The 55474-nt window shown below is 71.1% G+C and carries 50 protein-coding genes, 1 tRNA gene, 1 rRNA gene and 1 pseudogene; 31 read left to right on the forward strand and 22 right to left on the reverse strand.

Annotated elements, in window-relative coordinates:
• From rrf to ACZ418_RS28310, 3 genes are all read left to right on the forward strand, one after another.
• A 5S ribosomal RNA gene (rrf, locus tag ACZ418_RS28300) occupies nucleotides 1-88 on the forward strand; the annotation flags it as partial.
• Between the two features lie 116 nt (nucleotides 89-204).
• Complete coding sequence (locus ACZ418_RS28305; protein WP_468368932.1) at nucleotides 205-867, forward strand: DegT/DnrJ/EryC1/StrS family aminotransferase; 663 nt, start codon at nucleotides 205-207, stop codon at nucleotides 865-867.
• An 84-nt stretch (nucleotides 868-951) separates the two neighbouring features.
• Nucleotides 952-1024, forward strand: a tRNA-Thr gene (locus tag ACZ418_RS28310).
• A gap of 37 nt (nucleotides 1025-1061) precedes the next feature.
• Here ACZ418_RS28310 and ACZ418_RS28315 read toward each other — a convergent pair.
• Complete coding sequence (locus ACZ418_RS28315; RefSeq protein ID WP_468368363.1) at nucleotides 1062-3821, reverse strand: SpoIIE family protein phosphatase; 2760 nt, start codon at nucleotides 3819-3821, stop codon at nucleotides 1062-1064.
• 408 nt (nucleotides 3822-4229) lie between these two features.
• Here ACZ418_RS28315 and ACZ418_RS28320 point away from each other — a divergent pair, with 408 nt between their 5' ends.
• From ACZ418_RS28320 to ACZ418_RS28360, 9 genes are all read left to right on the forward strand, one after another.
• Nucleotides 4230-9689 carry a HAMP domain-containing protein gene (locus ACZ418_RS28320; RefSeq protein ID WP_468368366.1) on the forward strand — a complete coding sequence of 1820 codons (5460 nt, stop codon included), beginning with the start codon at nucleotides 4230-4232 and terminating at the stop codon, nucleotides 9687-9689.
• 299 nt (nucleotides 9690-9988) lie between these two features.
• A complete protein-coding gene (locus ACZ418_RS28325; RefSeq protein ID WP_468368369.1) occupies nucleotides 9989-10669 on the forward strand; it encodes a response regulator in 681 nt (226 codons plus the stop codon).
• Between the two features lie 124 nt (nucleotides 10670-10793).
• Nucleotides 10794-13538 (forward strand): DNA translocase FtsK, encoded by a 2745-nt coding sequence (locus ACZ418_RS28330; protein WP_468368371.1) that lies wholly within the window; start codon nucleotides 10794-10796, stop codon nucleotides 13536-13538.
• A gap of 280 nt (nucleotides 13539-13818) precedes the next feature.
• On the forward strand, nucleotides 13819-14664 hold the full coding sequence (locus tag ACZ418_RS28335; protein WP_468368373.1) for a helix-turn-helix domain-containing protein: 846 nt from the start codon (nucleotides 13819-13821) through the stop codon (nucleotides 14662-14664).
• 94 nt (nucleotides 14665-14758) lie between these two features.
• Nucleotides 14759-16231, forward strand: a complete 1473-nt coding sequence (gene rimO, locus ACZ418_RS28340) for a 30S ribosomal protein S12 methylthiotransferase RimO (RefSeq protein WP_468368376.1) — start codon at nucleotides 14759-14761, stop codon at nucleotides 16229-16231.
• Nucleotides 16228-16986: a CDP-diacylglycerol--glycerol-3-phosphate 3-phosphatidyltransferase gene (gene pgsA / locus ACZ418_RS28345; protein WP_468368379.1), complete on the forward strand. Its 759-nt coding sequence runs from the start codon at nucleotides 16228-16230 to the stop codon at nucleotides 16984-16986. Before rimO ends, pgsA begins: the two co-directional genes overlap by 4 nt.
• Nucleotides 16983-17528, forward strand: a complete 546-nt coding sequence (locus ACZ418_RS28350; RefSeq protein ID WP_468368382.1) for a CinA family protein — start codon at nucleotides 16983-16985, stop codon at nucleotides 17526-17528. The genes pgsA and ACZ418_RS28350 overlap by 4 nt, the downstream gene beginning before the upstream one ends.
• A 109-nt stretch (nucleotides 17529-17637) precedes the next feature.
• Complete coding sequence (locus tag ACZ418_RS28355) at nucleotides 17638-18012, forward strand: helix-turn-helix domain-containing protein (RefSeq protein WP_053666341.1); 375 nt, start codon at nucleotides 17638-17640, stop codon at nucleotides 18010-18012.
• Nucleotides 18013-18207: 195 nt separating this feature from the next.
• Complete coding sequence (locus ACZ418_RS28360) at nucleotides 18208-18678, forward strand: Dps family protein (protein WP_468368935.1); 471 nt, start codon at nucleotides 18208-18210, stop codon at nucleotides 18676-18678.
• A gap of 360 nt (nucleotides 18679-19038) precedes the next feature.
• Here the strand turns inward: ACZ418_RS28360 and ACZ418_RS28365 are convergent, their stop codons facing one another.
• The 3 genes from ACZ418_RS28365 to ACZ418_RS28375 form a co-directional block, all read right to left on the reverse strand.
• Entirely contained in the window at nucleotides 19039-19803 is a 765-nt protein-coding gene (locus ACZ418_RS28365; protein WP_468368386.1) for an SDR family NAD(P)-dependent oxidoreductase, read from the reverse strand.
• A gap of 110 nt (nucleotides 19804-19913) precedes the next feature.
• Nucleotides 19914-20759, reverse strand: coding sequence for an Fpg/Nei family DNA glycosylase (locus ACZ418_RS28370; RefSeq protein WP_468368388.1), 846 nt, complete (start codon nucleotides 20757-20759; stop codon nucleotides 19914-19916).
• A gap of 71 nt (nucleotides 20760-20830) precedes the next feature.
• Nucleotides 20831-25822: an ATP-dependent helicase gene (locus ACZ418_RS28375; RefSeq protein WP_468368390.1), complete on the reverse strand. Its 4992-nt coding sequence runs from the start codon at nucleotides 25820-25822 to the stop codon at nucleotides 20831-20833.
• A gap of 57 nt (nucleotides 25823-25879) precedes the next feature.
• Between ACZ418_RS28375 and ACZ418_RS28380 the strand changes: the two are divergent.
• Together ACZ418_RS28380 and ACZ418_RS28385 are read left to right on the forward strand one after the other, a co-directional pair.
• Nucleotides 25880-26185 (forward strand): annotated as a pseudogene (locus tag ACZ418_RS28380) (hypothetical protein); the annotation flags it as partial.
• Nucleotides 26182-26490 (forward strand): AzlD domain-containing protein, encoded by a 309-nt coding sequence (locus ACZ418_RS28385; protein ID WP_468368392.1) that lies wholly within the window; start codon nucleotides 26182-26184, stop codon nucleotides 26488-26490. The pseudogene ACZ418_RS28380 and the gene ACZ418_RS28385, both read left to right, overlap by 4 nt.
• Before the next feature lie 96 nt (nucleotides 26491-26586).
• On the opposite strand, the gene ACZ418_RS28390 is transcribed toward ACZ418_RS28385, so the two are convergent.
• The gene (locus ACZ418_RS28390; RefSeq protein WP_468368394.1) at nucleotides 26587-27531 is read right to left on the reverse strand and encodes a hypothetical protein; all 945 of its coding nucleotides are present in this window, start codon (nucleotides 27529-27531) and stop codon (nucleotides 26587-26589) included.
• An 80-nt stretch (nucleotides 27532-27611) separates the two neighbouring features.
• Between ACZ418_RS28390 and ACZ418_RS28395 the strand changes: the two genes are divergently transcribed.
• Together ACZ418_RS28395 and ACZ418_RS28400 are read left to right on the forward strand one after the other, a co-directional pair.
• Nucleotides 27612-27806, forward strand: a complete 195-nt coding sequence (locus tag ACZ418_RS28395; RefSeq protein ID WP_468368397.1) for a DUF3046 domain-containing protein — start codon at nucleotides 27612-27614, stop codon at nucleotides 27804-27806.
• A gap of 115 nt (nucleotides 27807-27921) precedes the next feature.
• Nucleotides 27922-29169 carry an AI-2E family transporter gene (locus ACZ418_RS28400; protein WP_468368400.1) on the forward strand — a complete coding sequence of 416 codons (1248 nt, stop codon included), beginning with the start codon at nucleotides 27922-27924 and terminating at the stop codon, nucleotides 29167-29169.
• A 155-nt stretch (nucleotides 29170-29324) separates the two neighbouring features.
• On the opposite strand, the gene ACZ418_RS28405 is transcribed toward ACZ418_RS28400, so the two are convergent.
• Nucleotides 29325-30071, reverse strand: coding sequence for a hypothetical protein (locus ACZ418_RS28405; RefSeq protein ID WP_468368403.1), 747 nt, complete (start codon nucleotides 30069-30071; stop codon nucleotides 29325-29327).
• Between the two features lie 311 nt (nucleotides 30072-30382).
• Between ACZ418_RS28405 and recA the strand changes: the two genes are divergently transcribed.
• Entirely contained in the window at nucleotides 30383-31510 is a 1128-nt protein-coding gene (gene recA / locus ACZ418_RS28410) for a recombinase RecA (protein ID WP_468368405.1), read from the forward strand.
• Between the two features lie 2 nt (nucleotides 31511-31512).
• The gene (gene recX / locus ACZ418_RS28415; protein ID WP_468368408.1) at nucleotides 31513-32382 is read left to right on the forward strand and encodes a recombination regulator RecX; all 870 of its coding nucleotides are present in this window, start codon (nucleotides 31513-31515) and stop codon (nucleotides 32380-32382) included.
• A gap of 64 nt (nucleotides 32383-32446) precedes the next feature.
• Here the strand turns inward: recX and ACZ418_RS28420 are convergent, their stop codons facing one another.
• The 8 genes from ACZ418_RS28420 to ACZ418_RS28455 all read right to left on the reverse strand — a co-directional run bounded on the left by ACZ418_RS28420 (nucleotide 32447) and on the right by ACZ418_RS28455 (nucleotide 38805).
• Nucleotides 32447-32863, reverse strand: a complete 417-nt coding sequence (locus ACZ418_RS28420) for a rhodanese-like domain-containing protein (protein ID WP_468368411.1) — start codon at nucleotides 32861-32863, stop codon at nucleotides 32447-32449.
• Nucleotides 32860-33393: a cupin domain-containing protein gene (locus ACZ418_RS28425; protein WP_468368414.1), complete on the reverse strand. Its 534-nt coding sequence runs from the start codon at nucleotides 33391-33393 to the stop codon at nucleotides 32860-32862. Before ACZ418_RS28425 ends, ACZ418_RS28420 begins: the two co-directional genes overlap by 4 nt.
• 77 nt (nucleotides 33394-33470) lie before the next feature.
• Entirely contained in the window at nucleotides 33471-33557 is an 87-nt protein-coding gene (locus ACZ418_RS28430; RefSeq protein ID WP_313960178.1) for a putative leader peptide, read from the reverse strand.
• Nucleotides 33558-33633: 76 nt separating this feature from the next.
• Nucleotides 33634-35241 (reverse strand): FAD-dependent monooxygenase, encoded by a 1608-nt coding sequence (locus tag ACZ418_RS28435; RefSeq protein WP_468368416.1) that lies wholly within the window; start codon nucleotides 35239-35241, stop codon nucleotides 33634-33636.
• 176 nt (nucleotides 35242-35417) lie between these two features.
• A complete protein-coding gene (locus tag ACZ418_RS28440; protein ID WP_468368418.1) occupies nucleotides 35418-36377 on the reverse strand; it encodes an amino acid ABC transporter permease in 960 nt (319 codons plus the stop codon).
• Entirely contained in the window at nucleotides 36374-37039 is a 666-nt protein-coding gene (locus tag ACZ418_RS28445) for an amino acid ABC transporter permease (protein ID WP_388635675.1), read from the reverse strand. Before ACZ418_RS28445 ends, ACZ418_RS28440 begins: the two co-directional genes overlap by 4 nt.
• Nucleotides 37040-37114: 75 nt before the next feature.
• On the reverse strand, nucleotides 37115-37951 hold the full coding sequence (locus ACZ418_RS28450) for a glutamate ABC transporter substrate-binding protein (protein ID WP_468368421.1): 837 nt from the start codon (nucleotides 37949-37951) through the stop codon (nucleotides 37115-37117).
• A 77-nt stretch (nucleotides 37952-38028) separates the two neighbouring features.
• The gene (locus ACZ418_RS28455) at nucleotides 38029-38805 is read right to left on the reverse strand and encodes an amino acid ABC transporter ATP-binding protein (RefSeq protein WP_450985593.1); all 777 of its coding nucleotides are present in this window, start codon (nucleotides 38803-38805) and stop codon (nucleotides 38029-38031) included.
• A gap of 289 nt (nucleotides 38806-39094) precedes the next feature.
• Between ACZ418_RS28455 and ACZ418_RS28460 the strand changes: the two genes are divergently transcribed.
• Together ACZ418_RS28460 and ACZ418_RS28465 are read left to right on the forward strand one after the other, a co-directional pair.
• Nucleotides 39095-39781: a response regulator transcription factor gene (locus ACZ418_RS28460; protein ID WP_468368423.1), complete on the forward strand. Its 687-nt coding sequence runs from the start codon at nucleotides 39095-39097 to the stop codon at nucleotides 39779-39781.
• A 9-nt stretch (nucleotides 39782-39790) separates the two neighbouring features.
• Entirely contained in the window at nucleotides 39791-41194 is a 1404-nt protein-coding gene (locus ACZ418_RS28465) for a sensor histidine kinase (protein WP_468368426.1), read from the forward strand.
• Nucleotides 41195-41258: 64 nt separating this feature from the next.
• Here ACZ418_RS28465 and ACZ418_RS28470 read toward each other — a convergent pair whose 3' ends face one another.
• Nucleotides 41259-42257 carry a TAXI family TRAP transporter solute-binding subunit gene (locus tag ACZ418_RS28470; RefSeq protein WP_468368428.1) on the reverse strand — a complete coding sequence of 333 codons (999 nt, stop codon included), beginning with the start codon at nucleotides 42255-42257 and terminating at the stop codon, nucleotides 41259-41261.
• Between the two features lie 105 nt (nucleotides 42258-42362).
• On the opposite strand from ACZ418_RS28470, the gene ACZ418_RS28475 reads away from it, so the two are divergent.
• Nucleotides 42363-42791: a pyrophosphohydrolase domain-containing protein gene (locus ACZ418_RS28475; RefSeq protein ID WP_468368430.1), complete on the forward strand. Its 429-nt coding sequence runs from the start codon at nucleotides 42363-42365 to the stop codon at nucleotides 42789-42791.
• Here the strand turns inward: ACZ418_RS28475 and ACZ418_RS28480 are convergent.
• The 3 genes from ACZ418_RS28480 to ACZ418_RS28490 all read right to left on the reverse strand — a co-directional run bounded on the left by ACZ418_RS28480 (nucleotide 42788) and on the right by ACZ418_RS28490 (nucleotide 45368).
• Nucleotides 42788-44272: a hypothetical protein gene (locus ACZ418_RS28480; RefSeq protein ID WP_468368433.1), complete on the reverse strand. Its 1485-nt coding sequence runs from the start codon at nucleotides 44270-44272 to the stop codon at nucleotides 42788-42790. The genes ACZ418_RS28475 and ACZ418_RS28480 overlap by 4 nt on opposite strands.
• Before the next feature lie 223 nt (nucleotides 44273-44495).
• Nucleotides 44496-44939, reverse strand: coding sequence for a MarR family winged helix-turn-helix transcriptional regulator (locus tag ACZ418_RS28485; RefSeq protein ID WP_468368436.1), 444 nt, complete (start codon nucleotides 44937-44939; stop codon nucleotides 44496-44498).
• A 69-nt stretch (nucleotides 44940-45008) separates the two neighbouring features.
• The gene (locus ACZ418_RS28490; protein WP_468368438.1) at nucleotides 45009-45368 is read right to left on the reverse strand and encodes a DUF6204 family protein; all 360 of its coding nucleotides are present in this window, start codon (nucleotides 45366-45368) and stop codon (nucleotides 45009-45011) included.
• 184 nt (nucleotides 45369-45552) lie between these two features.
• Here ACZ418_RS28490 and ACZ418_RS28495 point away from each other — a divergent pair, with 184 nt between their 5' ends.
• Nucleotides 45553-46302, forward strand: a complete 750-nt coding sequence (locus ACZ418_RS28495) for a PP2C family protein-serine/threonine phosphatase (RefSeq protein WP_468368440.1) — start codon at nucleotides 45553-45555, stop codon at nucleotides 46300-46302.
• Here the strand turns inward: ACZ418_RS28495 and ACZ418_RS28500 are convergent.
• Nucleotides 46299-46985 (reverse strand): protein-L-isoaspartate O-methyltransferase family protein, encoded by a 687-nt coding sequence (locus ACZ418_RS28500; RefSeq protein ID WP_468368443.1) that lies wholly within the window; start codon nucleotides 46983-46985, stop codon nucleotides 46299-46301. The genes ACZ418_RS28495 and ACZ418_RS28500 overlap by 4 nt on opposite strands.
• A 34-nt stretch (nucleotides 46986-47019) precedes the next feature.
• On the opposite strand from ACZ418_RS28500, the gene ACZ418_RS28505 reads away from it, so the two are divergent.
• Entirely contained in the window at nucleotides 47020-47304 is a 285-nt protein-coding gene (locus tag ACZ418_RS28505) for a hypothetical protein (protein ID WP_468368445.1), read from the forward strand.
• 49 nt (nucleotides 47305-47353) lie between these two features.
• Here ACZ418_RS28505 and ACZ418_RS28510 read toward each other — a convergent pair whose 3' ends face one another.
• Nucleotides 47354-47779, reverse strand: coding sequence for an SRPBCC family protein (locus tag ACZ418_RS28510; RefSeq protein WP_468368448.1), 426 nt, complete (start codon nucleotides 47777-47779; stop codon nucleotides 47354-47356).
• A gap of 192 nt (nucleotides 47780-47971) precedes the next feature.
• Between ACZ418_RS28510 and ACZ418_RS28515 the strand changes: the two genes are divergently transcribed.
• The 7 genes from ACZ418_RS28515 (at nucleotide 47972) to ACZ418_RS28545 (ending at nucleotide 52262) form a co-directional block, all read left to right on the forward strand.
• Nucleotides 47972-48313, forward strand: coding sequence for an ArsR/SmtB family transcription factor (locus ACZ418_RS28515; protein WP_468368450.1), 342 nt, complete (start codon nucleotides 47972-47974; stop codon nucleotides 48311-48313).
• Nucleotides 48310-50034 carry a SulP family inorganic anion transporter gene (locus tag ACZ418_RS28520; protein ID WP_468368453.1) on the forward strand — a complete coding sequence of 575 codons (1725 nt, stop codon included), beginning with the start codon at nucleotides 48310-48312 and terminating at the stop codon, nucleotides 50032-50034. Before ACZ418_RS28515 ends, ACZ418_RS28520 begins: the two co-directional genes overlap by 4 nt.
• Nucleotides 50031-50438, forward strand: coding sequence for a pyridoxamine 5'-phosphate oxidase family protein (locus ACZ418_RS28525; protein WP_468368455.1), 408 nt, complete (start codon nucleotides 50031-50033; stop codon nucleotides 50436-50438). Before ACZ418_RS28520 ends, ACZ418_RS28525 begins: the two co-directional genes overlap by 4 nt.
• 9 nt (nucleotides 50439-50447) lie before the next feature.
• A complete protein-coding gene (locus ACZ418_RS28530; protein ID WP_468368457.1) occupies nucleotides 50448-50864 on the forward strand; it encodes an ATP-binding protein in 417 nt (138 codons plus the stop codon).
• Nucleotides 50865-50915: 51 nt separating this feature from the next.
• Nucleotides 50916-51311 carry an STAS domain-containing protein gene (locus tag ACZ418_RS28535; protein ID WP_468368459.1) on the forward strand — a complete coding sequence of 132 codons (396 nt, stop codon included), beginning with the start codon at nucleotides 50916-50918 and terminating at the stop codon, nucleotides 51309-51311.
• Nucleotides 51312-51360: 49 nt separating this feature from the next.
• Nucleotides 51361-51711, forward strand: coding sequence for a zinc ribbon domain-containing protein YjdM (locus ACZ418_RS28540; RefSeq protein WP_468368462.1), 351 nt, complete (start codon nucleotides 51361-51363; stop codon nucleotides 51709-51711).
• A gap of 200 nt (nucleotides 51712-51911) precedes the next feature.
• The gene (locus ACZ418_RS28545) at nucleotides 51912-52262 is read left to right on the forward strand and encodes an ArsR/SmtB family transcription factor (protein ID WP_468368465.1); all 351 of its coding nucleotides are present in this window, start codon (nucleotides 51912-51914) and stop codon (nucleotides 52260-52262) included.
• Between the two features lie 102 nt (nucleotides 52263-52364).
• On the opposite strand, the gene ACZ418_RS28550 is transcribed toward ACZ418_RS28545, so the two are convergent.
• Both ACZ418_RS28550 and ACZ418_RS28555 read right to left on the reverse strand, forming a co-directional pair.
• Nucleotides 52365-52958, reverse strand: a complete 594-nt coding sequence (locus tag ACZ418_RS28550; RefSeq protein ID WP_468368467.1) for a GNAT family N-acetyltransferase — start codon at nucleotides 52956-52958, stop codon at nucleotides 52365-52367.
• Nucleotides 52959-52997: 39 nt separating this feature from the next.
• Complete coding sequence (locus ACZ418_RS28555) at nucleotides 52998-53408, reverse strand: pyridoxamine 5'-phosphate oxidase family protein (protein WP_468368470.1); 411 nt, start codon at nucleotides 53406-53408, stop codon at nucleotides 52998-53000.
• A gap of 490 nt (nucleotides 53409-53898) precedes the next feature.
• Between ACZ418_RS28555 and miaB the strand changes: the two genes are divergently transcribed.
• Nucleotides 53899-55428, forward strand: a complete 1530-nt coding sequence (gene miaB / locus ACZ418_RS28560) for a tRNA (N6-isopentenyl adenosine(37)-C2)-methylthiotransferase MiaB (protein WP_468368473.1) — start codon at nucleotides 53899-53901, stop codon at nucleotides 55426-55428.
• The last annotated feature ends 46 nt before the right edge of the window (nucleotides 55429-55474 follow it).

Raw genomic sequence — 55474 nt, forward strand, 5'->3', positions numbered from 1 at the left:
CGGTTACATTCCGAACCCGGAAGCTAAGCCTCACAGCGCCGATGGTACTGCAGGGGGGACCCTGTGGGAGAGTAGGACGCCGCCGAACAATTCTTATAAGAAGGTCGGATCCTGAACTTCGGTTCGGGGTCCGACCTTTTTACGTTTTGCTTAACGTGTCGTTCACCCTACGCGCCCAGCATCCAGTACATGGGAACTGCTGCGATGCTCAGGGCCGCCGGCGTCGGCGTCGGTGACGAGGTCGTCATACCTGCCTTCGGGAACGTCGAGGTCGCCGAGGCCGTGACCCTGGCCGGTGGGCTCCCGGTGTTCGCCGACATAGACCCGGTGACCTACTGCCTCGACCCCGGCGCCGTCGAAGCAGCCGTAACTCCGCGTACTGCAGCGGTCGTTGTCGTGCACCGCTTCGGACGGTCGGCCGATGTACGGCGGTTGCACGGGCTCGGGCAGCGGCACGGTCTTCTGGTGCTGGAGCAGGGCGAGTCCGAGGCGCCGTACGACGAGATAGCGCAGCGCAGACAGCGGGCCGCCTACCTCGACGGCAAGCTCAAGGGCGTGCGGACTCCGGACGGCGGCGACGGGCACACCTATCAGCAGTACGTCGTGCGGGTGCCGGGGAACGGCCGGCCGGACCGGGATGCCTTCGCGATGGCCTTGCGGGCCAAGGGCGTTGAGTGCCGAGTGCCGGTCAAGACACCCGTGCACCGGCTGCCGGAGTTCCGTCGGTGCGTGTCCCTGCCGGAAACCGAGCTGGCCGCCGACGAGACGCTGACGCTGCCGGTGGACGCCTCGCTCACCAAGCGGGAGATGCAGCGGATCGTGTCCGCGTGCAACGCGCTCGGTGGACTGCTGCAGCCTGCCTACTGAGCGGGTTCCGAACGAATTTGGGAACTCGGGCCTGCTCGGGGTAGAGTTTCTTCGTCGCCGCGAGGGAAACCTCGAAAACGACAGGCCCCTATAGCTCAGTCGGCAGAGCGTCTCCATGGTAAGGAGAAGGTCAACGGTTCGATTCCGTTTGGGGGCTCAGTGAAAAGACCCCGCCCTTCCGGGCGGGGTCTTTCTCATGCGTCCTTGTGGATTCCCGGGACGCGCATCGCCAGGATCGCCATGTCGTCCGACGGGGCGTCCGACGCGAAGCGTTCCACCGCGCGCATGATGCGTGCGGCGACCGCGCCCGCCGTCAGACCCGTGCAGGTCGTGAGGACGTCGGCGAGGCCGTCGTCGCCCAGCATGCGCGTGCCCTCACGGCGTTCGGTGACGCCGTCCGTGACGCAGAGAAGCACGTCACCGGGGTCGAGGGTGACGGTCTCCTCGTGCAGCTCCAGGTCCTCGATCACGCCCAGCAGCGGCTGCGGTTCGGCGGCCGGCGTCACCGTGCCGTCCTGGCGCAGGCGCAGCGGGAGCGGGTGGCCGGCGCAGACCACCTTCAGCTCGGCGCTGCCGTCCTCCTGCGGGCGCATCTCGCCGTAGAGGAGCGTCAGGAAGCGGCTGCGGTCGCCCTCGTCGAGGATCGCGGAGTTCAGGCGCTGCAGGACCGCCGGCCCGGACAGGCCCTCGCGGGCCAGGAGGCGCAGGGCATGCCGGGCGAGGCCGGTGACCGCCGCCGCGTTGGGGCCCGTACCGCAGACGTCGCCGATGGCGAAGCCGTAGGCGCCGTTGCCGATCGGGAAGAGGTCGTAGAAGTCGCCGCCGACCTCGTTGCCCTCTCCGGCGGCGCGGTAGATGACCTCGACCTCGACGCCGTCGATCTGCGGCAGGCCCGGCGGGAGCAGGCTGCGCTGGAGGGACTGGCTGATGGCCGTGCGCTCCGAGTACAGGCGGGCGTTGTCCAGGGCGAGTGCGGCCCGGCGGGACAGGTCCTCGGCCAGTTCCAGGATTTCCTGGCGGAAGTGTTCGTCCGTGGGCTTGCCGAGGGTCAGCATGCCGATGACGCGGTTGCGCGCGACGAGCGGCAGGACGACCGTCTCGCCGCCGACGGCGGAGGCCGTGGCGAGGGTGGGGCCGATGCCCGCGCTGACCCGGTGCGTGGGGCCGCCGGACAGGCCCAGGCTGCGCATGGAGGTGCGCAGGGCCGCCTGGTGCGCCACCTCCCCTGGGACGGACCATACGCGGGCGCCGGGGGTCGGTACCGGGTCCGGCGGCGGGACCTTTGACAGCAACGACTTGATGCCGTCGATGAGTTCCTCGTCCTCGTGCAGGACGTACGACAGGTACGGCTCGGAGGCCTGGTCGGCGATCGTATAGACGGCGCACCAGGTGGCCAGTGTGGGGACCGTCATCTGGGCCATCAGGGCCAGCGTCTGGTCGCGGTCCAGGGTGCCCGCCAGCAGGTCGGAGGCCTCGACGAGGAAGCTCAGGGAGCCGCGGCGCAGGCGTTCCAGCTCGCCGAGGCGGGCCGACTCGACGGCCAGGGCGATCCGGTCGGCGGCGAACTGCAGGCGCAGCGCCTCCTCGTTGGAGTACCGGCCCGGTGCCTCGGCCGCGACGCCGAGCGAGCCGGTGAGGCGGCCCTCGACCTTCAGCGGGACCGTGACGACCGAGCGCATCCCGGTGCCGGCGAGCAGCGGTACGGCGCCGGGGACGGACGTGAGGTCGTCGTGGACGGCCGGCATGCGCGCGGAGCCGTAGCGGCCGGGGCCGGCCTCGACGGGCACGCGCGCGAAGCGCTGGCGGGCGGAGGGCAGGCCGGTGGAGGCGCGGACCTCCAGCTCGGTCTCGTCGTCGGTGGCCAGCAGCAGGAACGCGGAGTCGCCGTCGAGCATGTCGCGGGCGCGCTCCACCGTGCGCTGGAGGAGGCCGTCGAGGTCGTCCGGGGCGGGGGAGCCGATGAAGACCTCGAAGGGGTCGGTGCCCTGGCCGTCGGAGGACGGGGACTGGTCGCCCGCCGGGACGCGCGGGGGAGTCTGGAGCACCGCGCGTTCGTGGTCGCGGACCAGGAGGCAGACGGTGGACGGTTCGCCACCGGTGTCGCGGACCCTGAGGTGGGAGGCGTAGACCGAGGCCACGCGGCCGTCGGCGCCGCGGATGCCGTAGCTGCCCTCCCAGCGGGAGAGCTGCAGGGCCTCGGCCACGCCGGTGCTGGTGCCCGGGGTGTGCGGCCAGGCCGCCAGTTCGGTGAGGGGCTTGCCGACGACCTCGGCGGCCGGATATCCGAACAGTTCTTCGGCGTCCTCGTTCCAGGAAGTGATCGAGCCCTTGCGGTCCACCTGGAGGACCGCGACGCGGACCCGGCTGTCGGCCAGCGGGAGCAGGTCGGCGGGGAGGGACGGGCCCGCGGTGCGGGTGCCGACGGGGCGTTCGGGGAGGTTGAGCTGGAACCAGACGTTCTTGTGGGTGGGCGTGTAGTCGACGCCCCAGCGGGTGGCCAGGGCCGCGCACAGTTGCAGGCCGCGGCCGCCCTCCCGGTCGGGGCTGCCCATGGTGGCGGCGGCGTTCTGGAGGGGGACCTCACGCTCGGGGTAGCGGTCCGAGACCTCGATGCGCACGCCGTCCTCGGTGCGCAGACACAGGACGTCCGCGTGCGTGCCCGCGTGGACGACCGCGTTGGTCACCAGCTCGCTGGTCAGGACCACGGCGTCGTCGACGATGTCGGCGAAGCCCCAGCCCTGGAGGGTGTCGCGGACGAAGGACCGGGCGGTCGCAACCGATCGCCCCACGGGCTCGAAGGTGGCGGCCGCGCGCGCGGTGATCACAGAACTCCTCGGCCGGTTGTCTACGTGCAGGGCTGCGTGGCCGGCGGGCTCGCGCCGCTGCTGCGGCATCAGCTCGCCCGTCGGCTGTGGCTCCGGGGGCTGTCCCCCGGGGATGACTCCGGTGGTCATGGTCTGCGGCCGCCCCTCCGATGCCCGCTCGTTCTCGTCCCACCGCCCAAGCCGGTCGGACCGGTGCGGCTGGACAGCCGCATGCAAGGTTACTTACCTTCGCCGTCCGAGCGGATGCCGGTCGCCGGTGTTTACCCCCCATGGTGTGCGGACGATGTGCGAAGCTGCCGAACTGTTATGGCCTGGTTGGGCCGGGGTGAAACACTGGGCAAGCTTCTGATGAAGGTCGGGTCAGCCTGCGTGTGTTCCGTGTACGGCGGGCAGCAGCCTCTGGTGTGGCCGGATCTCGTCTGGCAGAAATACGCAGCAGTAACCGGTACGCCGAAGTAACCGGTATGCCGAAACCGGCAGGCCGGGCCGAAGCGGCCGAGCACAGCAGTAACGGTCTACCCCTCCGGGAGGGACACAGTGGAGTCTGGCGCGGCGACGCGTGGCACGAAGACGCGCGCGAAAGGCGGACCGTCCCTGGGCAGGCGCGGCGAGACCACCGCCGTGGACACGGCTGCCCTGAACCGTCTGCTGGCGGCTCTCGTCTCGATGCGTGACGGGAACTTCCGCAAGCGGCTCACGGTCTCCGGGGACGGCGTGATGTCGGAGATTGCGGCCGTCTTCAACGAGGTGGCCGACCGGAACCTGCATCTGACCGGTGAGCTGTCCCGGGTGCGGCGCATGGTGGGCCGTGAGGGCAAGCTCACCGAGCGGCTGGAGAAGGGGGCCTGCGAGGGCTCCTGGGCGTCCGCGATCGACGCCTCCAACGCGCTCGTCGACGATCTCGTATGGCCGGTTTCGGAGGTCGGCCGGGTGCTCACCGCGGTCGCCGAAGGCGATCTGTCACCGCGGATGGAGCTGCGGACCCAGGCACTGGACGGCGGCACCGGGCACCCGTTGCGGGGCGAGTTCCTGAAGGTCGGCCGTACCGTCAACAACCTGGTCGACCAGCTGTCGACGTTCACGGACGAGGTCACGCGCGTGGCCAGCGAGGTCGGCACCGAGGGCAAGCTCGGCGGTCAGGCCCGGGTGCGCGGTATGTCCGGTTCGTGGAAGGACCTGACGGAGTCCGTCAACACCATGGCGCGGCAGCTGACCGCCCAGGTGCGCGACATCGCGCTGGTGACGACGGCGGTCGCCCGGGGTGACCTGTCACGCAAGGTGACCGTGCAGGTCGCCGGCGAGATGCTGGAGCTGAAGAACACCGTCAACACGATGGTGGAGCAGCTGTCGTCCTTCTCCGTGGAGGTGACCCGGGTCGCCCGTGAGGTGGGCACCGAGGGCATCCTGGGCGGTCAGGCGCAGGTGCCGGGCGTGGCCGGGGTGTGGAAGGAGCTGACCGACTCCGTCAACACGATGGCGGGCAACCTGACCGCACAGGTCCGCGGGATCTCCCAGGTCACGACGGCCGTCGCCAGTGGCGACCTGTCGCAGAAGGTGACGGTTCCGGCGCGCGGTGAGGTGGCGCAGCTCGCCGAGACGATCAACCAGATGACCGAGACGCTGCGGATCTTCGCGGACGAGGTCACGCGCGTGGCGAACGAGGTCGGCGCGGAGGGCCGGCTCGGCGGGCAGGCGAACGTGCCGGGCGCCGCCGGTACGTGGAAGGACCTGACGGACTCCGTCAACACCGTCTTCCGGAACCTGACCACCCAGGTGCGGGACATCGCCACCGTGACGACGGCCGTGGCCAGCGGTGATCTGTCGCAGAAGGTCACGGTCGACGTGGCCGGCGAGATGCTGGAGCTGAAGAACACCGTCAACGGGATGGTGGACCAGCTGTCGGCGTTCGGTGCCGAGGTGACGCGGGTCGCGCGGGAGATCGGTGTCGAGGGTGAGCTGGGCGGTCAGGCGCAGGTGCCGGGGGCGGCCGGTGCCTGGAAGGACCTGACGGACTCCGTCAACACCGCGTTCCGGAACCTGACCGGCCAGGTGCGCAACATCGCCCAGGTGACGACGGCGGTGGCCAACGGCGACCTGTCGCAGAAGGTCACCGTGGACGTCTCCGGCGAGATGCTGAAGCTGAAGAACACCGTCAACACGATGGTGGACCAGCTGTCGAGCTTCGCCGACCAGGTCACGCGGATGGCCCGGGACGTGGGTACGGAGGGCCGGCTGGGCGGTCAGGCCCGGGTGGACGGCGTGTCGGGCACGTGGAAGGAGTTGACGGACTCCGTCAACTTCATGGCCGGCAACCTGACCTCGCAGGTGCGGCAGATCGCCCAGGTGACGACGGCCGTGGCGCGCGGTGACCTGTCGCAGAAGATCGACGTCGACGCGCGCGGTGAGATTCTTGAGCTGAAGAACACGATCAACACGATGGTTGATCAGCTGTCCGCCTTCGCCGACCAGGTGACCCGGGTGGCGCGGGACGTGGGTACCGAGGGCCGCCTCGGCGGTCAGGCGCAGGTGCCCGGTGTGGCCGGCGTCTGGCGGGACCTGACCGACTCGGTGAACGGCATGGCCGGCAACCTGACGGCCCAGGTGCGCAACATCGCGCAGGTCGCGACGGCCGTGGCGCGCGGTGACCTCTCCCAGAAGATCACCGTGGACGCGCGCGGGGAGATCCTGGAGCTGAAGAACACGCTGAACACGATGGTGGACCAGCTGTCGTCGTTCGCCCAGGAGGTCACGCGAGTGGCCCGTGAGGTGGGTACGGAGGGCATCCTCGGCGGTCAGGCCGAGGTGCAGGGGGTCTCCGGGACCTGGAAGGACCTCACGCAGTCCGTGAACTTCATGGCGAACAACCTGACGATCCAGGTGCGCAACATCGCCGAGGTCACGACCGCGGTCGCCAAGGGCGACCTGTCGAAGAAGATCACCGTTGACGCGAAGGGCGAGATTCTTGAGCTCGTCACGACGGTCAACACGATGGTTGATCAGCTGTCCAGTTTCGCCGAGCAGGTGACCCGGGTGGCCCGTGAGGTGGGTACCGAGGGCATCCTGGGCGGCCAGGCAACCGTGCCGGGTGTCACCGGTATCTGGAAGGACCTCAGCAACAACGTCAACCTCATGGCCAACAACCTGACCATGCAGGTGCGGAACATCTCCCAGGTCGCCTCGGCGGTCGCCAACGGCGACCTGACGCGGCAGGTGACGATCGAGGCGCGCGGTGAGGTCGCGCAGCTCGCCGACACGATCAACATCATGGTGAAGACGCTGAGTTCGTTCGCCGACCAGGTCACCAAGGTGGCCCGCGAGGTGGGCACGGACGGCATCCTGGGTGGCCAGGCGCACGTACCGGGTGTGGCCGGCACCTGGAAGGACCTGACCGAGTCCGTGAACCAGATGGCGTCCAACCTGACCGGTCAGGTGCGGAACATCGCCATGGTCACCACGGCCATCGCCAAGGGTGACCTGACGAAGAAGATCGACATTGACGCGCGCGGCGAGATCCTTGAACTGAAGACGACGATCAACACCATGGTTGATCAGCTGTCCAGCTTCGCCGAGGAGGTCACGCGCGTGGCCCGCGAGGTGGGCACGGAGGGACAGCTCGGCGGCCAGGCACGCGTGCGTGACGTCGACGGCACCTGGCGGGACCTGACCGAGTCGGTGAACGAGATGGCCGGGAACCTGACCCGGCAGGTGCGTGCCATCGCGCGCGTGGCGACCGCGGTGACCCGAGGCGACCTGAACCTGAAGATCGACGTCGACGCGTCCGGCGAGATCCAGGAGCTGCAGGACTACATCAACAAGATGATCGCCAACCTGCGCGACACCACGATCGCCAACAAGGAGCAGGACTGGCTCAAGGGCAACCTGGCCCGTATCTCCGGCCTCATGCAGGGCCGCCGGGACCTGGAGGACGTGGCCTCGCTGATCATGAGCGAGCTGACGCCGGTCGTCTCCGCGCAGCACGGCGCGTTCTTCCTGACGATGCCGCTCATGGAGGGCAAGGACGCCGGCGACGGCGAGGACAACTACGAGCTGCGGATGCTCGGCTCGTACGGCTACTCGATGGGCTCCATGCCGACGTCGTTCCGGCCCGGTGAGGCGCTGGTCGGCACGGCCGCCCAGGAGAAGCGCACGATCCTGGTGGAGAACGCGCCCAGCGGCTATCTGAAGATCTCCTCCGGCCTCGGCGAGGCCCCGCCGGCGCAGGTGATCGTGCTGCCGGTGCTGTTCGAGGGCAATGTGCTCGGTGTGATCGAGCTCGCCTCCTTCACGCCGTTCACGCAGATCCAGAAGGACTTCCTCAACCAGATCGCCGAGATGATCGCGACGAGCGTCAACACCATCTCGGTCAACACCAAGACCGAGCAGCTGCTGAAGCAGTCGCAGGAACTGACCGAGCAACTCCGCGAGCGGTCGGCCGAGTTGGAGAACCGGCAGAAGGCGCTGCAGGCCTCCAACGCCGAACTGGAGGAGAAGGCCGAGCTGCTGGCCCGGCAGAACCGCGACATCGAGGTGAAGAACACCGAGATCGAGGAGGCCCGGCAGGTCCTTGAGGAGCGCGCCGAGCAGCTCGCGGTGTCGATGCGCTACAAGAGCGAGTTCCTCGCCAACATGTCGCACGAGCTGCGTACGCCGCTCAACTCGCTGCTGATTCTGGCCAAGTTGCTCGCCGACAACGCCGAGGGCAACCTCTCGCCGAAGCAGGTGGAGTTCGCCGAGACCATCCACGGCGCCGGCTCGGACCTGCTCCAGCTGATCAACGACATCCTCGACCTGTCGAAGGTCGAGGCGGGCAAGATGGACGTCTCCCCGACGCGCATCGCGCTCGTGCAGCTCGTGGACTACGTGGAGGCCACCTTCCGGCCGCTGACCGCGGAGAAGGGCCTGGACCTGTCCGTACGGGTCTCCCCGGAGCTGCCCGCCACCCTGCACACCGACGAGCAGAGGCTGCTGCAGGTGCTGCGCAACCTGCTGTCGAACGCGGTGAAGTTCACCGACTCCGGGTCGGTGGAGCTGGTGATCAGGCCGGCCGGCGCCGACGTTCCGGTGGGCATCCGCGAGCAGCTGCTGGAGGCCGGCTCGCTGACCGATCCGGACGGACCGCTGATCGCGTTCTCGGTGACGGACACCGGCATCGGCATCGCGGCCAGCAAGATGCGGGTGATCTTCGAGGCGTTCAAGCAGGCGGACGGCACGACCAGCCGCAAGTACGGCGGCACCGGCCTCGGCCTGTCGATCTCCCGGGAGATCGCGCAGCTGCTCGGCGGTGAGATCCACGCGCAGAGCGAACCGGGGCGTGGCTCGACGTTCACGCTGTACCTGCCGCTGCACCCGAGCGAGCTGCCGCCGCAGGGCTACCAGCAGTCGGTGCCCCCGCTGGAGGCGGGCGAGCTGCTGGCCTCCGAGGCCGAGCGGTCCTCCGAGCTGTCCGCCGTGGAGATCGAGACCCCGGCCGAGGTGAAGTCGTACCGGGAGACGCAGAACGGTCCCGCGGCGCTCTTCCGGCGCCGGCGCCGGGGTCTGCCGCAGGGCGAGCTGCGGCCCGAGCCGTGGTCGACGGTGCCCGAGCAGGACAGCGGGCCGCAGTCCGCGCGCGGGGTGCGGTTCGGCGGCGAGAAGGTGCTGATCGTCGACGACGACATCCGCAATGTGTTCGCCCTGACCAGCGTCCTGGAGCAGCACGGTCTGTCGGTGCTGTACGCCGAGAACGGCCGCGAGGGCATCGAGGTGCTGGAGCAGCACGACGACGTGGCGGTCGTGCTGATGGACATCATGATGCCGGAGATGGACGGGTACGCGACGACCACGGCGATCCGCAGGATGCCGCAGTTCGCCGGGCTGCCGATCATCGCGCTGACCGCGAAGGCGATGAAGGGCGACCGGGAGAAGGCGATCGAGTCCGGTGCCTCCGACTATGTGACCAAGCCGGTCGACCCGGATCATCTGCTGGCCGTGATGCAGCAGTGGATGGGTGGGAAGTGACGAGATCGGCGCACCGGGATGTGAACACCCGGGGAACCCTTGGCGTGGGTCGGGAGTTGTCCACTAGAGGTGAGGGCGAAGGTACGGCTTAGGGTGGCCTGCGAACGTATGGGAATGCGGGATTCCGGGAACCATGCCGACCCGTGCCGCGTTTCCGCTATGTGCACAGTGACATCGCGGTGACAGGGTGTGGCGACGGGCGGGGTGCGGCTACGATGACCGGCACAAGGACGGGCGGCGAAAGGGAGTCGTCCCCTGGGGCGGCGCCCGGTGTACCGCCGGGGCGAGGAGGGCGGGCCATGGTGCAGAAGGCCAAGATCCTCCTGGTCGATGACCGGCCGGAGAATCTGCTGGCGCTGGAGGCGATCCTCTCGGCGCTCGATCAGACGCTGGTGCGGGCATCGTCCGGGGAGGAAGCGCTCAAGGCACTGCTCACGGACGATTTCGCGGTCATTCTGCTGGACGTCCAGATGCCGGGCATGGACGGGTTCGAGACCGCCGCGCACATCAAGCGGCGCGAGCGGACCCGGGACATCCCGATCATCTTCCTCACGGCGATCAACCACGGCCCGCACCACACCTTCCGGGGCTATGCGGCGGGCGCGGTCGACTACATCTCCAAGCCCTTCGACCCGTGGGTGCTGCGCGCGAAGGTCTCGGTGTTCGTCGAGCTGTACATGAAGAACTGCCAGCTGCGGGAGCAGGCTGCGCTGCTGCGGCTGCAGTTGGAGGGCGGCGGCAAGGGCATGGTCGGCGGCAAGGAGTCCGCCGGGCTGCTCGCCGAGCTGTCCGCGCGGCTCGCGGCCGTGGAGGAGCAGGCCGAGGCGCTGTCCAAGCAGTTGGACGACGATTCGGCGGACGCGGCCGCGGTGGCCACGGCGGCCCATCTGGAGCGCAAACTCACCGGGTTGCGGCGCGCGCTCGACGCCCTGGAGCCGGGCGCCGGCCCCGGCGGCTCGTCGGTGCCGGCACAGAACTGACATACACCCAGGCGGCGGTTGCCCATGAGCGTGCGTCAGTTCCGGTCGTCGACAAGGGCGACACGAACGGGTGAAGCTGTGGGCACACGTGTCCGCTGTCGTCTCCCCCGGTAACCTCACACCCATGGCCTCACGTCCCTCCGCAGCCAAGAAGCAGACCGCCAGGAAGGCGGCTGCTCCCGCGAAGGCTCCGGCGAAGAAGGCCGCAGCGAAGAAGGCTCCGGCCAAGAAGGCGCCCGCCAAGAAGGCCCCGGCCAGAAAGGCCGCGCCGCCGAAGCCGGCGCCCAGCCCCACCGGGGGCGTGTACCGACTCGTGCGCGCCCTCTGGCTGGGCCTCGCGCACGCCGTCGGCGCCGTCTTCCGCGGCATAGGGCAGGGCGCGCGGAACCTCGATCCGGCCCACCGCAAGGACGGCATCGCGCTGCTGCTGTTCGGCATCGCACTGATCGTCGCCGCCGGCACCTGGGCCGACCTGAAGGGCCCGGTCGGCGACCTCGTGGAGATCCTCGTCACCGGTGCCTTCGGCCGACTGGACCTGCTGGTGCCGATCCTGCTCGCGGTGATCGCCGTACGGCTCGTCCGGCACCCGGAGCAGCCCGAGGCCAACGGGCGGATCGTGATCGGCCTGTCCGCCCTCGTCATCGGCGTGCTCGGGCAGGTCCACATCGCCTGCGGCTCGCCCGCCCGCAGCGACGGCATGCAGGCCATAAGGGACGCCGGCGGCCTCATCGGCTGGGCGGCGGCCACCCCGCTGACGTACTCCATGAGCGACGCGCTCGCCGTACCGCTGCTGGTGCTGCTGACGATCTTCGGGCTGCTCGTGGTGACCGCCACCCCGGTCAACGCCATCCCGCAGCGGCTGCGGGCGCTCGGCGTACGCCTGGGAGTGCTGCACGACCACGAGGCGGAGGAGTTCACCGAGGACGACGAGCGCTACGACGAACAGTGGCGCGAGGCGCTGCCCGCGCGCTCCCGCAAGCGCTCGTCCGCCCCCCAGGCGTACGACCCCGAAAGCGCCGAGGAGGAGGCCCTCTCGCGGCGCCGTGGCCGCCCCAGGCGCTCCGCGGTGCCCCAGCCGGATCCACAGCGCCGGATGGACGCCGTGGACGTCGCGGCGGCCGCCGCCGCGGCGCTCGACGGCGCGGTGCTGCACGGCATGCCGCCCTCCCCGCTGGTCGCGGACCTCACCCTGGGCGTCAGCGTGGGCGACCGTGAGGAGACCACGCCGGTGCCCACCCCGGCGCCGACCCCCGCGCCCGCCCCCGCGCCGGTCCCGGCCGCGCGCCCCAAGCAGGAGAAGCTCACGGCCGGGATCGTCCCCGACCTGACCAAGAAGGCCCCCGAGGAGCCGCGCGACCTGCCGCCGCGCGCGGAGCAGCTCCAGCTCTCCGGGGACATCACCTACGCGCTGCCGTCGCTGGACCTCCTGACGCGCGGTGGTCCCGGCAAAGCGCGCAGCGAGGCCAACGACGCCGTCGTCGCCTCGCTCACCCAGGTCTTCACCGAGTTCAAGGTCGACGCGGCCGTCACCGGCTTCACCCGCGGCCCGACGGTCACCCGCTACGAGGTCGAACTCGGCCCCGCCGTGAAGGTCGAGCGGATCACCGCGCTGACCAAGAACATCGCGTACGCCGTCGCCAGCCCGGACGTCAGGATCATCAGCCCCATCCCCGGCAAGTCCGCGGTCGGCATCGAGATCCCGAACACCGACCGGGAGATGGTCAACCTCGGCGACGTGCTGCGCCTCGCGGAGTCCGCCGAGGACGACGACCCGATGCTCGTCGCCTTCGGCAAGGACGTCGAGGGCGGGTACGTGATGCACTCGCTGGCGAAGATGCCGCACATGCTGGTCGCCGGTGCGACCGGTTCCGGCAAGTCGTCCTGCATCAACTGTCTGATCACCTCGGTCATGATGCGGGCGACCCCGGAGGACGTCCGGATGATCCTGGTCGACCCCAAGCGGGTGGAACTGACCGCCTACGAGGGCATCCCGCATCTGATCACGCCGATCATCACCAACCCCAAGCGGGCCGCCGAGGCGCTGCAGTGGGTCGTACGCGAGATGGACCTGCGCTACGACGACCTGGCGGCCTACGGCTACCGGCACATCGACGACTTCAACCAGGCCGTCCGCGACGGCAAGGTCAAGCCGCCGGAGGGCAGCGAGCGCGAGCTGCAGCCGTACCCGTACCTGCTGGTGATCGTGGACGAGCTGGCCGACCTGATGATGGTCGCCCCGCGCGACGTCGAGGACGCGATCGTGCGCATCACCCAGCTCGCGCGCGCGGCCGGCATCCATCTGGTGCTCGCCACCCAGCGTCCGTCGGTCGACGTGGTCACCGGTCTGATCAAGGCCAACGTGCCCTCCCGGCTCGCCTTCGCCACCTCCTCGCTCGCCGACTCCCGGGTCATCCTGGACCAGCCCGGCGCCGAGAAGCTGATCGGCAAGGGCGACGGCCTGTTCCTGCCGATGGGCGCGAACAAGCCGACCCGTATGCAGGGCGCGTTCGTCACCGAGGCGGAGGTCGCGGCCGTCGTACAGCACTGCAAGGACCAGATGGCGCCGGTCTTCCGGGACGACGTCACGGTCGGCAGCAAGCAGAAGAAGGAGATCGACGAGGACATCGGCGACGACCTGGACCTGCTGTGCCAGGCGGCCGAGCTGGTCGTCTCCACCCAGTTCGGGTCGACCTCCATGCTCCAGCGCAAGCTGCGTGTCGGCTTCGCCAAGGCCGGGCGGCTCATGGACCTCATGGAGTCCCGGGGCGTCGTGGGCCCGAGCGAGGGATCCAAGGCACGTGACGTTCTCGTGAAGCCTGATGAGCTGGACGGCGTGCTCGCCCTGATCCGCGGGGAGTCTGGGGAGTAGGGCGAAGGGCCGTCCGGCGGACGCCGGTTACGCCGGGTGGCGGCATCGTCCGTGATCCACCCGTTAGGGAGCGGCGAGCAACCGTTTCCCTTTGTCGTACGTCCAGTTGAGCGAAAGGACAGATAGGCGTCCCACGATGGGGTACCTGCCTGTCGAACTATAGGAATGTCCGGCCATTCCTATGGTGTGCAAAGTCAGACCGCCCGGTTGCCCCACCCTTTCGTACCCCCCCTAGACTGAGCTTCCAGCACAGGTGGCTACACGCTCGAAAGGCGCCCCCGTGTCCATCGGCAACTCCCCTGAAGACGAGCGTCCGTTGCAAGACGAGTCCCAGGAAGCCCGTGTCTCCGTGGGCCGTGCCCTGCAGCAGGCGCGGATCGCGGCCGGGCTCACCGTGGACGACGTCAGCACTGCCACTCGTGTCCGTATCGCCATCATCCACGCCATCGAGGCGGACGACTTCGCCCCCTGTGGCGGCGATGTGTACGCCCGCGGGCACATCCGCACGCTGGCCAAGGCCGTCCATCTCGATCCCGCACCCCTGATCACCCAGTACGACGCCGAGCACGGCGGCCGTCCCGCACCCACCCCGGCAGCACCCCTGTTCGAGGCCGAGCGGATCCGGCCGGAGCGGCGCGGGCCGAACTGGACCGCCGCCATGGTCGCCGCGATCGTCGTCGTGATCGGCTTCGTCGGCTTCACCGCGGTCAAGGGCAGCGACTCGGGCAACGACGCGAAGTCGCAGGTCGCCGGGGGTAGCGGCACGCCCGCGGCGGGCAAGTCCGCCTCGCCCACGCCGAAGAAGGCCAAGCCCGCCGCACCGAGCACCGAGCCCTCCGACAGCGCCATCGCCGCCGCGCCCCAGGACAAGGTGACCGTCCAGATCAGCGCGCCCAACGGACGCAGCTGGATCTCGGCCAAGGACCACAACGGCCGGATGCTCTTCGACGGGCTGCTGAGGAAGGGCGAGTCCAAGACCTTCCAGGACAGCTCCAAGATCAACCTGATCCTCGGCGACGCCGGCGCGATCGAGCTGTACGTCAACGGCAAGAAGATCGACGACAACTTCCAGGCGGGCCAGGTGGAGCGCCTCACCTACACGAAGGGCGACCCGGTGGCGGGCTGAGCGGCCCTTGGGCAGAGCGTGTGTGACGGGGTTGGCCAAGATCGGCCAACCCCGTCGACGTGGGCTGTCAGTGAGACGAAGTACTCTTGAGCCCATGCCTGAACGCCGTACCGTCGCACTCGTCACTCTCGGCTGCGCCCGTAACGAGGTGGACTCGGAGGAGCTCGCAGGCCGTTTGGAGGCGGACGGCTGGCAGCTCGTCGAGGACGCCGCGGACGCCGATGTCGCCGTGGTCAACACGTGTGGCTTCGTCGAGGCCGCGAAGAAGGACTCCGTCGACGCCCTCCTCGAGGCCAACGACCTCAAGGACCATGGGAGAACCCAGGCCGTCGTGGCGGTGGGCTGCATGGCCGAGCGGTACGGCAAGGAGCTGGCCGAGGCGCTGCCCGAGGCCGACGGCGTGCTCGGCTTCGACGACTACGTGAACATCTCCGACCGCCTGCAGACCATTCTGTCCGGCGGCGTCCACGCCTCCCACACCCCGCGCGACCGGCGCAAGCTGCTCCCGATCAGCCCGGCCGAGCGCCAGGAATCGGCCGCGTCCGTCGCCCTGCCCGGGCATGCCCCTGCCGATCTCCCGGAGGGCGTGGCGCCCGCCTCCGGCCCCCGCGCGCCCCTGCGCCGCCGCCTCGACGGCTCCCCGGTGGCCTCGGTGAAGCTCGCCTCCGGCTGCGACCGGCGCTGCTCCTTCTGCGCCATCCCGTCCTTCCGCGGCTCCTTCATCTCCCGCCGCCCCAGCGACGTGCTGAACGAGACGCGATGGCTGGCCGAGCAGGGCGTGAAGGAGATCATGCTGGTCTCCGAGAACAACACCTCCTACGGCAAGGACCTGGGCGACATCCGTCTGCTGGAGTCCCTGCTGCCGGACCTGGCCGAGGTCGACGGCATCGAGCGGTTGCGGGTGAGCTATCTGCAGCCGGCCGAGATGCGCCCGGGTCTGATCGACGTGCTGACCTCCACCCCGAAGGTCGCCCCGTACTTCGACCTGTCCTTCCAGCACTCCGCGCCCGGCGTGCTGCGCGCCATGCGCCGGTTCGGCGACACGGACCGCTTCCTGGAACTGCTCGACACGATCCGCTCCAAGGCGCCCGAGGCCGGTGTGCGCTCCAACTTCATCGTCGGCTTCCCCGGCGAGAGCGAGGCGGACCTGGCCGAGCTGGAGCGCTTCCTGAACGGCGCGCGCCTGGACGCCATCGGTGTCTTCGGCTACTCCGACGAGGAGGGCACCGAGGCCGCGACCTACGACAACAAGCTCGACGAGGACATCGTGGCCGAGCGCCTGGCCCGGGTGTCCCGGCTGGCCGAGGAACTCGTCTCGCAGCGCGCCGAGGAGCGCGTCGGCGCGACCGTGCAGGTCCTGGTCGAGTCCGTCGACGAGGAAGAGGGCGTCTACGGCCGTGCCGCGCACCAGGCGCCCGAGACCGACGGCCAGGTTCTGCTCACGAGCGGCGCGGGCCTGACCGTCGGACGTATGGTCGAGGCGAAGGTGATTGGTACGGAAGGCGTCGACCTGGTGGCCGAGCCGCTGACCGGCTCGCTCGCGTGCAGTGAGGAGGCGGGCAGATGACCGGAGTCCCGGCATCCGCCGCGGGTGGCTCCTCCGGCGCGCACGGCGCGCGGAGTTCCGCCGCCGCTGCCGACGGCGCTCGGTCCGAGGTCTCCGCTTCTGCTCCAGGTCCCGACAGTGGCGGCAGGCCCGCGCGCGGCGGGAAGATCGCGGCCGCGGCCGTCAACCAGGCGAGCGTCTGGAACGTGGCCAATCTGCTGACCATGCTCCGGCTGCTCCTGGTGCCCGGCTTCGTGGCGCTGATGCTGGCGAACGGCGGCTATGACCCGGCCTGGCGCTCGCTGGCCTGGGCGGCCTTCGCCATCGCCATGATCACCGACCTGTTCGACGGGCATCTGGCGCGTACCTACAACCTGGTCACCGACTTCGGGAAGATCGCCGACCCCATCGCCGACAAGGCGATCATGGGGGCGGCGCTGATCTGTCTGTCGGCCCTGGGCGATCTGCCGTGGTGGGTGACGGCCGTCATCCTCGGCCGGGAACTCGGCGTCACGCTGCTTCGTTTTCTGGTCATTCGCTACGGCGTGATCCCGGCCAGCCGCGGCGGCAAGCTCAAGACCCTCACCCAGGGGGTCGCGGTCGGGATGTACATCCTGGCGCTGACGGGATGGCTGGCCACGCTGAGGTTCTGGGTGATGGCCGTGGCGGTCGTCCTCACCGTCGTCACAGGACTCGACTACGTAAGACAAGCCATTGTGCTGCGCAGGCGGGGAATCGCCGAGCGCGCTGCGGCGTTGGAGGAGAAGGAAGCGTGAGCTCGCAGGCCACCGAACTGGTGCGACTACTGACCGTGAGGGGCGAGACCCTCTCCGTCGCCGAGTCGCTCACCGGTGGCCTGGTGGCGGCGGAGATCACCTCGGTCCCCGGAGCGTCCAAGGTGTTCCGGGGTTCGGTCACCGCCTACGCCACCGAGCTGAAGCATGAGCTGCTGGGCGTCGACGCCACCCTGCTGGCGCAGCGAGGAGCGGTGGACCCGCAGGTGGCGGGCGAGATGGCAGCCGGCGTACGGAAGGTTCTGGGCGCCGACTGGGGCATCGCGACCACCGGAGTCGCGGGCCCCGAACCGCAGGACGGCAAGCCCGTCGGGACGGTCTTCGTGGCCGTCGACGGGCCGCTCACCGATCGCCCTGGTTCTGCCGGTGGCGGAAAAGTGGAAGCCCTGCGGTTGAACGGCAGCCGTGCGGAAATTCGTATGGAGAGTGTACGGAGCGTACTCGCAGTGCTCCTCGAGCAGCTGGCGGGCGAACAGACCGGTAATGAGCGGGCACAGGATACGGAACGGAACGGGGGGTTTTGATGTTTGCAGCCCTGAGTGAACACGACATCGCTCCCCGCACGGCCGCAGCGCGAGGCGGTACGGTGGGGCGAGAAGGATGCGGCTACGCGGTCCGAGGAGGGAGCCACCGATGATTCTGCTCCGTCGCCTGCTGGGTGACGTGCTGCGTCGGCAGCGCCAACGCCAGGGCCGTACTCTGCGCGAAGTCTCCTCGTCCGCCCGAGTCTCACTCGGCTATCTCTCCGAGGTGGAGCGGGGGCAGAAGGAGGCTTCCTCCGAGCTGCTCGCCGCCATCTGCGACGCGCTGGACGTACGGATGTCGGAACTCATGCGAGAAGTGAGCGACGAGCTGGCGCTCGCCGAACTGGCCCAGTCCGCCGCGGCCACCGAGCCCGTGCCCACGCCGGTCCGTCCGATGCTGGGTTCCGTCTCGGTGACCGGTGTGCCACCGGAACGGGTGACCATCAAGGCGCCCGCGGAGGCAGTGGACGTGGTTGCCGCGTGACGCACGCGTGCGCGGCCTAGCGAACATATGAGGCCCCGGCCGGGCTTCTCGGGATGAACCCCGGGGAGCGTGGCCGGGGCTTTCGCTTTACCGGTCGCATGTGCGACTTGTTTCACTTTTGTGCCCGTTTGCCGGGGTCGGTCGGTGCGGTCATGGTGGAGGGACGTGACGGCGCCGAAGCACCGGAGGAAGCGGATGCATGTCGTGAAGAGCCCATTGGCCGACGCGGACCTGAAGACCGTGGCCGAGGCACTGCAGGGTGCCCTCGTCGACCTGGTGGACCTCTCGCTGGTCGCCAAGCAGATCCACTGGAACATCGTCGGGCCCCGCTTCCGCTCCATCCACCTCCAGCTCGACGAGGTCGTCGCCTCCGCGCGCACCCACTCCGACACGGTGGCCGAGCGGGCCTCGGCCCTGGGCGTACCGCCGGACGGGCGCGCCGCCACGGTGGCCTCCGGCAGCGGCATCAGCACCACTCCGGCGGGCTGGATCAAGGACGGGGACGCGGTCGGGGCGATGGTGGACGCGCTCGGCGCGGTGATCGCCGGGATGCGGGTGCGGGTGGCGGCCACGGCGGAGCCGGATCCGGTGTCCCAAGACATCTTCATCGGGATCACGGCGGATCTGGAGAAGCATCACTGGATGTTCCAGGCGGAGAACGCGTAGGTGTTCTGGCCGGGGTCGGTTGCCGGTGCTGTTCAGGTGCCGATGGGCTGATGTGCGTGCACCGGTGAGCCCGTGGTGCGCCTTCCCCGCCGGGCGGGCGGAGGTCTAGCGTCCGGCAGGAGGTGGTGGCGGGCATGGTGGCACGGACAGTGCGTTGGGCGGTCGGGCTGGGGTTCGCGGCCGTGTGGTGGTGGGCCGTGCTCCGGATCGCTCTGGGGCAGGGCGCGGGCGTGCTGGAAGGCGCCGTCGCGGCCGGCGGGTGGGGGGTGAGCCTGCTGCCCGTGCACTGCGTCCCCAAGGGGCACGCGGTGGGGGCGGTGCCGAAGGGCCGCTGGATGGCCGTCTGGCGGGCGCAGGACGCTACCAGGGCATCGCCACACCCCCGTTCGGGCGAAGTATCTGACCCGTAGTGAACGCCGAGGCGTCCGACGCCAGGTACAGCACCGCGTGAGCGACGTCATCCGGCTCACCGACCCGGCCCAGCGGTGCCATGCGGGCCATCACGCCCTCGGTGTGCGCCTGTGTCTCGCGGTCGTGGCGGTCGGTCATCGGGGTGCGGATCCAGCCCGGAGCGATCGCGTTGACCCGGATGCCGTGCCGGCCGACCTCGGTGGCCAGCGTCCTGGTGAGCTGGACCACGGCCGCCTTCGCCGCGCCGTAGCAGAGCAGCCCGGGGCCTCCGGTGTCGACCGCGCCGGAGGCCATGGTCACGATGCTGCCCCGAGTGTCATGGGCCAGCATCGAACGGGCCGCCTCCTGGCAGGCGTGCAGCACGCCCTTGAAATTGATGTTCAGCACCCGGTCGAGATCCTCGTCACGGGTCTCCAGCACGGGGCTGCTGTGCATGATCCCGGCGATTGCCGCCATCACGTCCAGGCGCTCGCAGGACCGGACGGCCTCGGCGAGCCGGGCCCGGTCGGTGACGTCCAGGACATGCGTACGGGCCCTGCCGCCGCGTTTCTCGATCAGCTCCGCCGTGCCCTGCAGGCCGTCCGCGTCCCGGTCGGCGCAGTGCACGGTCGCCCCCGCCTCGGCGAGCAGCACGGCGGAGGCCCGGCCGATACCACCGGCGGCTCCGGTGACGAATGCGGTGCGTCCGGTGAGGTCGTACGCGGTGAGGGGCATGGAGCGACGCTACGACCGCTTCTGACGGTCCGTCAATTACCTTGGCAGGCCGCCGATGCCGGTCCGACAACGCCAGTGCCGACGGTGCCGGAGCGGTGTGGGGCGGGGCGTCAGGTGGTGCGGCGGGGCCGGCGGTCTTGCCGGTGTTGCGGTGAGCCGGGGGCCGGGGCCGGGCCCGTCTGGCAGGTGGGGCACCAGTAGGTGGGGCGTTCCCGGGAGCCGTCGCCCTGGTCGGCCACGCGGACCGGGGTGTGGCAACGCAGGCAGGGGCGGGGTGCGCGGCCGTAGACGAACAGGTCGTGCCGGTGCAGGCCTGTGGTCTGGCGGACCGGGCGGTCGCGGTTCGCCTCCAGGAGCCTCTTGGCGAGCGCGGGCAGCTTCTCGGTGCGGTCCGCGGGGAGCGCGCCGACCGGCAGCCACGGGGTGACAGCCAGCAGGAAACACAGCTCGCTCTTGTAGATGTTGCCGATGCCGGCGAGGTTGCGCTGGTCGAGCAGGGCCTCGCCGAGCGGGCGGGCGGGGTCGGCGAGGAGGTTGGCGAGGGCGCGCTCGGGGTCCCAGTCCGGGCCGAGCAGGTCGGGGCCCAGGTGGCCGACGACCCGCTCCTCCTCGGTCGTGCGCAGCAGCTCCAGGACCTGGAGCCGGTAGCCCACGGCCGTACGGTCGGCGGTGCCGAGGATCGCCCGGATCTGGTGTGCCGGGCCGCCCCGCCAGCGCTCGCCGGTGCCGTACACCTTCCAGGCGCCCTCCATCCGCAGATGCGTGTGGAGGGTCAGACCGCCCTCGAACCGGGTGAGGAGGTGTTTGCCGCGCGGGACCGTGCTCAGCACCGTGCGACCCGTGAGGTCGACCGTCGCGTACTTCGGCACACGGAAGTCGCTGCGGGTCAGTGCCTTGCCCGCGAGGGCCTCGTGCAGCCGCCTCGCGGCCTGCCAGACCGTGTCACCTTCGGGCATGCGTCAAGGGTGCCACGGTTGGGTGAGGCGGGCGTTCGGGTGGCGGTGGCGGCGCGGCCGCCCGTCGGCGGTCACGCTCTCAGGCGCAGGCCGCGCGGTGTGGCCACGAAGCCCGCTGCTTCGAGAAGGGTGCCTATCGGCGAGGTCAGGGCCTGGGCGCCGTTGATCCGCTCGACCGCGACCGTGCCGAGGGAACCCGCGCGGGCCGCCGCGGCCAGGGCCTCCGCGGCCGTACGGAGCCGGGGGTCGTCCGGGGCCGCGGTGTCCGGGGTGGCGGGCCAGGCCAGCAGGGTCTTGCCGCCGCGCTCCATGTACAGCGTCAGCTCGCCCTCCACCAGGACGACCAGCGAGCCCGCCTTGCGGCCCGGTTTGTGCCCGGCCCCGGTCGGCGGCTCGGGCCAGGACAGGGCCGCGCCGTACGCGTTGGCGGGATCGGCCGCGGCGAGGACCACGGCACGTGGGTCAGGTGCGGTCGTGCTCGTACGACCGCCGCCGTAGCCCCGGTGCGCCGGTGAGCCGTAGGCGCCGGCTGAGCCGCCTCTGGGGCCGCCGTAGCCGGGGGAGGCGAAGGGGTCGGCGAGGTCGCGGGGCGAGACATAGTCGCCGGGGCCGGGCGGGGGGTCTGCCGGTGGCCAGGTGAAGTCGCCGTCGAGGCCGGGGTGGGCGAAGCCGCCGTCCGACCCGTCGAAGGCGCCGGGGAGGGGGTGTTCGTGGGGTGGGCCGTCGCTTCCGGTGAACTCGTTCGGGAACGGCGGTGCGGCAAAGCCGTCCGAGGGACTCGGGAAGCCGCCCCGGGGGTCCGCGGCGGTCAGGCTCTCGCCGCGGTCGCGGGCGTTGGACACCGCGCGGAGTCGGTCCACCGCGCCGTCCATGGCGAACTGGGCCGCGCCCAGGCCCTCGACCACATAGCCGCGCCGCGCCTGGCCGCTCTCCTCGAACGCGGACAGCACGCGGTACACCGCCGAGAAGCCGCCCTCGATCCCCTCCGCGGCGACCGCCCCGCGGGTGACCACGCCGTGCCGGTCCAGCAGGGTGCGGGCCAGCGCGTGTGCGCGCACGGTGGGGTCCGGCTCGGCCGTCGGAAGCAGGGACCAGCGGCCGGCGACCGTCGGCGGACCGGTGCGGGACGCGGTGCGCGCGGCGGCCGTCAGGGAGCCGTAGCGCCCGCGCGGGACGGCACGCTTGGCGCGGTGGGCGGTCGAGCCCGCCGTACGGCCCGAGCCCAGCAGGGAGCGCATCGGCGCGAGGGTGTCGTTGGTGAGCCGGCCCGACCAAGCCAGATCCCAGAGCGCGTCGGCCAGTTGGGGGTCGGTGACGTCGGGGTGGGTGGTGGCACGGACCTGGTCGGCGATCTGGCGGAAGAACAGGCCGTAGCCGCCGGAGAGGGCGTCCAGGACGGACTGGTGGAGCGCGGTCAGCTCCAGGGGGTGGGCCGGCGGGAGCAGCAGCGGGGCCGCATCCGCCAGATAGAGGGAGACCCAGCCGTCCTTGCCGGGCAGGGCGCCCGCGCCGGACCACACCACTTCGCCGGCGGCCGTCAGTTCGTCGAGCATCGCGGGTGCGTAGTTCGCCACGCGGGAGGGCAGGACCAGCTTCTCCAGTGCGGAGGCGGGCACGGAGGCGCCCTGCAACTGCTCGACGGCGCGCACCAGTCCGTCGATGCCGCGCAGACCGTGCCCCCTGCCGATGTGCTGCCACTGGGGCAGGAACTGGGCCAGCGCCGCCGGTGGCACGGGCTCCAGCTCATGGCGCAGGGCCGCCAGGGAGCGGCGGCGCAGGCGGCGCAGTACGGCCGCGTCGCACCACTCCTGGCCGATGCCCGCCGGGTGGAACTCGCCCTGCACCACCCGGCCGCTCGCGGCGAGCCGCTGCAGGGCGCCCTCGGTGACCGCCACGCCCAGGCCGAAGCGGGCCGCCGCCGTGGCCGACGTGAACGGGCCGTGGGTGCGGGCGAACCGGGCGAGGAGATCGCCCAGCGGGTCCTTGACCGGCTCGGTGAAGGCCTCGGGCACGCCGACCGGCAGTGCCGTGCCGAGCGCGTCGCGCAGCCGGCCCGCGTCCTCGACCGCCGCCCAGTGGTCGGCACCGGCGATCCGGACCTTGATGGCCCGGCGGGCGCCGGCCAGCTCGCGCGCCCACTGCGCATCCGCGCCCCGCGCGACCAGCTCGGCGTCGGTCAGCGGGCCGAGCAGCCGCAGTACATCGGCCACGCCCTCCACGTCCTTGACCCGGCGGTCCTCGGTGAGCCACTGCAGCTCGCGCTCCAGCTCGGTCAGCACCTCGGCGTCGAGCAGCTCGCGCAGCTCCGCCTGGCCCAGCAGCTCGGCCAGCAGCCGCGAGTCCAGGGACAGCGCGGCGGCGCGGCGCTCGGCGAGCGGGGAGTCGCCCTCGTACAGGAACTGGGCGACATATCCGAACAGCAGGGAGCGGGCGAACGGGGACGGCTCCGGGGTGGTGACCTCGACCAGGCGGACCTTGCGGGACTCGATGTCGCCCATCAGCTCGACGAGCCCGGGGACGTCGAAGACGTCCTGGAGGCATTCGCGGACGGCCTCCAGGACGATCGGAAACGAGCCGAACTCGCTCGCCACCTGCAGCAGTTGGGCCGCGCGCTGGCGCTGTTGCCACAGCGGCGTGCGCTTGCCGGGGTTGCGGCGCGGCAGCAGCAGCGCGCGGGCGGCGCACTCGCGGAACCGGGAGGCGAACAGGGCGGAGCCGCCGACCTGGTCGGTGACGATCTGGTCGACCTCGCCCTTGTCGAAGGCGACGTCCGCCGCGCCGACGGGTGCCTGGTCGGCGTCGTACTCCGTGCCGGCCTTCATCGGTGCCTGGTCGAGCAGGTCCAGGCCCATCAGGTCGGCGTCGGGCAGGCGCAGCACGATGCCGTCGTCGGCGTGCATGACCTGCGCGTCCATGCCGTACCGCTCGGACAGGCGGGCGCCGAGCGCGAGGGCCCAGGGGGCGTGCACCTGGGCGCCGAAGGGGGAGTGGACGACGACCCGCCAGTCGCCCAGCTCGTCGCGGAAGCGCTCGACGACGATCGTGCGGTCGTCCGGGACATGGCCGCATGCCTCGCGCTGCTCGTCCAGGTACGACAGCACATTGTCCGCCGCCCAGGCGTCCAGGCCCGCCGCGAGCAGCCGCAGCCGGGCATCGTCCCTGGGCAGCGCGCCGACCTCGCGCAGGAACGCCCCCACCGCGCGGCCCAGTTCGAGCGGGCGGCCCAGCTGGTCGCCCTTCCAGAAGGGCAGCCGGCCCGGCACACCGGGGGCGGGCGAGACCAGGACCCGGTCGCGGGTGATGTCCTCGATGCGCCAGGAACTCGTGCCCAGCGTGAAGACGTCCCCGACCCGGGACTCGTAGACCATCTCCTCGTCCAGCTCGCCGACCCGGCCGCCGCCCTTCTTGGGGTCGGAACCGGCGAGGAAGACCCCGAACAGGCCGCGGTCGGGGATGGTGCCGCCGGAGGTGACGGCGAGGCGCTGGGCGCCCGGGCGGCCGGTGATCTCGCCGGTCACGCGGTCCCACACCACGCGCGGGCGCAGCTCCGCGAACGCGTCGGACGGATAGCGGCCCGCGAGCATGTCGAGGACCGCCGTGAACGCCGACTCGGGGAGCGAGGCGAAGGGGGCCGCACGGCGGACCACGGCGAGCAGGTCGTCGAACTGCCAGGTGTCCAGGGCCGTCATCGCGACCAGTTGCTGCGCGAGCACGTCGAGCGGGTTCGCCGGCACCTTCAGGGACTCGATCGAGCCCGAGCGCATCCGCTCGGTGACCACGGCCGCCTGGACGAGGTCGCCGCGGTACTTGGGGAAGACGACACCGGTGGAGATGGCGCCCACCTGGTGCCCCGCGCGGCCGACGCGCTGGAGGCCGGAGGCGACCGAGGGCGGGGACTCGACCTGCACGACCAGGTCGACGGCGCCCATGTCGATACCCAGCTCCAGGCTGGACGTGGCGACCACGGCGGGCAGCCGGCCCGCCTTCAGATCCTCCTCGACCAGGGCGCGCTGCTCCTTGGAGACCGAGCCGTGGTGCGCGCGGGCGATCACCGGGGGTGCGCCCTGGGCCGCGCCCGAGCCGCCCATCAGCTGGGCCGGGGAGTGGTGCTCGTCCAGGGTCTCGCCGGTCGCCCGTTCGTAGGCAATCTCGTTCAGCCGGTTGCACAGCCGCTCGGCGAGCCGCCGGGAGTTGGCGAAGACGATCGTGGAGCGGTGGGACTGGACCAGGTCGGCGATCCGCTCCTCCACGTGCGGCCAGATCGACGGCCGCTCCCCGCCCTCGGCCGCGTCCGCCGCCGGGGAGCCGCCCAGCTCGCCCATGTCCTCGACCGGTACCACCACGGACAGGTCGAACTCCTTGCCCGACTCCGGCTGGACGATCTCCACCTTGCGCCGGGGCGAGAGATACCGGGCCACCTCGTCCACCGGACGGACCGTCGCCGACAGGCCGATCCGGCGGGCCGGCTTCGGCAGCAGCTCGTCGAGCCGCTCCAGGGAGAGCGCGAGATGGGCGCCGCGCTTGGTGCCCGCGACCGCGTGCACCTCGTCCAGGATCACCGTCTCCACGCCCGTGAGCGCGTCGCGCGTGGCCGAGGTCAGCATCAGGAACAGCGACTCGGGGGTGGTGATCAGGATGTCCGGCGGGCGGGTGGACAAGGCGCGCCGCTCGGCCGCAGGGGTGTCGCCGGAGCGGATGCCGACCCTGACCTCGGGCTGGGGCAGGCCCAGACGCACGGACTCCTGGCGGATGCCGGTCAGCGGGCTGCGGAGGTTGCGCTCGACGTCGACCGCGAGGGCCTTCAGCGGGGACACGTAGAGCACCCGGCAGCGCTTCCTCGGGTCGGCCGGGGGCGGGGTCGAGGCCAGCTGGTCCAGGGCGGCGAGGAACGCCGCCAGCGTCTTGCCCGAGCCGGTCGGGGCCACCACCAGCACGTCCGAGCCCGCGCCGATGGCCTGCCACGCGCCGGCCTGGGCCGCGGTGGGCGCGGAGAACGCCCCCGTGAACCAGCCGCGGGTCGCGGGTGAGAAGCCGTCGAGGGCTCGGTGTGCGGAGCTGACCATGCGTCCATCCTGCACCCGCCCACTGACAATCGCGCTGACCTGGGCAAACGGCAGCCCGTGGTCCTGGCGCTGCTCGCGCCGATGCTGCGGACGACCACCGAGCGCGGGGTCGCCGGCTCCTGCTGGGCCTCGGTCTGCTGCCGTCCTCCCGGCCTCGGCACCGGCGGCGCGTCGCCGCCCGTGGGGCCGCCGCCCGCGGGGCCGCCTGCCGTGACTCGGCCGACCGCGGGCGTCCCGGTCCTGGTGGCGGCCCTGGCGGCACCGATCGCCCTCGTCGCCGAGGGCCGTCGAAGGCCACGCGGCCCACAGGGCGAGGCGGCGACCGGACCGAACGGCCGCGCCGCAACGGACGAGGGCCGGTGAACACCTGGACAGCGATCGCCTTGACCGCCCTCGGCTGCTACGCCGTCAAGCTCGCCGCGCTGCTGGTGCCCGCGGGCGCCATGGAGCGACCGTTCGCACGGCGGCTCGCCGCCCTGCTGCCCGTCGCCCTCCTCGCCGCGCTCACGGCTCAGCAGATGTTCGCCGACGGGCACGGGCTCGTGCTGGAGGCCCGGGGCGCGGGGCTCGGCGCAGCCGCCGTGGCGCTGGTGCTGCGCGCGCCGTTCCTGCTGGTCGTCGCGGCGGCCGTGATCGTGACGGCGGGCGTACGGGCCCTCGGCGGTTGACGCGGGACCGGCGCGGGCCGGCGCGGATCATCCGGGCGGTCCCGCGCGCGAACCGGTCGGGCCCGGACGCCGGGCGGGCGGCGGTGCGGCACCGGCTCAGCCCACGAAACGGCCGTACGCCCGCAGGGTGCGCAGTGCCTCGAGCGTCACCAGGGGCCGTGCCTCCAGTGCGGGGGCCGGGGCCCACCGGTGCCACCGGATCGGCCAGCCGCCGTCGTCCTGCTGCTCGGCGGCCAGGTGGTCCAGGGAGCGTGCCATCTCGTCGTCCGTGAACCACGCGCGCGCGAGCGACTCCGGAGTCCTGGCGAAGTCGTGCGGGAAGTGATGCTCGCCCGGGGCGTAACCGGGCGCGACCGGATACGCGTCGAGCCGGTCCGGCTCCAGGGCCGCGAGCCGCTGCTCCCGCACGAGGCGGCCGAGCCGGTCCGCGGCGGCCTCCGCGCGCGAGCGGTCGGGAGCGGAGTCCAGGAAGGCCACGGCGGCCTCCACCTCGTACGGATGTGACTTCTCCAGGGACTCCACGGCCTGCCAGCAGAAGTCGGTGGCCCGGAACAGCCAGGCGTGCCACACCTCGTTGCGGTGCAGCAGCCCCACCACCGGTCCCGTGGTGAGCAGCTCGCTGGGAGGGTTGTCGACGACCGGGACGAACGGCGCCACCGGATATCCGCGCTGGCTGGGATGGATCGCCGGCAGGGCGCCGTCCGCGGTGGAGATCGAGGTCAGATAGCGGCACACGCGCTCGACCCGCTGCCCGCCGCAGCGCCCGATGACGTCCAGGACGCGCAGCGCGTGCGCAGAGTGCAGGGGCTGGCTCACGGGGCCGCGCAGATCGGGCTCCAGCGCGTGCCCGTATCCGCCGTCCTCGTTGCGGTAGGCGTCCAGTGCCGCTTCCACCGCGTCCGGGGTGCCGTGCAGGAAGTGGTACGCGAAGAGGCGCTGCTCCAGCACGCGCGCGGTGAGCCACACGAACTGCTCGGCGCGGAAGAGCGGGGAACGCGCCGGGGGCGTGGAAGGGAGTGGGGAAGCTCCTGTTTCGGCCATGCGTCAGACCGTAGGACGGAAAGCGGTCTCGGCAAGCGCTCCCGGCCGGGGCCCACCCCCAGGGGCGGGATACTGGAGTCATGCGGTTGACGGTCTTCTGGCAGCGAATGGCGGAACACTTCGGTCCGGGGTACTCCGAGACCTTCGCGCGCGATCACGTCATGTCCGAGCTGGGCGGGCGCACGGTGCACGAGGCGCTGGACGCCGGCTGGGACGCGAAGGACGTGTGGCGGGTGGTCTGCACGGTCATGAACGTGCCCGGCGAGCGGCGCTGAAGCGCTGCCTGGAACGTTCCGATTCATCCGTGAAGAGACCGGCCGTACGGCACCGATCGGTCACGAAGATCGCAGGTCGGCGCCGGTTGTCGGTGGCGTGGGCGAGACTTGGCCCGTGGCACCGATTGACGAGGACGACGAGCCGCTGACCCGGGACGCGGCACCGACCGGCACGACACGGCCCGAGCGGCCCACGGCCCCAGACGCCGTCGCCGCGGTCGGCCGCATGCCTCGCTGGCTGCCGCGCGCCATGGTGCTCGCGCTCGCGCTGATCGCCGCGTTCCAGCTCGGCAGCTGGGCCTTCCACCAGCTGACCGGGCTGTTGATCAACATATTGATCGCGTTCTTCCTGGCCCTCGCGATCGAGCCCGCGGTGAGCCGGATGGCCGCCCGCGGCATGCGCCGGGGACTGGCCACCTTCCTGGTCTTCCTCGGGTTGACGATCGCCGTCGCCGGGTTCGTCACCCTGCTCGGCTCCATGCTGGCCGGCCAGATCATCAAGATGGTCGAGGGCTTCCCGGACTACCTCGACTCGTTCATCAACTGGATCAACGAGAGCTTCCACACCGAGCTCCGGCGGGTGGACGTCCAGGAGGGCCTGCTCCACTCCGACTGGCTGCGCAAGTACGCGCAGAACAGCGCCGCCGGTGTCCTCGACGTCTCCGCACAGGTGCTCGGCGGGCTGTTCCAGACGCTGACGGTGGGGCTGTTCTCCTTCTACTTCGCGGCCGACGGCCCCCGGCTGCGCCGCGCCCTGTGCTCCGTCCTGCCGCCTGCACGCCAGGCCGAGGTGCTGCGCGCCTGGGAGATCGCCGTCGACAAGACGGGCGGCTATCTCTACTCGCGCGGCCTGATGGCGCTCATCTCCGGCATCGCCCACTACATCCTGCTCCAGGCCCTCGGAGTGCCGTACGCGCCCGTCCTGGGCGTCTGGGTGGGCCTGGTCTCGCAGTTCATCCCGACCATCGGCACCTATCTCGCCGGCGCGCTGCCGATGCTGATCGCGTTCACCGTCGACCCCTGGTACGCGGTGTGGGTGCTGGTCTTCGTGGTGGTCTACCAGCAGTTCGAGAACTACATGCTCCAGCCCAAGCTGACCGCCAGGACGGTCGACATCCACCCCGCGGTCGCCTTCGGCTCGGTCATCGCCGGCACCGCGCTGCTGGGCGCCGTCGGCGCGCTGATCGCCATCCCGGCGGTGGCCACCCTCCAGGCGTTCCTCGGGGCGTATGTGAAGCGCTACGCCGTCACGGACGATCCCAGAGTGCACGGTCGCCGGGGCCGGGGCCCGGGCGGTGCCGGGGCGCTGGCCCGGATACGCCGGCCGCGGGCCGGGCAGCCCGAGCCGGAGGAGTCCTCGTAGGGCGCTGCGCCTCGGATGCGGACGTCGCGGCCGGTGACGTGGAGACGAGCGGAGAAGCGAGCGTGGTGGGCCGGTGACGGGAAAAGGTGACGGGAAAAGAGCGGTGGGCCGGTGACCGAAGAAGCGCGTGGTGGGCCGGTGCCCCCTCGGTCCTGTCATCGGTACGTCAGCACCGCCCACACCCCCGCTCCGGCGACGGCCGCCGTGTAGCAGCCGACCGCCGTGGCCACGATCCGCCGGCGTGTCCGTTCGCTCCAGGGCGAGCGGGACAGCAGCCAGGCCAGCGCGGGCAGGACGAGCACGGCGTGCAGGCTCACGCCGTGCAGGGGCTTGAGCGGGGCCGTCGAGTGGTAGGCGGCCTCCTGATGGCCGGTGCGGGTCAGTACGACCCCGCGCGCGATCATCGCCGCCCCGGAGGCCAGCGCCACCAGCAGGATCGCGAACCCGGAACGGACCGCGACCGGCATTCCGGCCGGGCCCGCCGGCCGGTGCCGGAAGGACGCGACGGCGAACACCGTGAGCAGGGCGACCAGGACACCGCCGCCCACCGCGAGCGTCATGGACACCGCCGTGTCGAAGGGGGTCTCCATGTTCAGGTGCGAGGGCACCCTGCGCCACGCCTGGAGAGTGATCCCGCCGACCTCCACCACACAGTCGGCGGCGAAGACGAGCAGCAGGGCCGAGCGCAGCCGCGGCCCGACGCGCAGATACGACGTGACCCACGTGATCGCGATCAGCGTCAGCCCGAAGGACAGCCCGAACGTGACGGGCTTGCGCCAGGAGACAGGACCGGTCCACGGGCCCCCGTCGACCGCGAACACCCCCAGGTGCACGAGACCGGACAGGACGAGGAGCAGCCCCGTCGCATGACAGAGGCGGTCGACGGCGCGCGGATCCTTCATGGGGCAAGGCTCCCGGGCGCGGTACGTCCGGTCGTCGTCCGGCCGAAGGCACCCGGCGTACGCCGTCGGGAGTAGCGGTGCGGGGCGCCGAAGCACGGGTTCCGGGCGCCGCGTGGTGTGCTTGACACTAAAATCGAACATCCATTCTCATGGAGGCTCAGGCGAGGCTTTGGCGGTGGATTTCGCCCCGTTTTGCGGGAAGAGGTCCCATGGTTATCCACAGGCTGGGCCTGCGTCGGGGCGCATTGTCAGTGGCAGGCGTTAGCGTCTTTGACGTGAAGCGATCGACTCAAGCAAACCGGGTGGAACCCATGGCAGGAACCGACCGCGAGAAGGCGCTCGACGCCGCGCTCGCGCAGATTGAACGGCAATTCGGCAAGGGCGCGGTCATGCGCATGGGCGAGCGGTCGAAGGAGCCCATCGAGGTCATCCCGACCGGGTCGACCGCGCTCGACGTCGCCCTCGGCGTCGGTGGCCTGCCGCGCGGCCGTGTCGTCGAGATCTACGGCCCGGAGTCCTCGGGTAAGACGACCCTGACCCTGCACGCCGTGGCCAACGCCCAGAAGGCCGGCGGCCAGGTCGCGTTCGTGGACGCGGAGCACGCCCTCGACCCCGAGTACGCGCGCAAGCTCGGCGTCGACATCGACAACCTGATCCTCTCCCAGCCCGACAACGGCGAGCAGGCCCTGGAGATCGTGGACATGCTGGTCCGCTCCGGTGCCCTCGACCTGATCGTCATCGACTCCGTCGCCGCGCTCGTCCCGCGCGCGGAGATCGAGGGCGAGATGGGCGACAGCCACGTCGGTCTCCAGGCCCGGCTGATGAGCCAGGCCCTGCGGAAGATCACCAGCGCGCTCAACCAGTCCAAGACCACCGCGATCTTCATCAACCAGCTCCGCGAGAAGATCGGCGTGATGTTCGGCTCCCCGGAGACCACGACCGGTGGCCGCGCGCTGAAGTTCTACGCCTCGGTGCGTATCGACATCCGCCGCATCGAGACCCTGAAGGACGGCACGGAGGCGGTCGGCAACCGCACCCGCTGCAAGGTCGTGAAGAACAAGGTCGCCCCGCCCTTCAAGCAGGCCGAGTTCGACATCCTCTACGGCCAGGGCATCAGCCGCGAGGGCGGCCTGATCGACATGGGCGTGGAGCACGGCTTCGTCCGCAAGGCCGGCGCCTGGTACACGTACGAGGGCGACCAGCTCGGCCAGGGCAAGGAGAACGCGCGCAACTTCCTCAAGGACAACCCCGACCTGGCCAACGAGATCGAGAAGAAGATCAAGGAGAAGCTGGGCGTCGGTGTCCGGCCGGAGGAGCCCGCCGCCGAGCCGGGCGGGGACGCGGCGGTCACCGCCGCGGCCGCCGCCGACGCCAAGACGGTGCCCGCCCCGGCAGCCGCCAAGGCCACCAAGCCCAAGGCCGCCGCAGCCAAGAGCTGACCGTGACACGACGAACCGACTGGGCCGAGTACGAGTACGCCACCCCCGGTGCCCCACGGGGGAGGGGCACCGGGGCTCACCCGGGCGCCGCCCCGGGCGGCGACGACGGATACCCGGACGACGGTTACGAGGGTCACGACGGGCAGGACGAGTACCGCGGCACCGGTGGATACGGGTATGCCGACGGCGCCCACCGGGGCGACACGGGCGACGAGCCGTACGGGGGCGGCTCGCCCGGCCGCCGCTCCCGAGGCGGCATCGGCCCACGGGGCGACCGCGGGCGCGGCCGGCGGCGGCGCGGCTTCGGGGACGCGCCCCGTGAGGACGAAGGCGCCCCTTCCTCGTCGAGGGCCGAGCAGGGGGAGTCTTCAGGGGACCCGGCTGAGCGGGCACGGGCGATCTGCCTGCGCCTGCTCACCGGGACCCCGCGCACTCGCAAGCAACTCGCGGACGCCCTGCGCAAGCGGGAGATCCCCGAGGACGTGGCCGAGGAGGTGCTGGCGCGGTTCGAGGAGCTCGGGCTGATCGACGACAGCGCGTTCGCGGACGCCTGGGTGGAGTCCCGGCACCACGGCAGGGGACTCGCGCGCCGGGCGCTCGCCCAGGAGCTGCGCACCAAGGGGGTCGACTCGGCACTGATCGACGAGGCCGTCTCCCAGCTCGACTCCGAGCGGGAGGAGGAGACGGCCCGCGAACTCGTGGCCCGGAAACTGCGCGCCACCCGTGGCCTCGACCGTGACAAGCGGCTCCGCCGCCTCGCCGGGATGCTCGCCCGCAAGGGCTACCCCGAGGGCATGGCCCTGCGCGTCGTCCGCCAGGCCCTGGAGGAAGAGGGCGAGGACACGGACTTCCTGGGAGAAGGCGACTTCTGAGCCTTCGGCACGCAGGGCCGGGGAAGACGTCGGGTTCTCGGAACTCCCCGCGCCCGCACTGGGGTTAACAGGGCGTCGCCGGCTCCACCGGGAGGCCCTCCGACCGCCATGCCTGGAAGCCGCCCACGAGGTCCGTGGCCCGGTGCAGGCCCAGTTGCCGGAGGGAGGCGACAGCGAGGGTGGAGGCGTAGCCCTCGTTGCAGATCACCACGACACGCAGGTCGTGGCCGGTGGCCTCGGGCACGCGGTGGCTGCCCTGGGGATCGAGGCGCCACTCCAGTTCGTTGCGCTCGATGACGAGAGCGCCGGGGATCAGCCCGTCCCGCTCGCGCAGGGCCGCGTACCGGATGTCGACCAGCAGCGCCTCGCCGGTCCGCGCCGCCTCGTGCGCCTCCCGGGCCTCGATGCGCTGGTAGCCCGCGCGCACCCGCTCCAGCAACTCGTCGATGCCGACCGGTGCTTGACCGATGGTGCCGCTCACTGCCAGTCCTCCGGGCGTTCGACCTGTTCGAGGCGGAGCACATGACCCGTGCGGCTGTAGCGCCGGATGCGCGGCAGGGGCGGGTAGTAGGCGTGCACGGAGATCGCGTGCTCGTCGGGGGACTCGTTGAGGACCTCGTGGACATGGTGGCGGCCGAAGGAGCGGCCCTCGCCCGCGGGCAGCCGGCGCTTGCGGTCCACGCCTTCGGTGAGTTCCAGGGTCTTCCAGCCGTCGGTCGGCAGCCGGGCGGCGAGCGAGTTCTCCTTGAGAACGCCCGAAGCGGTGAGGAACGCGCCGACCGAGTCGGCGTGGTCGTGCCAGCCGGTGCCGGTGCCGGGCGGCCAGCCGATGAGCCATGCCTCGCTGCCGCCCGGACCCTGCAGCCGCACCCAGGTGCGGCCCTCCGGGTCGAGCGGAAGGGAAGCGATCAGCTCGGCGTCGGCGGCCGTGCGCCGGACGAAGTCGAGGAGGTCCGCCTGGGTGGGTGCCGAGCCGACGGCAGGGGACACGGGAGCGGGAGAGACAGACACGTACACCGTCCTGAGGCCTGAAGAAGGTTCGCGGAACGGGCGCACTACGGCGCCCGGACAGGAAGAGGGATGCGAATTCAGCAGGACGGGCGACACACGCAGCCCGCATAGCGGACGAGGTCCATATGGACCCTCCGCCACAGGCGCACACAGGTGTCGGTCATGGTCCGGAGTACAGCACGCCGGTGTACTCCGGTCAACTCACCGTCACCATGTGGACAGAGGGTGACGGGCCTGCCGTCAGCGGGCGCCGGAGGCCGCCTGGGCCGGCTCCTCCTTGGTCGCGCCGCCCACCGCCGCCTCCGCCGCCGCGTAGAGGTCGGCCGGGCGGACGCCGCTCAGCGCGGTGATCAGATGGCCGTCGGGGCGCACGAGCAGCACGCTGTGCGCCGGCGCACCCGGGTAGCTCTCGGCGACCAGCAGTTCGGCGGGGTACGGCAGCGCGGTCACGGCCGCCGCGAGCCGGGGCATCACTCCGGCGGAGACCCAGTGCTTGCGGTCCCATACGCCCGTGCCGGGCGCGATCAGCACGACGAGCAGGGCGCCGCGGCCGAGCCGGTCGCGCAGTTGGACGAAGGAACCATCCTCCGCGGTGACCCGTACGTCGGTGACGGGTGCGCCGGGCGGGGTGTCGACCGGAATCTCCCCCTTCAGATGCCGGGGCGCGAGCGGCGAGTCGGCGTACGCCCCCGGCGCACCGAGCGGCCCGCGCCCCAAGTGACCGTCCGTGAGCAGCGTGTCGTGGCCGCGCGCCGCACCCGGGACGATCTGGCGCAGTCCGCCGGCACCGCGCAGCACCGGCAGCACCTGGTCGGCGGCGCGCAGCCGGGCGGCGACCGCCGCGCGCCGCTCGGTCTGGTAGCTGTCCAGCAGCGCCTCGCGCGGGCCGTGGTGCCAGGCCGGGGCCAGCTTCCAGGCGAGGTTGTCGGCGTCCCTGAGGCCCTCGTCCAGCCCCTGGGTGCCGAGCGCGCCGAGCAGATGGGCCGCGTCCCCGGCGAGGAAGACCCGGCCGACGCGCCACCGGCGGGCCAGCCGGTGGTGCACCGTGTGGACACCGGTGTCGAGCAGGTCGTACGCCGGTGTGGAGCCGTCCGTCCAGCCCGCGAGCGTCTCACGGATACGGGCCACCAGGATCTCGGGCGTGACCAGGTCCTTGCCCGGTGGCAGCAGCCAGTCCAGGCGCCACACGCCGTCCGGGAGGGGGCGGGCGGTCACCTCCCCGGCCGAGGGCCCGGACTGCCGCCACGGCGGCGTTCGATGGAGCAACGCCCGACCCTCCCACGGAAGTTCCGTGTGCAGCGTGGCGACCGCGTGCCGCTCCACCGCCGTACGGCCGGGGAAGCGGATGTCCTGGAGCTTGCGCACCGTCGAGCGCGGTCCGTCGCAGCCGACCAGGTAACTGCCGCGCCACCAGGTGCCGTTCGGTCCGCGGGTGTGCGCGGTGACGCCGGAACGCTCCTGCTCGATCGAGTCCAGACGGCTGTCCACGGCCACCTTCACCAGCGGCTCGTCGGCGATGGCCGCGCGCAGGGCACCGGTGAGGACGTGCTGGGCGATGTGCAGCGGGGCGGCGGGGTCCGCCTTCTCGAAGGTGATCTCGCTCATCACCTGCTTGCGCCTGAGGGACCGCCATCCGGCCCAGCGCACACCCTGTTCACCGAGCGCCACCCCCGTCAGCCGCTCCAGCAGGGCGGCCGTGTCCTCGCGCAGTACGACGGTGCGCGCCGGGCGGGGTTCGTCCTTGCCGGGGCCCTCGTCCAGGACGACGCACGGCACCTCCTGGCGCGCCAGCGCCAGGGCGAGCGTGAGTCCGACCGGCCCCGCTCCGACGATGATCACCGGGTCCATGACGCGGCGCCCCCTGCCCGTGACGATGCCCTGACGGAGACAAGTGAACAGGAAGGGGGAGCGGGGTGCACGATCACAGAACGTATGCAACCCATTGGCAGAGTTTGCGTCAAGCGACCGAGGGCAGTGGCGATCACGCCACTGCCCCGGGGTGTCTCATGTCACCTGAATGAGCGTCAGTTCCCGTGGCCGCCGCTCTGATGACCGCCGCCGACGAACGGACCGCTGAGGTCCAGGGCGCCGGCGGCGCCTCCGGCTCCCGTCGCCGCCGAACCCGGGATGCCCGCGGCGTCCTGGACGCCGAGCACCGCGCCCGTCGACTTCTTGCGCCGCCGGAGCCGGCCCTCCAGCCAGCTCGCGAACGAGGTCAGGGAGAAGTTGATGATCACGAAGATCACCGCCACCACCGTGAAGGACGCGATGGTGTTGGCGCCGTAGTAGCCGCTCATCGTGTTCGCCGACGCGAGCAGTTCGGGGAAGGTGAGGACGGCACCGCCGAGCGCGGTGTCCTTCACGATGACCACGAGCTGGCTGACGATCGCCGGAAGCATCGCGGTGACCGCCTGCGGCAGCAGGATGAGCCGCATCACCTGGCCCTTGCGCAGACCGATCGCCATGGCCGCCTCGGACTGGCCCTTCGGCAGGGCGAGGATGCCCGCGCGGACGATCTCGGCGAGCACCGACGCGTTGTACAGCACCAGGCCGGTGACGACCGCGTACAGCGGACGGTCGTCGGAACTCACGTTGGTGTACTGGCTGTACAGCTCGTTGCCGAAGATCATCAGGACGAGCACCGGAATCGCGCGGAAGAACTCGACCACGACCGTCGCCGGTATCCGCACCCACATATGGTCCGAGAGCCGGGCGATACCGAAGAAGGCGCCCAGTGGGAGCGCGATGACCATCGCCAGGGCCGCCGCCTTCAGGGTGTTCTGCAGACCCGGCCAGATGTACGTCGAGTACGCCTCGGAGCTGAAGAACGGCTTCCACAGCACCCAGTCCAGCTGGCCCTTGTCGTCCAGGGCCGTGTACACCCACCACAGGACGGCCGCGAGGACGACGAGGAAGCCCGCCGTGTACAGGACGTTGCGCCGCTTGGCGCGGGGGCCCTGGGCGTCGTACAGGACCGAACTCATCGCTTCACCGCCACCTTCTTGCTCACCCATCCGAGGATCAGACCCGTCGGCAGGGTCAGGCAGCAGAACCCGAAGGCGATGACCGCCGAGATCGGCAGCAACTGCGCCTCGTTCTCCACCATCTTCTTCATCAGGAGTGCCGCTTCCGCCACGCCGATCGCGGCTGCCACCGTCGTGTTCTTCGTCAGTGCGATCAGGACGTTGGTCAGCGGGAGGACGGCCGCGCGGAAGGCCTGCGGCAGCACGATCAGGCCCAGCACCTGGGTGAAGCTCAGGCCGATGGCCCGGGCGGCCTCCGCCTGGCCGACCGGCACCGTGTTGATGCCGGCGCGGATCGCCTCGCACACGAAGGCCGACGTGTAGACGACCAGACCGAGTACGGCCAGCCGGAAGTTGGTCGTGTCGACCTGCTTCGAGCCCATGTCGATGAGCAGCGTCTGGTTGAGCCCGAGCGAGGCGAACAGGATGATCACCGTGAGCGGGATGTTCCGCACGATGTTCACATAGGCGGTGCCGAAACCGCGCATCAGCGGCACCGGGCCCACCCGCATGGCGGCCAGCAGGGTGCCCCAGACCAGGGAGCCCACGGCCGAGAGCAGCGTCAGCTGCACCGTCGTCCAGAAGGCGCCCAGCACGTCGTACTTGTCAAGAAAGTCGAACACGATCTCCCGCGCTTCCGCGTGTAGGGATGCCCGGGTGCGCCGCCCTCAGGGACGGCGCACCCGCCGGGCGTTTCCTCAGCTCTTGATGTCGCCGATCTTCGGGGCGGGCTCGTACTTGTAGTTGGCCGGGCCGAAGTTCTTCTCCACGGCCGCCTTCCAGGAACCGTCGGAGACCATGTCCTCCAGCGCCTTGTTGATCTTGTCCTTGAGGGCGCTGCCCTTCTTGACGCCGATGCCGTAGTTCTCGTTGGTCATCTTGAAGCCGCCGAGCTTGAACCTGCCCTTGAACTGGGCCTGGGCGGCGTAGCCGGCGAGGATCGAGTCGTCCGTGGTCAGGGCGTCGATCGCCTTGCTCTGCAGACCGGTCAGGCACGCCGAGTACGTCGGGTACTGCTGGAGCTGCGCCTTGGGGGCCAGCTTGTCGTGCACGTTCTGCGCCGAGGTCGAGCCGGTCACCGAGCACAGCTTCTTCTTGTTCAGGTCCGCCGGCGACTTGATGGAGTTGTCGTTCGCGCGGATCAGCACGTCCTGGTGGGCCAGCAGGTAAGGCCCGGCGAAATCGACCTTCTGCTGCCGCTCCGGAGTGATCGAGTACGTGGCGGCGATGAAGTCGACGTCCCCGCGCTGCAGCATGGTCTCGCGGTCGGCGCTCTTCGACTCCTTCCACTCGATCTGGTCGGCGCTGTAACCGAGCTTCTTGGCGACATAGGTGGCCACGTCGACGTCGAAGCCGGAGTAGCCCTGCGGGGTCTTCTGGCCGAGGCCCGGCTGGTCGTACTTGATACCGATGGCGATCTTCTTGCCGCCACCGGAGGAGCCGTTGTCGTCCTTCTTGCCGCCGCCGCACGCGGTGGCGCCCACGGCGAGGGCGAGTACGGCGGCCGAGGCGGCGGTGACCTTGCGGAGCTTCATGGTGAACATCCTTTGATGGGGTGCGGAACGAGGTCCGTTTGAAAAGGCAACCCAGGGGCGCGGGGCGGCCTGCGTCGTCAGTGGTGCAGGATCTTGGACAGGAAGTCCTTGGCCCGGTCGCTGCGCGGGTTGCTGAAGAACTGGTCGGGCGCAGCCTCTTCGACGATCCGGCCGTCGGCCATGAAGACCACACGGTTTGCAGCCGATCGTGCGAAGCCCATCTCGTGGGTGACGACGACCATCGTCATGCCCTCACGGGCGAGCTGCTGCATGACCTCGAGGACCTCGTTGATCATCTCGGGGTCGAGGGCGGAGGTCGGCTCGTCGAAGAGCATGACCTTCGGGTCCATCGCCAGGGCCCGCGCGATGGCGACGCGCTGCTGCTGGCCGCCGGACAGCTGGGCGGGGTACTTGTCGGCCTGGGTGCCCACGCCTACCCGGTCGAGCAGGGACCGGGCCTTCTCCTCGGCCTGCTTCTTGTCCGCCTTGCGGACCTTGAGCTGACCCAGCATCACGTTCTCGAGCACGGTCTTGTGCGCGAAGAGGTTGAAGGACTGGAAGACCATCCCGACGTCCGCCCGCAGCCGCGCCAGTTCCTTGCCCTCCTGGGGCAGGGGCTTGCCGTCGATGGCGATGGTGCCCGAGTCGATCGTCTCCAGGCGGTTGATGGTGCGGCACAGGGTCGACTTTCCGGACCCGGAGGGCCCGATGACCACGACGACCTCGCCGCGGGCGATCGTCAGGTCGATGTCCTGGAGAACGTGCAACGCGCCGAAGTGCTTGTTGACGCTCTTCAGGACGACCAGTTCGCCGGACGTGACCACGTCTTCCTTGGTCACCGATACATTGGTCATCGCTCTCGGGCTCCGTCCTCCTCGGTTTCGGAGGACAGTAGTGAGCGGCTGTGACCTGCGTCATCACATCTGAGGGAGATCTGAGCATCACGATCCGATAGCCATCGGACACGTGTCGTGACACATTCCGCCACTGCGCGTATCGGCCGGATAACGGAAGCGACGGGCAACCAGAACGCCCTTGACGCCGTCCTAGTCCATCGGCGTCACTGCCATGGTGCACGCGCGCGTGAGCTGTCCCGATCACGCGAACCCAGAACGTACGACCGCTGAACCGGAGGGGGCCGGGATGAGACTGCTGCTCGTCGAGGACGACAACCACGTCGCCGCGGCTCTGTCCGCCGTACTCGCGCGGCACGGCTTCGACGTCACCCATGCGCGCAGCGGCGAGGAGGCCCTGCAGGCGCTCGTCCCCGAGGGCGACGGTTTCGACGTGGTCCTGCTCGACCTGGGCCTGCCCGACCAGGACGGCTACGAGGTCTGCGGCAAGATCCGCAAGCGCACCAGCACCCCGGTGATCATGGTGACGGCCCGCTCCGACGTCCGCTCCCGCATCCACGGGCTCAACCTGGGCGCCGACGACTACGTGGTGAAGCCCTACGACACCGGGGAACTGCTCGCCCGTATCCACGCCGTCAGCCGGCGCACCGTCCACGAGGACCCGGCGGCCGGCGGCGAGAGCGCCCTGCTTCTCGGTCCCGTACGCATCGAACTGCCCACCCGGCAGGTCACCGTCGACGGTTCGGTCATCCAACTGACCCGCAAGGAGTTCGACCTGCTCGCCCTGCTCGCACAGCGCCCCGGAGTGGTCTTCCGGCGGGAGCAGATCATCAGCGAGGTCTGGCGCACCAGTTGGGAGGGCACCGGCCGCACCCTGGAGGTGCACGTCGCCTCCCTGCGCGCCAAACTGCGCATGCCCGCGCTGATCGAGACCGTACGCGGCGTCGGCTACCGGCTCGTCGCCCCGGCCGCCTAGCGGGGACGGGTGCGCACACGGCTCCTGCCGCTGCTCATCATCCTGATGGCGGCGGTCCTCCTTGCCCTCGGGCTTCCGCTCGCCCTCAGCCTGGCCGCCGCACAGCAGCAGAAGGTCGTCGTCGACCGCATCGACGACACGGCACGCTTCGCGGCGCTCGCCCAGTTCGTCACCGACGGGCCCAGCGGCTCGCGGCACACCAGCACCGACGAGCGGCTGGAGGCCCTGCGCAGCGAACTGGGCAGCTACTACGGCGTCTACGGCATCCGCGCGGGCGTCTTCTACCGCAACGGCTCGGCGATGGCCAACGCCCCCGACGACTGGTTCGTACCGCGGACGGGGGAGGTGCGCGAGGCCTTCGAGGAGGCGCTGCTCAGCCGGCGCAGCCATGACCCGCGGCAGGTGTGGCCCTGGCAGCGCAGCCGGCTGGTCGTGGCCTCGCCGGTGATCCGGGACGGGGACGTCGTGGCGGTCGTCGTCACCGACTCGCCCACCGGACAGATGCGTTCACGGATCCTGCGCGGCTGGCTGATCATCGGGGCCGGGGAGATCGCGGCGATGCTGCTGGCCGTCGGCGCGGCGCTGCGGCTGACCGGCTGGGTGCTCCGACCGGTACGGGTCCTGGACGCCACCACCCACGACATCGCCACCGGACGGCTGAAGTCACGGGTCGCGGTCGGCGGCGGACCGCCGGAACTCAGACGGCTGGCCCGGTCGTTCAACGAGATGGCGGACAACGTCGAGGACGTGCTGGAGCAGCAGCGCGCCTTCGTCGCGGACGCCTCGCACCAACTGCGCAACCCGCTCGCGGCGCTGCTGCTGCGCATCGAACTGCTCGCCCTCGAACTCCCGGAGGACAACGAGGAGATCGCCTCGGTCCGCACCGAGGGCAAGCGCCTCGCACAGGTCCTGGACGACCTGCTGGACCTGGCGCTGGCCGAGCACGCCGAGGCGGACCTGAGGCTGACCGACATCGGCGCCCTGGCCGAGGAGCGGGTCGCCTCCTGGTCTCCGGCCGCCGAGGCCAAGGGGGTACGGCTGACCGGGGACTGCCCGCCCACGACCGCCTGGGCGGACCCGATCACCCTGTCCAGCGCCCTGGACGCGGTGATCGACAACGCCGTGAAGTTCTCCCCCGAGGGCGGCACGGTGGAGGTCACCGTCGCCGCCGACGGCGACAGCTCCACGGTCGTCGTCACCGACACCGGGCCCGGCCTCACCGACGAGGAACTCGCGCGCGTGGGCGACCGGTTCTGGCGCAGCGGACGCCACCAGAACATCAAGGGTTCGGGCCTCGGCCTGTCCATCGTGCGTGCGTTGCTCACGGCGGGCGGAGGCTCGATCGACTACGCCCACCATGAGCCGCGGGGGCTGCGGGTGACGGTGACCGTGCCTCGGCACGGGGAATCCTGACACAGCAGGGGCGGCGCCGAGGTCGGGGGCGGAGTGGCCCGCGGCGGAACAGGCCTCGCCCGGGCTACGGCTTCACCGAGCGGTAGTAGCGCCGGGCGCCCTCCTGCAAGGGCAACGGGTCGGTGTAGATGGCGGTGCGCAGATCGACCAGTTGGGCGGAGTGGACATGGGCGCCGATGTCGTCGCGGCTCTTGATGACCGTGCGGGTCACCCACTCGGTGAGCCTGGGGTCCATGTCCGTGCGGGTCATCAGGAGGTTGGACACGGAGATCGTCGGAACCTCGTTGCCCTGCTGTACGGCCGGGTAGGCCGACTCCGGGATGTTGGTGGCCCGGTAGTAGCGCGCCTCCTCGCCCTGGCTGTGCAGCTTGGTGACCAGGTCGCCCTCGATCGGCACGAACTTGAAGGCGGACCTCTGGGCCAGCGCGACGAGTCCCTTGGTGGGCAGGCCGCCCGACCAGAAGAAGGCGTCGATCCTGCGCTGCTCCAGCCGGTCCGGCCCGGTGTCGATGCCGTCCGCGACCGGGGTGATGTCCTTACGGGGGTCGATGCCGGCGGCCCTGAGCACCCGGTCGGCTATCAGCCGCACCCCGGAGTCGGGCAGCCCGATCGCCACCCGCTTGTGCCGCAGGTCCGCGACGTTTCTGATGTCCGAGTCGCTGCGCACGACGAGGTGGACGTAGTCGTCGTAGAGCCGGGCCACCCCGCGCAGCCGCCCGGCGCCGCTGCCGTGCCGCAGCTCGTACGCCTCCACCGCGTCGGCCGCCGCGATGGTGAAGTCGGCCCTGCCGGTCGCCACCCGCTGCACGTTCTCCTGCGAGCCGGCGCTGTTCAGCAGCTTCACCTTCAAGTCGGGCATGTCCTTGGCGAACTCGGCGCGCAGCCGCTCGCCGTACTCCTGGTAGACCCCCCGGGGTGTGCCGGTGCTGAAGACGATCGTCCCGCTCGGCGGCTTCTCGCCCAGCGGCAGCAGCCACCACAGCAGCAGCGCGAGCACCACGGCACCGGCGGCCGCGGCCGGCAGCGCCCGGCGCCTGCTGATACGGGGGAACACCTTGGACATGCGGCGATCCTGCCAGGCCGGGCGTGACGCTGACCAGGGCGGGGTCACTCCGGAGCGGGCAAAGGGGCCAGGGGCTCTGTCAGTGGTGGCCGTTAGAGTCGTCGCATGAGCACTTCGCCCGCAGACCTCGTCCGAGAGTTCCATCTCGCCTTCGGCCTCGACGCCCGCAGCACGCCGACCGAGGTGGACCCCGAACTGGCCGCGCACCGTGGGGAACTGCTCGCCGAGGAGGCCGCGGAGGTCGCCGAGGTCGCGGTCGACGGCCCACTGGACAAGCTCGCGCACGAACTGGCCGACGTGGTCTACGTGGCGTACGGCACGGCGCTGGTCCACGGCATCGACCTCGACCAGGTCATCGCCGAGATCCACCGCGCCAACATGAGCAAGCTCGGCCCGGACGGGCAGGTCGCCCGCCGGGCCGACGGCAAGGTCCTCAAGGGCGAGCACTACCAGGCGCCGGACGTGTCGGCCGTGCTGCGCGGTCAGGGCTGGATACCGGCGGCGCAGGACAGTTCTGCGCAGGCGGGTGTCTAGAAAGTGCCGCCCGCCAGCTTCCACTCGCGGTTCAGGGTGCCCAGCGGAATGCTCCGCTGGATGACCGGTGTACCGAAGACGGACAGCTGGAGCCGCAGGGTCCCGGACAGATCGACCCCGCCGTACACACCCCAGGCGCCCGAGGACTTCGCCCCGCCGCCGGTGGAGGCGGTCACCGTGCCGGAGGCCTCGCCCCGCAGATACGGCGCCAGGTCGGCGGTGACACCGACGATGCCGTAGAGGCCCACGGAGGCCTCGGCGCCGAGCGCCGTCTTCACGTTCCCGGCGGTGGTGACGGAGGCGCGTACGGGCGTGCTCGTCATGTCCGAGGAGCTGACGGGCGTCCAGCCCCTGGCCGGGCCGAAGGTGCCGCCCGCCTTGAAGTCGCCCTTGAGGTTCTGCTCGACGTCGACGGTGACCCGTCCGTCACCGCTGATCTGGACGTAAGCGGTCAGGTCGAGGTTGACGACGACGGGGACCGGGCCGACCTGGAGGACGGGATCGGCATGCAGCTTGGCGAACGGGATCCGCAGCGGGGTGCCGGTGGCCGCGGCGGCCCGGCCCTTGACGGCCCAGCCGGAGGTCCAGTCGCCGGACAGGCCGAGGTAGGCGGAGCCGGGCGGGGCGTCGGTACCGGCGCCGCCGTAGGCGAAGTCGACCTGCGGGGCGACCTGGACGAAGCCGTGCACCGAGGCGGTGGCGGACACCGGGGTGTTCGGGGCCGTCGGTATGTCGGCGCTCACGTCGAGCCGGAGGCTGCCGAGCGGCACCGTGGCACCCTTCGGGCCGGCGTGCAGGTGACCGGCCTTCGCCCAGGACACCTTCACACCGGGCAGGAGCTTGTCGACGGCGAAGGACGACGGGTCGACCGGTACGGCGCCCTTGGCCGTCTCGTCGCCGAGCAGTGCGTTGAGGGTGGCCGGTTCCGTCTGCACCTCGGTCCCGCCGTCCGTCTCGCCGATCACCTTGGTGACCTTGGCGAGCAGCCCGTCCGGTGCCCCGGGCGCGGGCGCACTGGCGATCACATCGCCGACGGAGGCCTTGTGCGGGGCGCCGGGGGGAGCGGGGGAGGCGGCCGGGGAGGAGGCGGACGAACTCCCGCGTGGCACCGGCTTGTCGGGCTTGCCGGGCCGGCTCCCGCGTGGCACCGGCTTGTCGGGCTTGCCGGGCCGGTTGGTGAGGACGGCCCGCCGGGTGCGGCTGTCGTACGAGGTGATGGACAGCGCCGTCCTGTGCGCCCGCCGCCCGGAGCCGTCCGGCCCCGCCGTGGCGGTCGCGGCGGTCGTGGCGGTGGTGGCGGGTGCGGCGGCGACGGCGAGCGAGTGGTCCGCACCGTCGGCGGACTGGTCCACGACCTCGACCTGGCGGCCGTGGCCCGCGGTGGCCGACGGTCCGGCCTGCGAGGCGGGCGAGGAACAGGCCGCGGCGAGGAAGAGGGTGGTCACGGTGAGGGCGGGCAGCAGGGCACGTCTGTGCCGCATGCGTCTGCGCATGGTCGGTCCTGTGTCAGGTGGGGGGTGGCAGAGAGGCACCGGGCAAGCGGGCTACTTGTCGGTAGAACCGGCCGGTAACTCGTGATCGGCCATGAGCATGCCATGCCCTTGGCTAGGGGCCCCTCACAATCCGGCCACATCCCAAGATGACCTGACTCACGGCGAGTTCACGCCACAGCGGTGGCCGAAAACGGTGATGTGGAGTCGGGGCTCAGGAGCCGGCCAGGCCGGTGCCGCCGAGGCGGGTCAGCAGGGACGACAGCTGTGCGATGTCCTCGGCGTTCAACGCCGGGGCCGCGAAGACCTCGGTGGCGGTCTCCTCGGCCGTCACGAGCATCTCCTTCAGCCGCCGTCGGCCGGTCCCGGTCAGCGACGCGAAGGCCACGCGCGCGTCCCGGGCATCCGCCTCGCGGGTCACCAGTCCGATCCGCTCCAGTGGCGCGAGCCCGCGCGTGACCCCGGAGGCCGTCAGGCCCAGTGCCTCGGCGAGGTCGACCCGCCGCATGCGGCCGCCGGGCGCCTGGCTCAGCCGTAGCAGCAGGGTGAAGTCGGCGAGGCTCACGCCGTGCAGCCCGCTCAGCCGGGAGTCGAAGCGCCGCACGAGCGCCGCCTGGGCCCGTACCAGTCGCAGTGCCGCGTCCAGGGCGTCACTCATGGCCGCTCACTGTCCGCTCCCGGTGTCCCCGCCCCTACCATTCATTGCTGCCTCCTTGAGTGCTCAAGTTTATGCGCCGTTCGAACGCGCGGCGCGTCGCTGCCGCTTGCCCATCGGCGCCTGGGAGAGGTCCTCGGCGGTGGAGCGGAGGTTCTTGAAGCCGTAGCCGCGCTCGGTCAGCCAGGCCTTCGCCGCCTTCTCGGCCCGCTCGGTCGCCTCCAGGATGTCCTCCTCTTCCTCCCCGGCGTCGGAGAAACGGAAGACGAAGGCGGGCCGGGCGGCGATGTCGTAGGTGAGGGTGCCTTCGGGCGTGAACGCGGCGCGCAGCACGTCGTGTTCGGCGGCGTCGGCCAGCAGTGCGGCCCGCTGTGCGTCGGTGAGGCCGTCGAAGACACCGCGGACGGTGATCCGGAAAGTGCGAGTGCTCATCCCGCGACCCTAGGCACACCGGGCCTCCGGTCTCCACCGGGTTTCCGAAGGCGCCGGGCCCTGCGCTCCTGCCCCGCCGGGGTGCCGCGACGCAGTTCGGCTCCTCCGGCGAGCGCCTACCCTGGAGCCGCAGGCAGCGAGCCGACGGACCGCCGTGGCCCGTCCGGGAAGGCGGTGGCGTTCCATGCGGTACGTGGCGGTGAGCGCGCTGAGCCATCCCGGGCTGCTCCGCGAACGGAACGAGGACAGCCTCGTGATCGGGCCGTGGACCCTGTGCGCCACGGTGACGGAGAGCCCGCAGACCCTGATGTTCCCGCTCGGCACGCCCCTTGTCGTCGCGGTCGCCGACGGGCTCGGCGGGCATCCCGGCGGCGATGTGGCCAGCGCCCTGGTCGCCCGCCGGATCGCGTCCGTCGGACCCGCCCTGAGCAGCGAGGACGCCGTCCAGAACGCCCTGAACGCCTGCAATCGCGCCGTGTACGCGGCCGCCGGCGGCGAGGCGGAGACCGAGCTCACCGCCATGGGCACGACGGTCGCCGGAATCGTCGTACAGCCCGGCTCGCTGCTGGTGTTCAACGTGGGGGACAGCCGGGTCTACGCGGCTTCCCGCGACGGGCTGCGCCAGGTGAGCGTCGATGACAGCCCGCCGCTCGAACCCGGGCAGCACACCACGTCCATCGTCACCCAGTGCCTGGGCGGCAGCCCCTCGTACCGCGCCGTCCACCCCCATGTCACGGCCGGGTCCCTGTCTCCGGGCGACCGCTACCTCGTCTGCACCGACGGTCTGACCGATCCGCTGCCCGCGGCTGTGCTGGACGAGGTGATGCGGGAGCGCGACGACGGCCGCGCCGCCTTCGAGCTGTGGAAGGCCGCCATCGCCGCGGGCGGCCCCGACAACATCACGCTGGCGGTCGTACGCGTCGCGGACGACTAGGGCGAGTCTCGACGCGACTCCGCCTCGCCCAGCGGGAAGCCGTATCGCCCCTGCAACCGGACGAAGCAGGCCGAGGTCAGAACCCGCAGCCTCGTCAGCCCCGCCCCGGTGCGCCCGAAACAGACCACCTGCTCGTGTCCCCCCGGCCCGATCGGCTGCACCAGGCGGCCACCGGGGCGGACCTGCGCGACCAGCGGCGCGGGCACCTCCGGGAACGCGGCCGACACGAGGACGGCGTCGTACGGAGCCCGGTCCGGCACGCCGCCGCTGCCGTCGCCGACCCGCAGCTCCACATTCCGAACCCCCTGGCGTGCGAGATTCACGCGCGCCTGGCGGGCTATGTCCGGCCGCATCTCGATACTGACCACGTCCGCGGCCAGCCGGGCGAGCAGGGCGGTCTGGAAGCCCAGACCCGTACCGACCTCCAGGACGTGCTCCGACCCGTCCAGGCCAAGGCCCTCGATCATCATGGCGGACAGCGAGGGCTGCGTAGTGACCTGTCCCTGCCCGATCGCAACGGGTACGTCGAGGTAGGCGGCGGCCAGCTGATCGGCCGGGACGAATCCCGCGCGGGGTGTCGTCCGGACGGCCGCGAGCAGTCGCTCGTCCCCGACCCCGGCGGCCGTGAGGGCCCGCACGAGATCGTCCGGTGCTCCGGGTACGGAGTTCACGGCCTGGTTCACCGCACCATCAGGTGGCGACGCCTACGGTGGAGACATGAGCGAGATCGTCGTCTACGAACTCGACAGGCCGGGCGCAACACGCTCGTCCGGGGCCGCAGGACCGGCGGGTGGCGCGGAACGGCGCGTCCGCAAGGTGCACGCGGCACCCGCGGCACCCGGGTCGCGGACGGCCGCGGGACCGCGGACCCTCTGCGGCAAGGACACCTTCGCCATGGAGACGACCGACTGGAAGCCCGCCGAACACCCGGGAGCGCCCTGGTACCCCGAGGAACACGCCTCTCTGGTCTGCCCGGACTGCGATGCCGTGATGGAGACCTGACCGGCGTACCGGCCGCCCGGCGCTGCCGCGCCCACCGTGTTCCAGCCGCTCACCCGCCTTCCAGGTACTCCTTGAAGTGCTCGAGATCGCTGCGGACGAGCCGTTCGATCGCGTTCGTCTGGGCGAATCCTCTCGGCCCGCCGAAGGTGTCCCGGACCGTGCCGGGGTCGTACTCCAGCCGTGCCTGGATCCGGGTGTGGTTCTGGTCGATCGGCTGGACCGAGAAGGAACCCGTCAGCTCGGGAGCGCTCGTGGTGAGCCACTCCATCACTTGCTCGCCGCGGTCGGTCACCTCCGCCTCGATCTCCCGGGCCCGGCCACCTGCCTCGACCTCCAGATGTGCTCGGCCCCCCGCCTCCGTACGCGCGCCCCGCACTCCCTCCACGAAGCGCGGGTAGTTCTCCACCCGGTGCAGCGTCTCCCAGGCCCTGTCGACCGGAACATCGACGTCGACATGCAGCTCAAGGGTGCTCATGGCTCACCTCCACGTGCGGCTCATGACGCATGGCCTTCCGCTTACAAGTGTGCGCCCGGCAGGGCAGGAGAGGAGCCGTGCGGCCCGCCAGGGGCGTGTGCCGCTTCTGCTGAATTGCAAAATTTCGCAATTGGTTAGATGCTTTGTTTACTGTCCCCCATCCGGGGGGCGTCGTAGGGAAGCCGAGGGCTCGTGTCCGTTCCGCTGTACCAGGCCAAGGCCGAGTTCTTCCGGATGCTGGGGCATCCCGTACGGATCCGGGTGCTGGAGCTGCTGCAGGACGGACCGAAGCCGGTGCGGGACCTGCTGGCCGCCATCGAGGTGGAACCGTCGAGCCTGTCCCAGCAACTGGCGGTGCTGCGCCGGTCCGGGATCGTCACCGCCACCCGGGAGGGATCGACCGTCGTCTACGAACTGGCCGGAGGGGACGTCGCCGACCTGATGAAGGCCGCACGCCGGATCCTGACCGAGATGCTCGCCGGCCGTAGCGAACTGCTGGCCGAGCTGCGGGACGCCGAGGTCGCCGCGCGATGACTTCCGGCATCAGCCGGGTGAAGGCCCGGTTCACCGCACTCCTCCCCGCCGGCGCCGACCTCGCGGACATGCGGCGCGACCCCCGGCGGGACCTGCTGGCCGGCCTCACCGTGGCGATCGTGGCTCTGCCGCTCGCGCTCGGCTTCGGCGTCTCCTCCGGTCTCGGTGCTGAGGCGGGCCTGGCGACCGCCGTGGTCGCCGGCGCGCTCGCCGCTCTGTTCGGCGGGTCCAACCTCCAGGTGTCCGGGCCCACCGGAGCCATGACCGTGGTACTCGTGCCGATCGTCGGCAAGTACGGGCCGAGCGGCGTACTGACCGTCGGGCTGATGGCGGGCCTCATGCTCGTGGCCTTGGCCGTGCTGCGGGCCGGCAAGTACATGCAGTACGTGCCCGCACCCGTGGTCGAGGGCTTCACTCTCGGCATCGCCTGCGTGATCGGGCTTCAGCAGGTCCCGAACGCGCTCGGCGTGCCCAAGCCCGAGGGCGACCGCGTGCTGGTGGTGACCTGGCGGGCCGTCGAAGAGTTCGCGCGGCATCCGAACTGGACGGCGGTCGGATTCGCCGGGTCGGTGGCCGCGGTCATGCTGATCGGCGCCCGCTGGCGGCCGGCCGTCCCGTTCTCCATCCTCGCGGTCATCGCGGCGACCGTCGTGTCCCAGTCCGCGGGGCTTGACGCGGCGAAGCCGATCGGCGACCTGCCGTCCGGGCTGCCCGCGCCGTCCCTCGGTTTCCTGGACCTCGGTTCGCTCGGCACCCTGCTCGGTCCGGCTGTGGCCGTGGCGGCGCTCGCGGCCCTGGAGTCCCTGCTGTCCGCCTCGGTCGCGGACGGGATGACGGTGGGGCAGAAGCACGATCCGGACCGGGAGCTGTTCGGGCAGGGGCTTGCCAATATCGCCGCTCCGCTCTTCGGCGGAGTCCCCGCGACCGGTGCGATCGCCCGCACCGCGGTCAATGTCCGCACCGGCGCAGGCTCCCGGCTGGCCGCCCTCACCCACGCCGCGGTCCTCGCCTTGATCGTCTTCGCGGCGGCGCCCCTTGTCTCGAAGATTCCGCTGGCCGCCCTGGCCGGTGTGCTGCTCGCCACCGCGATCCGGATGGTCGAGGTCGGCTCACTGTGGGCGATGGCGAAGGCGACCCGCTCGGACGCGCTGATTCTCGTCCTCACCGCCGTGGCGACCCTCGCCCTGGACCTCGTCTACGCCGTGATCATCGGCCTGGTCGTGGCGGGCGCCCTGGCCCTGCGCGCCGTGGCCAAGCAGGCCCGCTTCGACCAGGTGCCCCTCGACCGGGGCGATCACAGTGCCGAAGAGCACGCTCTGCTGGCCGAGCACATCGTCGCGTACCGCATCGACGGGCCGCTGTTCTTCGCCGCCGCGCACCGCTTCCTGCTGGAGCTGACCGAAGTGGCCGACGTCCGGGTCGTCATCCTGCGCATGTCGCGGGTGTCGACCATGGACGCCACCGGGGCGCTGGTCCTCAAGGACGCGGCGGAGAAGCTGACGCGCCGCGGCATCCTCGTCCTGGCCTCCGGGATACGCCCTGGCCAGCGCCAGGTGCTGGACTCCGTCGGCGCGCTGGAGCTGCTGCGGCACGACGGCCGTGACTACGCCACCACCCCGGAGGCGATCCGGGGCGCTCGCGACCACCTGCACCTGGCCGGACTCCTGCCCGCACCTCCCCACCAAGAGCCCCGAACCTCCAGCGAGGAAGCCCTGCGATGAGCACTCCCCCCGTCCCCCTCCGCATGGTCGAGGTCTCCGGCGCGGAGACCCTCTGGCTTCTGGAGGGCAGCAGTCTGGGACGGCTGGTGTACGTGCAGCGGGACGTGACCGTGGTGCGGCCCGCCCGGCATGTGTGGGAGTACGGCCGACTTGTCGTCCGTACTCCGGCCCCGGCCACGGCGGTGCCCGCGACGGCGACGTACCACGTGGACGAGATCCGCACGGTGACCGGCACCGGCTGGACAGTCACCGTGTCCGGTCCGGCCGAGGTGATCACGGATCCCGACGAGGCCGCTCACTACCTGCGCACCCTGTCCGGCTGGACGCACGGTCCGCACGACATCCTGCTGCGCCTGCAGCCCAAGACCGTCACCGGTTTCCGCCTCGCCCGCATGGAGGCATGAGTGAGGTCCATGCGACGGGAAGCCCTTCCCCACCGGCATGTGCTCACCGTGCCGACCACGCCGGCCGCCGTGCGTATGGCTCGCGAGACGGCCGAACAGGCCCTTGTGGAATGGGGGATCGGCCTGCGCCACCCCGCCGTGGACCCGGCCTTGCTGATCCTTGGCGAGCTGGTGACCAACAGCGTCCGGCACGCCGCCGACCTCTCGCCGCAGCTCACCGTGATCTACGCCGCGGGCCCGGACTGTCTGGCCTTCGCCGTCCACGACCGTCACCCCTACCAGCCTCCGCTGCACGGCGCCCTCGGCGGCGGGACCGGCGGACTGGCCACCGTCATGGAGCTGACCCAGGAACTCGGCGCCACCGCGGTCGTCCGCGCGGACGCCGACGGACGCGGCAAGAGCATCTGGATCACCCTCCCCCTCTGAACCCAACGGGCCGCATGAACCCAACGGGACGCACCGCAAGGAAGTTCCCCCATGACCATCGAGTGGCGCTACACCATCGAGCAGGATCTCGGCATCCTCTCCGTCGCCGGATATCTGGGCCCGGAGGCGGTCCGTCGCTTCGGTGGCGCGGTCGGCTGGGTAGTCGCCCGCGGCACCGGACCGGTCATCCTCGACCTGACCGACCTGCTCAGCTGGTCCGCCGAAGGCCAGCTGGCCATCACCGAGGCCGCACGCCGCCTCACCGGGGCGGGCCGTAGCCTGGAACTGGCCGCCATCCCCGCCGACGGCTCGCTGGTCCCGACCGGCGACTGCCCGGACATCCGCGTCCACTGCGACCTGGCCGCCGCCCTCGCCGCCCACGCCCGGCACCCATCGGTCCCCGAGGAGGGGCAGCAGGCGTGGCGCACCGACGGCTGGCCCGCCTGACCCCTGCCTGACCCACCTATCGGCTCACTGACTGAAAGACCCTTGTGCCATGAGTGACAACCTTCCCCCCTGCCCCGAATGCTCCGGCGCGTACACCTATGAGATGGGTACGCTCCTGGTCTGCCCCGAGTGCGGGCACGAATGGTCGCCCTCCGCGGAATCCGCAGGCGATGCCGGGGCCAAGGTGATCAGGGACGCGGTGGGCAACGTGCTCGCCGACGGTGACACCGTGACGGTGGTCAGGACGCTCAAGGTCAAGGGCAGCCCGACCGGGATCAAGGCGGGTACCAAGGTGCGCAACATCCGCCTTGTCGACGGCGTGGACGGCCACGACATCGACTGCAAGGTCGACGGGTTCGGCGCCATGCAGCTCAAGTCCAGCGTGGTCAAGAAGGCCTGACCCGACACCTCGCAGTGCTGACCGCCCGGGACGATGTCCCGGGCGGTTTCACGTGCGCGGTCCTCGTCCTCACCCGCGGATTCGGCTTGGCCGCGTCCGCAGGCGAGGATGGTCAGCATGTTCGTGACGAGTGGGTGGATGCGATGGGCGGAGGCCCGGCCGGTGGGGCCGTGCCGCTGTACCGGGGAGGGGACGGCCAGGTGAGTACGCCGCTGTACCAGCTGAAGGCCGAGTTCTTCAAGACGCTCGGTCACCCGGCCCGCATCCGCGTCCTGGAGCTGCTGAGCGAGCGCGAGCACGCGGTCGCGGAGATGCTGCCCGAGGTGGGCATCGAGCCCGCGCACCTCTCGCAGCAGCTCGCCGTGCTGCGGCGGGCCAACCTGGTCAAGACCCGCAAGGAGGGCTCGACCGTGTACTACTCGCTCACCAGCCCGCACGTCACCGAACTGCTGCGCGTGGCCCGCACGATCCTGTCCGGCGTGCTGGCCGGCCAGGCCGAACTCCTCGCCGACCTGCAGGCCGCGCAGGGCGAGGGGAGGCCGCCGTCGTAGCGACGGCCGCCTCCGTCCGTGACGTCGTACCGGTGGACCTGACGGTGCCCCGGTGCCCGCGGAGCTTCAACCTCTCCTGCGCCGGCAACGACCTCTGACGGCTCAGCCGATGTCTCCCTGCACCAGGGCATGCAGATGCTCGTCGTGCCATCCGTCCTCGTGCAGCAGTGCGCTGCGCTGGGTGCCCTCGTAGGAGTAGCCGGCCTTCTCCGCCACGCGGCAGGAGGCGGGGTTCGCGGTCGAGTGGCACAGGCGGAGCCGGTGCAGCCCCAGCTCGTCGAGGGCCCACCGGCTGACACGCCGGGTCGCTTCGGCGACGACACCGCCGCCTCGTGCGGCGGGCAGGATCCAGTAGAGGATCTCGGCGTTGCCGTCGGCGAGGTTGATGTCCCCCCATCCGATCAGGCCCAGGGCCTCGCCGCCGTCCACTCGGGCGATGGCCCAGATCGCGGCCTCCTCGGTCTGCCAGCGCCGGTGCATGCGCTCGATCCGCCGGCGCGCGCCCTCCGGTGACTCCACGTTCAGGCGGTTCCACTTCCTGATGGCCGGGTCCTGGCCGGCGGTCACCAGGACATCGGCGTCGTCGAGATGCCACGGCCGCAGCTCCAGGCCCTGGGACAGACCGAGCACCGGCTGCGGGAGCTGGGCCATCCGGCCTGCGGGAACGACCGGGGGCACGGGTGAGAAGGAGATCATGGACGCATCCTCACAGGGCATCAGGGGATGCGACACCGGTTATCCGTGTCCCCGGCGCGAGCCGGACTCCGATCGCCGGCCGCTCCCGCCCACGACCCGCGCGGCGTCAGGATCTCGCGGCTTCCACCAGCCGGTAGCCGCTGACGATCTCTTCTCGGACTGCACCACCTGCCCCCATCTCCGGCGGCCTCGACCCACGGCATGAGCAGACGCTCGAACCGGGCGAGTGCCACTGGATCCGCAACCCGGGTCGCGGTGCCGGTGACCAGGGCGCTCCACCCGGGTCCGCGTCGCCGCGTCGATCTCGTCGGCCTCGTACGCCACCACCTCGGACCGCGGCGCACGCCCCAGCAGGGCGGAGCCGCCGTGCGTGCGCACCATGATGTCGCCTTCGTCCACGAGGTGCTTCACGGGCCGGATCGCGGGCAGCGCCTGCTCGGTGAAGGCCACCCGCCCGAGCTGTACGGGTGCCCAGGAGCGCAAGAGCCTCGTCGTGGCTCAGCTCGACCATGCGCGCGGGCCAACCGGGTGCGGAGGGCATCGGGGTCATGAGGCCTCCTCGTGCGGTGCCGTTCGGCCGGCTCCAACGGGCCGCAGAACCTCGACGGCCGTGCCGCTGCTGCAGGCAGGTCCCCCGGTGGGTTGTCGCGTCCCGGCCGTCCGCCGCCCGCGAGCGGCCCTGCCGAAGGGGCCGCCGTGCCGGAAGGGAATGATCCACGGGCCGACCGCGCCGACGTCAGGGCCGGTCGGCCCGTGCCGAAGGAGACAGCGGAACCGGAAACCCGATCGTTGACGGCGTACGCGTCCTCGGCGCTCATGGCGGCCGCCCGACGTGCCCACGCCGCGCGTACCCGAGCCGGCGGTGCCTCGGCGACTTCGTTCACTCCGACCTCCCGACGGCGGAGGACAGGGTTCTCCGGGGACGGCCTACCCTTTACGCATGACCAGCAGCAGCGACCGGAGCCCCGCAGTGGACGTTCACGCACCCAAGACCTATGAAGTGCGCACTTACGGGTGCCAGATGAACGTCCACGATTCCGAGCGGTTGGCCGGCCTGCTCGAAGACGCCGGGTATGTGCGGGCCCCCGAGGGGTCCGACGGGGACGCGGACGTCGTCGTGTTCAACACCTGCGCCGTACGGGAGAACGCCGACAACCGGCTGTACGGCAACCTCGGCCGGCTCGCGCCCAAGAAGGCCTCGCGGCCCGGCATGCAGATCGCGGTCGGCGGCTGCCTCGCGCAGAAGGACCGCGACACCATCGTGAAGAAGGCGCCCTGGGTGGACGTCGTCTTCGGCACGCACAACATCGGCAAGCTGCCGGTCCTGCTGGAGCGCGCCCGCGTGCAGGAGGAGGCGCAGGTCGAGATCGCCGAGGCGCTGGAGGCCTTCCCCTCCACGCTGCCCACCCGGCGCGAGAGCGCCTACGCGGCCTGGGTGTCGATCTCCGTCGGCTGCAACAACACCTGTACCTTCTGTATCGTCCCGGCCCTGCGCGGCAAGGAGAAGGACCGCCGGCCCGGCGACATCCTCGCCGAGGTGGAGGCGCTGGTCACCGAGGGTGTCTCCGAGATCACGCTGCTGGGCCAGAACGTCAACGCGTACGGCTCCGACATCGGCGACCGCGAGGCCTTCAGCAAGCTGCTGCGCGCCTGCGGGAAGATCGAGGGCCTGGAGCGGGTCCGCTTCACCTCCCCGCACCCCCGTGACTTCACCGACGACGTCATCGCCGCCATGGCCGAGACGCCGAACGTGATGCCGCAGCTGCACATGCCGCTGCAGTCCGGCTCGGACACCGTGCTGAAGGCGATGCGCCGCTCCTACCGCCAGGAGCGTTACCTCGGGATCATCGAGAAGGTGCGGGCCGCCATCCCGCACGCCGCGATCACCACCGACATCATCGTGGGCTTCCCCGGCGAGACCGAGGAGGACTTCGAGCAGACCCTGCACGTGGTCCGTGAGGCGCGCTTCGCACAGGCTTTCACCTTCCAGTACTCCAAGCGCCCGGGCACCCCGGCCGCGACCATGGAGAACCAGATCCCCAAGGATGTCGTCCAGGCGCGCTACGAGCGGCTCGTCGCCCTCCAGGAGGAGATCTCCTGGGAGGAGAACAAGAAGCAGGTCGGCCGCACGCTGGAGCTGATGGTCGCCGAGGGTGAGGGCCGCAAGGACGGCGCCACGCACCGGCTCTCCGGCCGCGCCCCCGACAACCGCCTCGTCCACTTCACCAAGCCGGAGCAGGAGGTCCGCCCCGGTGACGTGGTCACCGTCGAGGTGACCTACGCCGCTCCGCACCACCTCCTCGCCGAGGGCCCCGTCCTCGATGTGCGCCGCACGCGCGCGGGGGACGCCTGGGAGAAGCGCAACGCCGCCGAGGCCGCCAAGCCGGCCGGCGTCATGCTGGGCCTGCCGAAGATCGGGGTGCCGGAGCAGCTGCCGGTCGCCACGGGAAGCGGCTGCGGCTGCGACTGAGGGCCCGCCATGACAGAGATCGACCTGACCGACGTGCCCATCGAGG

The sequence above is a fragment of the Streptomyces sp. NPDC030820 genome (assembly GCF_055572075.1).

Excerpts from the sequence above, each read along its gene's own strand:
- ACZ418_RS28305 (WP_468368932.1), top strand. The coding sequence starts at position 205 with ATGCTCAGGGCCGCCGGCGTCGGCGTCGGTGACGAGGTCGTCATACCT.
- ACZ418_RS28315 (WP_468368363.1), bottom strand. The coding sequence starts at position 3,821 with ATGACCACCGGAGTCATCCCCGGGGGACAGCCCCCGGAGCCACAGCCG.
- ACZ418_RS28325 (WP_468368369.1), top strand. The coding sequence starts at position 9,989 with ATGGTGCAGAAGGCCAAGATCCTCCTGGTCGATGACCGGCCGGAGAAT.
- ACZ418_RS28330 (WP_468368371.1), top strand. The coding sequence starts at position 10,794 with ATGGCCTCACGTCCCTCCGCAGCCAAGAAGCAGACCGCCAGGAAGGCG.
- rimO (WP_468368376.1), top strand. The coding sequence starts at position 14,759 with ATGCCTGAACGCCGTACCGTCGCACTCGTCACTCTCGGCTGCGCCCGT.
- pgsA (WP_468368379.1), top strand. The coding sequence starts at position 16,228 with ATGACCGGAGTCCCGGCATCCGCCGCGGGTGGCTCCTCCGGCGCGCAC.
- ACZ418_RS28355 (WP_053666341.1), top strand. The coding sequence starts at position 17,638 with ATGATTCTGCTCCGTCGCCTGCTGGGTGACGTGCTGCGTCGGCAGCGC.
- ACZ418_RS28360 (WP_468368935.1), top strand. The coding sequence starts at position 18,208 with ATGCATGTCGTGAAGAGCCCATTGGCCGACGCGGACCTGAAGACCGTG.
- ACZ418_RS28365 (WP_468368386.1), bottom strand. The coding sequence starts at position 19,803 with ATGCCCCTCACCGCGTACGACCTCACCGGACGCACCGCATTCGTCACC.
- ACZ418_RS28370 (WP_468368388.1), bottom strand. The coding sequence starts at position 20,759 with ATGCCCGAAGGTGACACGGTCTGGCAGGCCGCGAGGCGGCTGCACGAG.
- ACZ418_RS28375 (WP_468368390.1), bottom strand. The coding sequence starts at position 25,822 with ATGGTCAGCTCCGCACACCGAGCCCTCGACGGCTTCTCACCCGCGACC.
- ACZ418_RS28390 (WP_468368394.1), bottom strand. The coding sequence starts at position 27,531 with ATGGCCGAAACAGGAGCTTCCCCACTCCCTTCCACGCCCCCGGCGCGT.
- ACZ418_RS28395 (WP_468368397.1), top strand. The coding sequence starts at position 27,612 with ATGCGGTTGACGGTCTTCTGGCAGCGAATGGCGGAACACTTCGGTCCG.
- ACZ418_RS28405 (WP_468368403.1), bottom strand. The coding sequence starts at position 30,071 with ATGAAGGATCCGCGCGCCGTCGACCGCCTCTGTCATGCGACGGGGCTG.
- recA (WP_468368405.1), top strand. The coding sequence starts at position 30,383 with ATGGCAGGAACCGACCGCGAGAAGGCGCTCGACGCCGCGCTCGCGCAG.
- ACZ418_RS28430 (WP_313960178.1), bottom strand. The coding sequence starts at position 33,557 with ATGACCGACACCTGTGTGCGCCTGTGGCGGAGGGTCCATATGGACCTC.
- ACZ418_RS28435 (WP_468368416.1), bottom strand. The coding sequence starts at position 35,241 with ATGGACCCGGTGATCATCGTCGGAGCGGGGCCGGTCGGACTCACGCTC.
- ACZ418_RS28440 (WP_468368418.1), bottom strand. The coding sequence starts at position 36,377 with ATGAGTTCGGTCCTGTACGACGCCCAGGGCCCCCGCGCCAAGCGGCGC.
- ACZ418_RS28450 (WP_468368421.1), bottom strand. The coding sequence starts at position 37,951 with ATGAAGCTCCGCAAGGTCACCGCCGCCTCGGCCGCCGTACTCGCCCTC.
- ACZ418_RS28455 (WP_450985593.1), bottom strand. The coding sequence starts at position 38,805 with ATGACCAATGTATCGGTGACCAAGGAAGACGTGGTCACGTCCGGCGAA.
- ACZ418_RS28460 (WP_468368423.1), top strand. The coding sequence starts at position 39,095 with ATGAGACTGCTGCTCGTCGAGGACGACAACCACGTCGCCGCGGCTCTG.
- ACZ418_RS28470 (WP_468368428.1), bottom strand. The coding sequence starts at position 42,257 with ATGTCCAAGGTGTTCCCCCGTATCAGCAGGCGCCGGGCGCTGCCGGCC.
- ACZ418_RS28475 (WP_468368430.1), top strand. The coding sequence starts at position 42,363 with ATGAGCACTTCGCCCGCAGACCTCGTCCGAGAGTTCCATCTCGCCTTC.
- ACZ418_RS28480 (WP_468368433.1), bottom strand. The coding sequence starts at position 44,272 with ATGCGGCACAGACGTGCCCTGCTGCCCGCCCTCACCGTGACCACCCTC.
- ACZ418_RS28485 (WP_468368436.1), bottom strand. The coding sequence starts at position 44,939 with ATGAGTGACGCCCTGGACGCGGCACTGCGACTGGTACGGGCCCAGGCG.
- ACZ418_RS28490 (WP_468368438.1), bottom strand. The coding sequence starts at position 45,368 with ATGAGCACTCGCACTTTCCGGATCACCGTCCGCGGTGTCTTCGACGGC.
- ACZ418_RS28495 (WP_468368440.1), top strand. The coding sequence starts at position 45,553 with ATGCGGTACGTGGCGGTGAGCGCGCTGAGCCATCCCGGGCTGCTCCGC.
- ACZ418_RS28505 (WP_468368445.1), top strand. The coding sequence starts at position 47,020 with ATGAGCGAGATCGTCGTCTACGAACTCGACAGGCCGGGCGCAACACGC.
- ACZ418_RS28510 (WP_468368448.1), bottom strand. The coding sequence starts at position 47,779 with ATGAGCACCCTTGAGCTGCATGTCGACGTCGATGTTCCGGTCGACAGG.
- ACZ418_RS28520 (WP_468368453.1), top strand. The coding sequence starts at position 48,310 with ATGACTTCCGGCATCAGCCGGGTGAAGGCCCGGTTCACCGCACTCCTC.
- ACZ418_RS28525 (WP_468368455.1), top strand. The coding sequence starts at position 50,031 with ATGAGCACTCCCCCCGTCCCCCTCCGCATGGTCGAGGTCTCCGGCGCG.
- ACZ418_RS28530 (WP_468368457.1), top strand. The coding sequence starts at position 50,448 with ATGCGACGGGAAGCCCTTCCCCACCGGCATGTGCTCACCGTGCCGACC.
- ACZ418_RS28535 (WP_468368459.1), top strand. The coding sequence starts at position 50,916 with ATGACCATCGAGTGGCGCTACACCATCGAGCAGGATCTCGGCATCCTC.
- ACZ418_RS28540 (WP_468368462.1), top strand. The coding sequence starts at position 51,361 with ATGAGTGACAACCTTCCCCCCTGCCCCGAATGCTCCGGCGCGTACACC.
- ACZ418_RS28550 (WP_468368467.1), bottom strand. The coding sequence starts at position 52,958 with ATGATCTCCTTCTCACCCGTGCCCCCGGTCGTTCCCGCAGGCCGGATG.
- miaB (WP_468368473.1), top strand. The coding sequence starts at position 53,899 with ATGACCAGCAGCAGCGACCGGAGCCCCGCAGTGGACGTTCACGCACCC.